Raw genomic sequence first — 57671 nt, forward strand, 5'->3', positions numbered from 1 at the left:
GCTTTAGCGCGGTGGTCCCACCTGACCCCATGCCGAACTCAGAAGTGAAACGCCGTAGCGCCGATGGTAGTGTGGGGCCTCCCCATGCGAGAGTAGGGAACTGCCAGGCATCAGATTGCGATAACCCCGACCTCACGGTCGGGGTTTTTTGCGTTTGTGCGCCGGGTGCGCCGGGAAGGCGGTTCCGTTCCGGTTTTTAGAGCCGCACGCTGCAAATAAACCGCTTTTAGTAATCGATTCAGGAGCTACAAGGCTTTTTTGCCCTCCAACTTTCTGCCTGATACCTCCTTTTTACTCTATCATTTGCGTCGTCCGGTATATTTATCAGCCTTTTGATCCTTGATGAAACATTTTCAATTACTTCATCTCGCCTCGACTTTTAGCGTCTGACCCGCTATCTTTGGCTGTCTGGATGTCTAAACGTATAAATGGTTAGCCGAGGAAGTAAACGATGCCGATTAGGGTACCCGATGAATTACCAGCCGTGAATTTTCTGCGTAATGAAAATGTTTTTGTGATGACCTCTACAAGGGCCAGCACTCAGGAAATCCGCCCGTTAAAAGTGCTGGTTCTGAATCTGATGCCTAAGAAAATCGAGACGGAGAACCAGTTTTTACGTCTGCTTTCCAACTCGCCGTTGCAAATCGACATTCAGCTTCTGCGCGTCGACAGTCGCGAATCGCGCAATACGCCTGTGGAACACCTGAACAACTTTTACTGTAATTTTGAGGATATTCAGGACAATAACTATGATGGGCTGATCGTTACCGGGGCACCGCTGGGCCTGGTCGATTTCAACGACGTAGCCTACTGGCCGCAGATCCAGCGCGTGCTGCACTGGGCCAAAGAGCATGTAACCTCAACGCTATTTGTCTGCTGGGCAGTACAGGCAGCGTTAAATATTCTTTATGGCATTCCCAAGCAGACGCGCGATAAAAAGCTGTCGGGCGTTTATGAGCATCGTATTCTGCATCCGCACGCCCTGTTAACGCGTGGCTTCGACGATACTTTTCTGGCGCCGCATTCACGCTATGCGGATTTCCCGACGCACCTGCTGCGCGACTATACGGATCTGGAGATCTTTGCGGAGTCGGAAGAAACAGGCGCCTATCTGTTTGCCAGTAAAGATAAGCGGCTGGCTTTCGTCACCGGCCACCCGGAATACGATGCGCTGACGCTGTCCGGTGAATACCATCGTGACTATGAGGCGGGATTAAACCCGGAGATACCCTGTAATTACTTCCCACAGGATAACCCGGAGCTGCCGCCTCGCGCCAGCTGGCGCAGCCATGGCAATCTGCTGTTTTCAAACTGGCTAAACTACTACGTTTACCAGATTACGCCATTCGATCTGCGCCATATGAACCCAACGCTGGAGTAAAGGTAAAGGCCAATAGAAATATTGGCCTATTAGTCAGAAGTAATTATGACGATAAATGAATAATTTTCCTGGTCAGCAGCAACTCTATCGCCGACACGGTTTTATAAAAAAAGCTGTATTTCTTATAACGCAGTTTGGGAATGAACAGAAGCATCACAGAATGCTATCAGCTGCATTGTCCCGAACCTGAAGAGCAGGAATTATTACCGCTACCACCGCCACCGCCACCGCCGTTTCCGGATGAACAGGCAATATAAGATTTTACACCTTCCACTGCTGCTCCCCGGATGGCTCCTCTGACATAGCCTAATGCCGCGCCCGCTATTATACCTTCAGGGCCGGCGGGTAACCCCATTAAGCCTCCGGTTATACCACCTGCTATGCCGCCAGCTATGCCGCCAGCTATGCCTCCACGTACCGCATTTTTTGCAGCTTTTGATACGCATCCTCCTTCATAGTTAGAGTTTGCGTTTCCGCCAGCGACCGCTTTAGTTTCTTCTGGAGATAAAATTTTCATTTTCTGTCCCTTGAAATAAAAACTATTAACTTAATTTTCTATACAGGTACTCCATAAAAATAATGGTTAAGGGCGTAATAAGGATTATTATTTCTAAAGAAAATTCTTTGGAAATATTAAAAAATGATAAAAAATATCCTAATAAAGCACACAATAATATGGCGATAACTTCAAGGAAAAAAAATATTTTCCTGTTTTTATATTTTAACACTATTGCTTTTGGCTTCTGGGGCAAAATTTTCATCAGGCACCTCCTGAGGTTGCTAACCTAATCCCATTTAAATCTCTTAGAGGTGATATTGCTCACGATATTTAAATAATACGCCTCTTCCCTGTATGACGCTGAACATCTCGCGGGGTCGCCCGCTTTACATGCTGAAAACTTATGCCAGTATGGATTGCCGGCATCTCGCCGCAGGTGAAAAAGAGGCAACAGTGGGCAACAGAACAGAAGCGCTGCATCAGCAGCTGGCGAAACGCATCATGGTGCTGGATGGCGGCATGGGCACCATGATCCAGAGCTATCGCCTGAGCGAAGAGGATTTTCGCGGCGAGCGTTTTGCCGACTGGCAGAGCGATCTGAAGGGCAATAACGACCTGCTGGTGCTGACGCGGCCTGATGTGATAAGCGACATTCATCACGCCTATCTACAGGCGGGCGCAGATATTCTGGAAACTAACACGTTCAACGCCACCCCTGTTGCGATGGCGGATTACCATATGGCCACGCTGTCGGCGGAAATTAACTTTGCCGCCGCAAAGCTGGCCCGCGAGTGCGCCGATGCCTGGACTGCCCGCACGCCCGAAAAGCCACGCTATGTTGCAGGCGTTTTGGGGCCAACTAACCGCACCTGCTCGATTTCGCCGGACGTTAACGATCCTGCCTTCCGTAATATCACTTTTAATCAGCTGGTCGAAGCCTACCGTGAATCAACAAAGGCGCTGATGGCGGGCGGCGTTGATATTATTATGATCGAAACCATTTTCGATACGTTAAATGCCAAAGCGGCCATCTTCGCGGTAAAAAGCGAATTTGACGAGCAGGGCATTACGCTGCCGCTGATGATTTCCGGCACCATTACCGACGCATCCGGCCGTACGCTTTCGGGACAGACTAGCGAAGCTTTTTATAATTCGCTGCGTCATGCGCAGCCGCTGTCGTTCGGACTGAACTGCGCGCTGGGGCCGGACGAGCTGCGTCAGTACGTGGCGGAGCTGTCGCGCATTGCGGAAAGCTACGTGACCGCCCATCCTAATGCGGGCCTGCCTGATGCCTTTGGTGAATACAATCTGGACGCGACCATCATGGCGGAGCAGATAGGTGAATGGGCGCGATCGGGCTTTTTAAATATCGTCGGCGGCTGCTGCGGCACTACGCCAGCACATATTGCCGCAATGGCCGCCACGGTAGAGGGCGTTACGCCTCGCCAGCTGCCGGACCTGCCCGTGGCCTGTCGTCTTTCCGGTCTCGAACCGCTGAACATTAGCGCCGAAACGCTGTTCGTCAACGTCGGCGAGCGCACTAACGTTACCGGCTCGGCAAAATTCAGGCGTCTGATCAAAGAAGAGAAGTACAGCGAGGCGCTGGAAGTGGCGTTGCAGCAGGTGGAAAACGGCGCGCAGATCGTTGATATCAATATGGACGAGGGGATGCTGGATGCGCAGGCGGCGATGGTACGCTTCCTGAATCTGATTGCCGGTGAGCCGGATATTGCACGCGTCCCGGTAATGATCGACTCTTCCAAATGGGAAGTGATTGAAAGCGGCCTGCAGTGCATTCAGGGCAAAGGCATCGTTAACTCCATTTCGATGAAGGAAGGGGTTGAAGCCTTTATACATCGCGCACGCCTTGTGCGGCGTTACGGCGCGGCAATGGTGGTGATGGCGTTTGACGAGGTTGGCCAGGCGGATACCCGCGAACGTAAAATCGCTATCTGCCGTCGCGCCTATCAGATTCTGACGGAAGAGGTTGGCTTCCCGCCGGAAGATATCATTTTCGACCCCAATATTTTTGCGGTCGCTACCGGCATTGAAGAGCACAACAACTACGCGATGGATTTTATCGGCGCCTGTGAAGATATCAGGCGAGAGCTGCCGCACGCGATGATTTCAGGCGGCGTCTCCAACGTCTCCTTTTCCTTTCGCGGCAACGATGCGGTACGTGAAGCTATCCACGCGGTTTTCCTTTATTACGCTATTCGCAACGGTATGGATATGGGGATCGTCAATGCCGGTCAGCTGGCCATCTATGACGACCTGGCGCCAGATCTGCGCGACGCGGTAGAAGACGTGGTGCTTAACCGGCGTGAAGACAGCACCGAGCGGCTGCTGGCGCTGGCGGAAAAATATCGTGGCAGCAAGGCGGACGACGGAAACAAGCCGCAGGCGGAATGGCGCAGCTGGGCAGTGGAAAAGCGGCTGAAGTATTCGCTGGTTAAAGGCATTACCGAATTTATTGAAGAAGATACCGAGGCCGCGCGCCAGAAGGCGAGTCGCCCGATTGAGGTGATTGAGGGGCCGCTGATGGCGGGCATGAACGTGGTCGGCGACCTGTTTGGCGAAGGCAAAATGTTCCTGCCACAGGTAGTGAAATCCGCGCGCGTAATGAAGCAGGCGGTGGCTTATCTGGAGCCTTATATTGAGGCGAGCAAAGAGAAGGGCAGTACCAACGGCAAAATCGTGCTGGCTACGGTAAAAGGCGATGTTCACGACATTGGTAAAAATATCGTCGGCGTGGTGCTGCAATGCAACAACTACGAAATCGTCGATCTGGGCGTGATGGTGCCCGGCGATAAAATTCTTAAAACCGCCAGAGAACAAAATGCCGATATCATCGGTCTGTCGGGGCTGATTACGCCGTCGCTGGACGAGATGGTCAACGTGGCGAAAGAGATGGAGCGACAGGGCTTTACGCTACCGCTGCTGATCGGCGGCGCAACCACGTCCAAAGCGCATACGGCCGTTAAAATCGAGCAACACTATAGCGGCCCAACGGTCTATGTGCAAAACGCCTCGCGCACGGTTGGCGTGGTTTCAGCGCTGCTTTCCGCCACGCAGCGAGATGATTTCGTGTCCCGCACGCGTAAAGAGTATGAAACGGTGCGCATCCAGCACGGTCGTAAAAAGCCGCGCACGCCGCCGGTCTCGCTGGTGACGGCAAGGGCTAATGCCCTGGCGCTGGACTGGGAAGGTTATACGCCGCCCGTACCGCCCCGGCTGGGCATAAGCGAAGTAAGCGCTAACATCGAAACGCTGCGGCACTATATAGACTGGACGCCGTTCTTTATGACCTGGTCGCTGGCAGGTAAATATCCCCGTATTCTGGAAGATGACGTGGTGGGTGTTGAGGCGCAACGGCTTTTTGCCGATGCGAACGCAATGCTGGATGAGCTGAGCGCGAAGCAGACGCTTATACCGCGCGGCGTAGTGGGTCTCTTTCCGGCTAACCGCGTCGGCGACGATATCCATATTTATCGCGACGAAGCACGCCGCGACATTCTGCAAGTAAGCCATCACTTACGTCAGCAGACGGAAAAAACGGGTTTCGCGAACTACTGCCTGGCCGATTTTGTGGCGCCGGCCAACAGCCGCAAAGCCGATTATCTGGGCGCGTTCGCCGTTACCGGCGGTCTGGAAGAAGATTCGCTGGCGGAAGCCTATGACGCCGCTCATGATGATTACAACAAAATCATGGTGAAAGCGCTGGCGGATCGTCTGGCGGAAGCATTCGCGGAATATCTGCATGAACGAGTTCGTAAGGTCATCTGGGGCTTTGCGCCCACGGAAAACCTGAGCAACGAGGAGCTGATCCGTGAGAACTATCAGGGCATTCGTCCCGCGCCCGGCTATCCCGCCTGTCCGGAACACACCGGGAAGGCGACCATCTGGCAGCTGCTGGATGTGGAAACCCATACCGGCATGAGGCTGACGGGATCCTGTGCCATGTGGCCGGGCGCGTCGGTTTCCGGCTGGTACTTCAGCCATCCGCAAAGCAAATATTTTGCGGTCGCTCAGCTGCAACGCGATCAGGTAGAAGATTACGCGCAGCGCAAAGGGATGTCGATCGGCGAAGTTGAACGCTGGCTGGCCTCAAACCTGGGTTATGACGCCGACTGATCGACGCCTGGGCGGAGCGCAGTATCCGCCCTGCTTTTCTCCCGCCTGCGCTTCGGCTAACGCCAGCCTCCCGGTCTTGTTTCGATAATATAACGCTGATAAAAAAGCTTTTTCGCCAGAGCGACTAAACTTAAGGCGACGGTCGCTCATCAGGACTAAAGCTTTTATTCGTGAAAATCCGTGAGGTTAATATCGGTGCTGACCCTGCTTAATTTACTTTCTGCCGTAGCGCTGCTGGTGTGGGGAACGCATATTGTTCGTACCGGCATTATGCGAGTTTACGGCGCAGATCTCCGCCGCGTGCTCAGCCGCAGCGTGGCGAAAAAGCCAATGGCCTTTGTGGCCGGCATCGGCGTCACCGCGCTGGTGCAGAGCAGCAATGCCACCACGCTGCTGGTGACTTCATTTGTGGCGCAGGAGCTGGTGGCGCTGACGCCCGCGCTGGTGATCATTCTGGGCGCGGACGTGGGGACGGCGCTCATGGCGCGCATCCTGACCTTTGATCTTTCCTGGCTGTCGCCGCTGTTTATATTCTTTGGCGTGGTTTTTTTCCTGGGCCGCAAACAGACGCGCGCCGGACAGCTTGGCCGGGCCAGCATCGGACTGGGGCTGATCCTGCTGGCGCTACAGCTGATCGTCGCGGCGGCGACGCCGATCACCCAGGCCGCAGGCGTTAAGGTAATCTTCTCTTCACTTACCGGCGACGTAATGCTGGACTCGCTGATTGGCGCGGTATTTGCCATTATCAGCTATTCGAGTCTGGCGGCGGTGCTGATCACCGCCACGCTCACCGCGACCGGCGTTATCTCTTTTAAGGTGGCGCTGTGTCTGGTGATCGGCGCGAATCTGGGCAGCGGTCTGCTGGCGATGCTGAACAACAGCGGCTCCAATGCCGCAGGAAAACAGGTGGCGCTGGGCAGCCTGCTGTTCAAATTTATCGGCTCGCTGATGGTGCTGCCTTTTATCGATCTGCTGGCGGACTGGCTGCAAAAGCTGCCGGTTAACGATGAAGAGCTGGTGATCTTTTTCCACGTCTTCTACAACCTGATCCGTTGTCTGGTGATGGTTTCTTTCGCCGATCTGATGGCCGATCTGTGCCAGCGAATTATTCGTGAAGAGCCGGAAACGGATCTGCGCCTGAAGCCGAAACATCTGGACAGCAGCGCGCTGGATACGCCTGCGCTGGCGTTGGCGAACGCTTCAAGAGAGACGCTGCGCATGGGCGACGTGCTGGAACAGATGCTGACCAGCTTCAGTAAAGTGATGCATGGCGAGCTGCGTGAGGAAAGGGAAATCCGGCGGCTGGACGACGACGTTGACATACTTTATACCGCGATCAAACTCTACCTGGCGCAGATGCCGAAAGAAGATCTGCCGGAAGAGGATTCGCGGCGCTGGGCGGAAACCATCGAAATGGCGCTGAACCTGGAAATGGCGGGCGATATTCTGGAGCGCATGAGCGGCGATGTGGTGGATAAGTCGCTGAATGCACGCCGCGCTTTTTCGGTGGAGGGGCTGGCGGAACTGGACGCGCTGCTTGAGCAGCTCAACGCCAACCTGCGTCTGAGCCTGTCGGTATTTTTATCACACGACGTCACCAGCGCTAAGCGGCTGCGGCGCGCCAAGCACCGTTTCCGCATTACAACTCGCCGCTATTCGCATAAGCATGTCGATCGTCTGCATCAGCAAAACGTGCAGAGTATAGAAACCAGTTCGCTGCATCTGGGTTTGCTGGGCGATATGAAAAGGTTGAACTCGCTATTTTGCGCAGTTGCCTACAGCGTGCTGGAGCAGCCTGACGATCCCAGGGATGAGGAATAATGCAAGCCCCCGCGACAATGCGGGGGAGAAACGCTATTTTTTGCTGATGGGTTTGCTGGACCAGTAGCCCGCCAGCAGCGAGCCGGAAAGGTTGTGCCAGACCGAGAACAGCGCGCCCGGCAGCGCGGCCAGCGGTGAGAAGTAAAGCTTGCCCAGCGTCGCCGCCAGGCCGGAGTTTTGCATCCCCACCTCCAGCGCCAGCGTACGGCAGGTGGATTCATCAAAGCCAAACAGCTTGCCGCCCCAGTAGCCGCCCAGCAGGCCGAGCGCGTTATGCAGGATCACTGCGGCTATCGTCACCAGCCCCACCGACCCGATAAAGCCCTGACTGCCCGCTACGACGGCGCTGATAATCAGCAGAATACAGACCATGGAAAAAGCGGGCAGATAAGGCTCCACGCGGCGTACCACGCCGTGCAGCGTGTGATGGACAATCAGACCAATGCTAATCGGCACCACCACGATTTTAACGATGCTCAGCAGCATCCCGGCGACGTCCACCTGAATATGCGTGTCCACATAGAGCCTGGTCAGCAGCGGCGTGGCGAATACGCCTACCAGCGCAGAGACGGACGAGATGGTCACCGACAGCGCCACGTCGCCCTTTGCCAGATAGATCATCACGTTGGAAGCGGTGCCGCTGGCGACGCTGCCGACCAGGATCATGCCCGCCGCCAGATCCGGCGGCATCTTAAACAGTTTTGCCAGCGCCCAGGCGGCGAGCGGCATCACCAGATAGTGCAGAAACGTGCCGGCGATCACCGGTGCCGGTCGGGTCAGCACGCGTTTGAAATCATTGATATTCAGCGTGACGCCCATGCCGAACATAATCAGCATCAGCAAATAAGTGACCCAGGGCCCCATACCCAGAAAGGGGGTGGGCGTGTACCAGGCAGCAAGGGAAAGCAGGACTGCCCATAACGGGAACAGTCGGGTAACGGTGGCGAGCATGGCCAGACTTCCTTTTGATGTTGTGATTATAGAGTGCCGTTTTCCCGGAACGAGGGAAAAGCGGTCGTCGAATCATAGCATTAGCTGATGGGAAAGGAAGAATGAGCGGACCGCGGAGCAAAGAGGCGGGCGAGGGCGGGCCAGCAGCGACCCGCCAGAAGGCGTTACGCTTTTTCCTCCAGCACAACGCGGTAAATCAGGCCGCCAACCAGCGCGCCGACGAGCGGCATCGCCCAGAACATCCATAGCTGGTCCAGCGCCCAGCCGCCCTGGAAGATAGCCACGGCAGTGCTGCGTGCCGGGTTAACTGAGGTATTGGTCACCGGAATGCTGATCAAATGGATCAGGGTCAGCGCAAGACCGATAGCAATGGGCGCAAAGCCCTTCGGCGCGCGTTTGTCGGTGGCGCCGTGGATAACGATCAGGAAAATAGCGGTCAGCACGGCTTCCACAATCATGCCGGACAGCAGAGGGAAACCGCCAGGCGAATGCTCGCCGTAGCCGTTGGCGGCAAAACCGCTGGCTGCTGCGTCAAAAGAGGCTTTGCCGCTGGCGATCGTATAAAGCATGCCTGCCGCCAGCGCGCCGCCCATAACCTGCGCCAGAACATAGGGAAGGATTTGCGAGGCGGGAAAACGGCCGCCGGCCCACAGGCCCAGCGTTACCGCCGGATTGAAATGACCGCCCGAAATATGCCCTACGGCATAAGCCATCGTCAGGACGGTCAGGCCAAACGCCAGCGATACGCCGACAAAACCCATTCCCGACTCGGGAAAAGCCGCAGCTAATACCGCGCTACCACAGCCGCCGAGAACCAGCACAAAGGTTCCCAGCGATTCAGCGACTAACCTACGCATGTTTTGCTCCATTATGTGATTTAACGCCACGATTATCCCCGGCTTGTCCAACCGGAAAATCAACGGAACGGAGAATATGCTGCCTGCAGGCGGATCTGCTGTTTTAATAGCAACTGGCTTGAGCCAGATCAAAAGATAAGCGCTCGCTGAGTAAAACGATGAAAGGGAAAAACAAGAAAAGTAAAAAAGCGGGCAAGGCTGGGCCTGAGGCGGATAATAAGCCTGCAGGATATCCGGCTACCATTGGGCTAATGAAGCGCGGCATTGATGCTGCGAAAAACGGCAGGGTGCCGTCAGGCTTGTCAGCAATCTGAAAGCCGGGCTTCCGCCCGGCTTTCACGCTTACTCAAACAGATTTTTATGCAGTGCCTGCACCACTTGTTCGGCATCGTTGCCCGGCACCAGGAAGCAGAGGTTAAAGCTGCTTGCACCATAGCAGATCAGGCGCAGGTTAAACGGCTCCAGCACGCCGAAGACCTCTTTACCGACGCCGCAGGCTTTGGAAAGCTGATTGCCGATCAACGCCACCAGCGCCAGGTTCTCTTCTACCTCTACGCGGCACAGCGAAGAAAGCTCGGTCAGCAGCGCCTGAGTCAGCAGGCCATCGCTGTTGGACGTAGAGCCGGTGGTATCCAGCGTCAGCGCAACGCTCACTTCTGAAGTGGTAATCAGATCGACCGAGATATTATGGCGCGCGAGAATGGTGAAAACCTCAACCAGAAAGCCGCGTGCGTGCAGCATATTCAGGCTATGCAGCGTCAGCAGCGTCTGCTTGCGGCGCAGGGCCAGCGCGCGGAACAGCGGCGGATCCTGCGTTTCGTTGCAGACGCGCGTGCCGCCAGCGGCCGGATCTTTACTGGAGCCGACGAACACCGGAATATCGCTGCGTACGGCAGGCAACAGCGTGGCCGGATGCAGCACCTTGGCGCCAAACGTCGCCATCTCCGCCGCTTCGCCAAAGGTGATTTCATCAATGCGTTTCGCCGTCGGCACCACGCGCGGATCGGTGGTATAGATGCCCGGTACATCGGTCCAGATATCAATACGGCTTGCGTGCAGCGCTTCGCCCAGCAGCGCGGCGGTATAGTCGCTGCCGCCGCGGCCCAGCGTGGTGGTGCGGCCTTTCGGCTCGCTGCCGATAAAGCCCTGGGTCACGATCAGCGCTTTGTCCAGGCGCGGCGCCAGCTGTGCCTGCGTCAGTTCCGCCAGCAGCGCGACATCCGGCTCTGCACGACCAAAGCGGTCGTTGGTGCGCATCACTTTACGCACGTCAAACCACTCGGAGGCCACTTCGCGCTGGCGCAGGATCTCTACAAACAGCAGGCTGGACATCAGTTCACCGTGGCTGACCAGCTCATCGGTCAGCGCGGTCGAGGTAGCCAGCGCGGCGGCTTCGGAAAGCATGGTGATGTTTTCCAGCACGCGATCGATTTCGTCGCGAATCACTTCAGAATGCGGCAGCTGGTCAACAATGGCGTACTGGATGCGGCGGATCTCATCCAGTTGATAAGCACGCTGCTCCTGCTCCAGGCCTTCCGCCAGGGAAACCAACAGGTTGGTGACACCCGCAGAGGCGGAAAGCACCACCACGCGCACATTCGGATCGGCCAGCACCACGTCGGCGCTGCGGTTCATGGCGGCGTAATCGGCAACGCTGGTGCCGCCGAACTTCGCCACGATCAATGATTGGGACATGTCTTGACATACCTCGTGTCAGGTTAAAATCTATCAGCCTTGGCACAAGGGAAGAGCAGAAACGGGGCAGACGTAGAAAAGGGATTACTACGAGTCACCCAGAAGCGCTCCACCTTGCAAACCGTCCGCCCGGCGGACGATCGTGGTGACAACCCAGAGGATTCAGCCCCTGTAGCCGATACGCCCCATACCGCATGGTTTGTACCTCGGCGTCGCTCCCCCTGATGTGTTTTCTACGGATTCGGTTCCTCCAACACACTGCCTGGGCGACGCGCCTCTTCTGGCCTGCGCATCAGATGCGCAGCTAGCCGCCCAGAAATACCGGGTTATTGCCTTGCTGTCAATCCCCGGCGCTGGCCGATGATTCATTTTGTACCAGGGCGATCACCGTGCAGGGCAGCACGGGCGGTTGGCCGTCGCCTGTTTTCAGCTTGCCCTGTTCGTCCTGCACAAAGAGTAACAGCGCGTTCTGATTCTTTTCCAGATACTCTTCCCAGCCGAAATTTTCATTCAGGCTCGTCGCTTTGATTACGCCGCCTTTCGCCAGCAGGCTACTGAGGCGAGCATAGGTATGCTCCTGGCTGAACAGCACTTCATGACGGCGAAAGCGCGGGCTTTCACTGTCGCGGCGGCCTTTCAGCGCGGCGCCCGAACGAATAGCCGCCACGTTGTTGTTACCAAAAATATGGCTGAAATGGTAAACGGCCAGCGCATTTTGATGGCGATTGGGCGACAGGGCAAGCACCTGGGCCGTTTCACTGAGGTCAAGGAAGTTTTCAGCATGATCCGACCAGGCGTTGCCGTAGTAAGCGGGAATGCCTTCCATCCGGGCCAACCGATAATATTCCCAGCTGCTGTCCGTCACCAGCACGGGCAGATCCAGCTTTTGCAGCGCGGCAGCCAGCGCGCGGGCGACGCTGTTCGCGCCGATAATCAGGATGCCGCGCGGCTCCCGTTGCTGCACGCGCAGCGCACGGGCCAGCAACGAGCTGGTCAGGCTTTGCAGCACTACGGTGCCGATAATCACCGCAAACACGACGGTCACCAGCCGGCTGGCACCTTCATAGCCGGTTTTTTCCAGCGTCAGCGCAAACAGCGAGCTGACCGCCGCCGCCACGATGCCGCGCGGCGAAATCCAGCTCAGCAGCAGCTTGTCGCGCCAGGAGAGCGAGGAGCCCCAGGTAGAGAGTGCGATACAGAGCGGACGAGCGATAAACTGCACCACCAGCAGCAGGCCAAGCAGCGGCCAGCCCATCGCCAGCAGCGCGCCGAGATCCAGCCTGGCGGCCAGAATAATAAACAGCGCGGAGATCAGCAGCGCCGACAGCTCCTCTTTAAAGGCGATAATCTCGCTCAAATCCACATCACGCATGTTGGCCAGCCAGATCCCCATCACGGTGACGGTCAGCAGGCCCGACTCGTCGGCAATAGCGTTCGACGCGCCGAAAGCGGTCAGCGTAATGGCCAGCACCGCGAAGTTTTGCAGATAGCCTGGCAGCCAGACGCGCTTCAGCGCGACGCCCATCAGCCAGCCGAACAGCGCGCCGCCGACGGTGCCGACCACCACGGTCAGGCCAAACGTCCAGAAGAGATGGGTTAGCGACTCCGCTTTTTGCTGTAGCACAATGAATTCAAACACCAGCAGCGTGAAAATAGCGCCTACCGGATCGATCACGATGCCTTCCCAGCGCAGGATCTGATTAATAGCCTTGTTTGGACGCACCACGCGCATCAGCGGAGCGATAACCGTCGGGCCGGTGACGACCGTGACGGCACCGACCAGCGCCGCCAGCTCTGGCGGGAAGTCGAGCAGCAGCCAGCAGGTGAGGCCGATAGCCAGAAAAGTGATAAACATGCCGATGGTGACCAGATTGCGCACCACCTTGCCTAACCCGCGGATCTCGTCGAAACGCAGCGTCAACGCGCCTTCAAACAGAATGATCGCCACCGAGAGAGAAACCAGCGGGAACAGCAGAGCGCCAAACAGCGCATCCGGCTGCAAAACATGGCCGACCGGCCCCAGGAGAATGCCGAAAACAAGCAGCGGTAAAATGGCCGGTAAACGCAGCAACCAGGCCAGCCACTGGGCCACTAGCGAGCTTAATCCAATGATAACCAACAGGAGTGGCGCAGAAAGCTCCATAAAATTTTTCCTTTAAAGGGCAAGAATAGTCATACTGAAACGCATCGGGTTTCACCCCGCCGCCTGAATTATAAATAGCCCCGGGCAAAAGAGAGGAAAACTTCTCCTCTGATAGCCGTCACCTGTTGCAGGGAAAGGCGAGCGAAAAACGCGTAACAGGTAACATGGTGCCCGGTCTGTTTTACGGTTCTTAAATAAAAAGAGTGTGTTGCTATGAAAAATATCAATCCGACACAAACCGCTGCCTGGCAAGCGCTGCAGCAGCATTTTGCAGAGATGAAAGACGTAGAGATTGCCGAACTGTTCGCCAAAGATGCCGACCGGTTCAGCAAATTTTCCGCCACCTTTGACGATCAAATGCTGGTGGACTTCTCTAAAAACCGCATCACCAGCGAAACGCTCGACAAGCTGCAGGCTCTGGCAAAAGAGACCGAGCTGCAGGATGCTATCAAATCCATGTTCTCCGGGGAAAAAATTAACCGTACTGAAGATCGCGCCGTGCTGCACGTTGCCCTGCGCAACCGCAGCAACAAGCCGATTATGGTCGATGGCAAGGACGTAATGCCGGAAGTCAATGCGGTGCTGGAGAAGATGAAGTCGTTCTCTGAACGCATCATCAGCGGCGCGTGGAAAGGCTACACCGGCAAAGCCATTACCGACGTGGTCAATATCGGTATCGGCGGTTCCGACCTGGGGCCGTTTATGGTTACCGAGGCGCTGCGTCCGTATAAAAACCATCTGAATATGCATTTCGTCTCTAACGTAGACGGCACGCATATCGCAGAAACGGTAAAAGATCTCAGCCCGGAAACCACGCTGTTTCTGGTCGCGTCAAAAACCTTCACCACCCAGGAAACCATGACCAACGCCCACAGCGCGCGCGACTGGTTCCTGAAGGCGGCGGGCGACGAGCAGCACGTAGCGAAACACTTCGCCGCGCTCTCTACCAACGCTAAAGCCGTGGGCGAGTTCGGCATCGACACCGCCAACATGTTTGAGTTTTGGGACTGGGTCGGCGGCCGCTATTCGCTCTGGTCGGCGATTGGCCTTTCTATCGTGCTGTCGATCGGCTTCGATAACTTCGAGCAGCTGCTGAGCGGCGCCCACGCGATGGACAACCACTTCGCCAACACGCCTGCGGAGCAAAACCTGCCGGTGATCCTGGCGCTGATCGGCATCTGGTATAACAACTTCTTCGGTGCCGAAACCGAAGCGATCCTGCCTTACGACCAGTACATGCATCGTTTTGCTGCCTACTTCCAGCAGGGCAATATGGAATCGAACGGCAAATATGTCGATCGCAACGGCAATCCTGTCAGCTATGAAACCGGCCCGATCATCTGGGGCGAGCCTGGCACCAACGGCCAACACGCGTTCTATCAGCTGATCCACCAGGGTACCAAGCTGGTGCCGTGCGACTTTATCGCGCCAGCCGTCAGCCACAACCGGCTGGGCGATCATCACGCTAAGCTGCTTTCTAACTTCTTCGCGCAGACCGAAGCGCTGGCGTTCGGCAAATCTCGCGAAACGGTAGAGAAAGAGTTCGCTGATGCGGGCAAAGATGCGCAGTCCGTCGGGCATATCGTGCCGTTCAAAGTGTTTGAAGGGAACCGTCCGACCAACTCCATCCTGCTGCGTGAAATTAACCCGTTCAGCCTGGGTGCACTGATTGCGCTGTACGAGCACAAAATCTTTACCCAGGGCGCTATCCTGAACATCTTCACCTTCGATCAGTGGGGCGTGGAGCTGGGTAAACAGCTGGCTAACCGTATCCTGCCTGAACTGTCCGGCAGCGAGCAGGTGGCAAGCCATGACAGCTCCACCAACGGCCTGATCAACCGTTACAAAAACTGGCGCGGCTGAAACAGCTGACACGCGTCCGGCTCTCTGCTGGCGCGGCGCAAAGCAAAGTCTGAAGGTCGGCCCTCGCGCCGACCTTTTTTAGCTCAATAATGCGCTTATCAGATCCATTTTTATCTACTGGTGGTCCTGTTTGACAGCGACGCGGTTTCCCGCTGGCCCTGACGAATACGGCCCTGTGGCAGAGTTTAAGGGCAATACCTCTTCCAATAATTGCTGAATGCCCCTCTGTTCAGGTAAGGAAATTCTTAAATTTCAGGCCGATAAGTCAATTTTGGGCAGGAATAGTCCGAAACGTATTAGCGCCCGGGCCGCGCAAAACGATGAAAAAATAGATTTAACTCACTGAAAAACTGCACTTTTAACAGAAAAGGCGCGCTGCCGCATTTTCTGTCCATCAAACGCCCGTTTTAATCACAATCGGTAGTGAATGGCGCTAACTTGTCGTCTTATGGCAGCGATAAATAGCGATCTGCCAGGTTTATTGACTAATTATTGCCTTATCCCTCCAAAAATGTTTCTGTTTCACGCAGCGAAGCGGCAGCGGCCGGCACGTTTAACCATCCTGAATTCTGGTAATTTATTGCCTTATAATGGGCCGGTCTGAAATCTTTCAGGCGAGTTATCCATTCATTCTATGAAGGATTTTGTATGAAAAAAGTCTTATGTGCTGCTGCAGCCGTAGCGTACTTAGCGACTGCTTCCGCCGCGTTTGCCGCGCCTGAAGAGGCCGGTGCCGCAGCGGGCGCCTCGGCGGGAACCCTTTCCGCCGGGACGACCACGGCAGTGGGTGTGGGCGCGCTTGGCGCGCTGGTTGGCGTGGCGCTGGCAGCAAGCAGCGGCGGTAACGGTTCCAACACCGGAACCACGACGACCACCACCACCAGCACCACGCGTTAAGTGCAGTAAATTAATCATAACCACACGCTTGTGTGGTTATTTTTTGATATTTTTAGACTTCATTCAGGAACTTACACCAGTGCGCTACCTACCACTGCTGCTTTTATGCCTGCTTGCCCAGGGCTGCACACAAACACAAAAAAGCCTGGGGGAGACGGTAAAACTCGCTCTGCTCGGGCCGGACGACGTCGAGGTGACGGCAGAGCAGGTCGAAGGCCTGCCCTATGCCAGCATGTATCTGCGCGTTAATAACGGGCAGCGTATTTTTGTGGTGCTGGGCTTTGACGAAAACGGCCAGCAAAAATGGATCACGCGCGATCGCACCATGATCGTCACGCAGCATGGCCGCGTGGTGAAAACGTTAGGCCTGGCGGACAACCTGCATGAGGTGAGCAACCTTGCTCAGGATCCGCTGGCCGATCCGCTGCATCTGAGCGACGGGGCAGGCTGGACACGCCAGCTGACCTGGTCAGCAGAGGGCCGCTTCCACGCTGCGACGGCGATATCGCGCTTTACGCGTTTGCAGGATCAGGTGCTTGACCTGACAGGGCACCGCGTCGCCTGCCGCGTCTGGCAGGAAGAGGTCACGGCCGAAGGTAAAACCTGGCACAATATTTTCTGGATCGACACCACTACCGGCCAGGTTCGCCAGTCGCGGCAGACGCTGGGCGGCGACGACGTTTCCGTTGAAACCACCATCCTGAAGCCTGCAAAATCATGAAAAATATTACTTATCTCCTCGCCGGTCTCGCCGCCTGCGTATCGCTGAACGTGTGCGCCGACAGCGAAGTCACCGTCTTCTCGCCGGATCGCAGCGAAACTGCGCTGGTCAGCCATGCGCAAAACCTGGTGCAGCTGACGGCAAGCCCCGCGCTGGCAGATACCTGGTGGCCAGGCACGGTTATCAGCGAAAAGCTGGCGACGGCAGCGGCGGTACAGCAACAGCAGCAGCTGCTGGCGCGTCTGAAAAGCTGGAGCGCAGCGCTGCGCGCTGACGATAACGGCGAAAAAGCCGCGGTCATCGATAACCTTTACCAGCAGATTGCCGCCATTAAAGTCACGGGGCGTCAGATTGTGAACCTCGATCCGGACTGGGTGCGCCTGCGGCCAGAAGAGAACCGTCGGCTGGAGGGCGAATACAGCGTCTATACGCTGCAAAAACCCGGCAGCCTGATGATTGCCGGTCTGGCGAACAACAGCGGCAAAACAACCTGGGTTGCGGGCCGCAGCGTGGTTGACTATCTGGTTGACCACGAGCGTCTGGACGGCGGCGAGCGCAATTTCGTCACGCTTATCGCGCCTTCCGGCAAAACGGAACAGGTGCCGGTCGCCTACTGGAATCGCCGCCATGTTGAACCCGACGCGGGCAGCATCATTTACGTTGGCTTTTCTGCCTGGTCGCTGCCTGACGGCCCGGACCTTAACCAGCAAATTATTTCTGTTTTGACGCACCGGATCCCTGACTGATGAAAAAAACTTACCTTCTCAGCCTGCTGGCGATGTCCGTGGCCTGCGCTTGCCAGGCTCAGGCTGCGGATCCTGTCGGGCCATCGCAGTCCGACTTTGGCGGCGTGGGCCTGCTGCAGGTGCCGACGGCGCGCATGGCGAAAGATGGCGAATTCAGCCTGAACTACCGCTATAACGATCAGTACCGCTTCTATTCTTCCTCGGTGCAGCTTTTCCCGTGGCTGGAAGCTACCATCCGCTATACCGACGTGAAAACTCGTCGCTACAGCGCCGTGGAAAGCTTCAGCGGCAGCCAGTCTTATAAAGACAAGGCGTTCGATCTTAAAGCACGACTGTGGCAGGAAGGCTACTGGCTGCCGGAAGTGTCTGTCGGCGCGCGTGACCTGGGCGGTACAGGGCTGTTCGACAGCGAATATATGGTTGCCAGCAAAGCCTGGGGACCGTTTGACTTCACTGTCGGGCTGGGCTTTGGCTATCTCGGCAACAGCGGCACGGTCAAAAACCCGTTCTGCGAGGCGGACAGCAGCTACTGCTACCGCTCCAACACCAACGGCACTGCCGGTTCGGTCAGCGACAAAGATCTGTTTAAAGGCCCGGCGGCTATTTTCGGCGGCATTGAGTACCAGACGCCGTGGCAGCCGCTGCGTCTGAAGGTGGAATACGAAGGCAACGACTATCAGGATGATTTCGCCGGTCGCCTGGAGCAGAAAAGCAAAGTCAACGTCGGCGCTATTTATCGCATCACCGACTGGGCCGACGTTAACGTCAGCTACGAGCGCGGCAACACGCTGATGGCGGGCTTTACGCTGCGCACCAACTTCAACGATCTGCATACCGCCTCGGTGGATGCGCCTAAGCCGGCTTACAATCCGCAGCCGCAGGGCGAATTCCTCGAGCCGACGGTGGTGGCTAACCAGCTGACCGACCTGAAATATAATGCGGGCCTGGTGGGGCCAAGAATTCAGGTGAAGGGCGACACGCTTTACGTTTCCGGTCAGCAGGTAAAATATCGCAATACTCAGGAAGGGATCGATCGCGCTAATGTGATCATGATGAATGCGCTGCCGCAAAACATCGAAAAACTGAACGTGACCGAAACGCGCAACAATATGCCGCAGGTCACCACGGAAACCAGCACCGACAGCCTGCGTCAGCAGCTGGAAGGCTATCCGCTCGGTAAAGAAAAAATGCTGGATCAGAAGCGGGTTAACCCGTCCGATCCTGGCCATACCGAGCAGGGCTATTACATCGATGCGGATCGCTTTAACGCCAGCCTGTCGCCGGTGCTGAACCAGTCCGTCGGCGGGCCGGAAAGCTTCTATCTGTACCAGGTCGGCGTCATGGCCAGCGCCAACTACTGGCTGACCGATCATTTGCTGGTGGACGGCAGCGTCTTCGGCAACCTGGCGAACAATTACGATAAATTCAACTATAACGGCGCACCGGCCGATTCCTCGCTGCCGCGCGTCCGTACCCATATCCGCGACTATGTTGACAACAACGTCTACGTAAATAACCTGCAAGCCAACTATATGCACTACCTGGGCAACGGTTTTTACGGGCAGGTTTACGGCGGCTATCTGGAAACGATGTATGGCGGCGTGGGCGGCGAACTCCTTTATCGTCCGCTTGATTCCGACTGGGCTTTCGGCGTTGACGCCAACTACGTTAAGCAACGCGACTGGGACAACATGATGCAGTTCACCGACTACAATGCGAAAGTCGGTAACCTGACCGCCTACTGGCGTCCTGCCTTCTTTAACCATCAGGTGCTGGTGAAGGCGAGCGTGGGTCAGTATCTGGCCGAGGACAAAGGCGCGACGCTGGACGTTTCCCGGCAGTTCGACAGCGGCGTGATCGTCGGCGCTTACGCCACCAAAACCAACGTTTCGGCGGAGGAATATGGCGAAGGCGACTTTACCAAAGGCTTCTACATTTCTATTCCGATGGATCTGTTTACCGCTTCGCCGACGCGTGGACGCGCGCAGGTCAACTGGACGCCGCTGACGCGCGACGGCGGCCAGATGCTGGGCCGCAAATATCAGCTTTACGATATGACCACCGACCGGGACAAAGACTTCCGCTAGGGTGCAGAGCAAGGGGCGAAATTTCGCCCCTTTTTTTATGCCTGCTGCGGGCGGCTGGCCTGCGGAAAACTTGTGAAGCAGCTCACACTAAAGCATATTGTGGCGGTCAGGATGATCTGACGGGAAATCGTATTTGTAGAGGATGATAATGATTAACGCCACGCGTATTGCCTGGTTTTTACAGATGGTGCTGAACGTAGGCCTGATTTCACTGGCCGGTATTCTTGCCGTTTTTTTAGGAAAAGAGACGTTTCATCTGGCCAACGTGCTGCTGAACACTGGCGAGCAGACCTCTTCGTATCTGCTGATCGAAGGGATTGTGATCTACTTTCTGTACTTTGAGTTTATTGCGCTGATCGTGAAGTACTTCCAGTCCGGCTACCACTTTCCGCTGCGCTACTTTGTGTATATCGGCATCACGGCCATTATCCGTCTGATCATTGTCGATCATAAGAATCCGCTCGACACGCTGGCTTATTCTGTCGCGATCCTGATCCTGGTGATCACGCTGTGGCTGGCGAACAGCAACCGCCTGAAACGCGAATAGGCAGGAAGAGACTTTGCGGGCTGACGAAGCGGCAGCTTTTCGCCTAAAAGCAGAAACAAAAAAACCGTCTTTAAAGGCGGTTTTTTTGCGCTGGCCAGGTAAGCGGCCTTGCCAGCAGTTGATTGCTGATTTAACGCAAGCACTCCCTGGTACTTGCATTCGCAGTTACCTCTTCGGTGGTGGCGTTACGAAACGGTCTTTAACAGGGCCGCACAATGAAGCAGTATCGTGCTCGTTGTTTCTGGTGTGCTGTGGTCATTCGCAGAAGGGAAGTGAGATCTGTCCCATAACGGCGATCGTTAACGCAGCAGGCAAGTAAGCCAGCAGGCCGTTCTTACCGGGCGGCTTTCCGCTTCGTTACCCGGTTAAAATTCTGTTTAACGCCTTTCGCCTTAGGCTACACTAGGGCACCTGATTGACTGCCCGGAGAAGCGCAATGACCAGCCCCGCGCTAACGCAGCTACACGCCATCGAGTGGCTTCCACTCTCTTCGCCCCAGCTGACGCCGTCGCTGCTTGACTGGCTGATGGAAGAAGATTCCATGACCCGCCGCTTTGAACGCCACTGCGAAAAAGTCACCGTTGAGATCCTGCGCGAGGGCTTTATCGGGGCGCAAGAAGCGGGCGCGGATGCGCTGCTGCTGCCTGAAGAACCGCGTTACTGGCTGCGGGAAATTTTGCTGTGCGGCGATGGCGAAGCCTGGCTGGCTGCCCGCACCATTCTGCCGGAATCCACGCTACAAGGGCCGGAGCAGAAGCTGCAACAGCTTGGCAGCCAGCCGCTGGGGCGCTATCTTTTCGCCTCGTCGACGCTCAGCCGCGATTTTATCGAGCCGGGACGCAGCCACGACCTGTGGGGCCGCCGCTCGCTGCTGCGCCTTTCCGGCAAGCCGCTGCTGCTGACCGAACTGTTTTTACCGCCTGCGCCGCTTTATCACGCCGTCCAGGCCGAAAGGAAGAAGTAGATGGAAAAATCTTTACCTGCCAGTAAGCTTCAGGCCTACAGCCGCCTGATGCGGATTGATAAGCCAATCGGCTCGCTGCTGCTGCTGTGGCCGACTTTCTGGGCGCTGTGGCTGGCCGGGCTGCGCGTGCCGCCGCTCGACGTGCTGGTGGTGTTTACGCTGGGCGTCTTCTTTATGCGCGCGGCGGGCTGCGTGGTTAACGACTTTGCCGATCGCAAGATAGACGGACACGTCAAACGCACGCGATCGCGACCGCTGCCGAGCGGCGCAGTCACCTCGACGGAGGCGAAATTTTTGTTTGGCGGTCTGGTGCTGGTGTCGTTTTGCCTGGTGCTTACCATGAATCTGATGACCATCCTGCTCTCTTTTGGCGGCCTGGCGCTGGCGTGGATCTATCCGTTTATGAAGCGCTATACCCATTTGCCGCAGGTGGTGCTGGGCGCGGCGTTTGGCTGGGCCATTCCGATGGGCTGGGCGGCGGTCAGCGAAACGGTGCCGCTGGCCTGCTGGCTGCTGTTTTTCGCCAACATTTGTTGGACGGTCGCTTACGACACGCAATATGCGATGGTGGACAGGGATGACGATTTGAAAATCGGCGTCAAATCCACCGCCATCCTGTTTGGCCGCTTCGATACGCTGATTATCGGCCTGTTGCAGCTGGCCACGCTGGTGCTGATGGTCGTAATCGGCTGGCTGACGCAGCTGGGGACGCCTTTTTACTGCTCGCTGCTGGCGGCGGCAGCGCTGTTTATTTACCAGCAGAAGCTGATTAGCGCTCGCGAACGTGACGCCTGCTTTCGTGGCTTTCTGAATAACAACTATGTGGGACTGCTCCTCTTTATCGGCATCGCTTTGAGCTGCGCGCCGTTTTCTGGCTGATCCCCAGCCAATAAAAAAGGCCGGTGTGATGCTCACGCCGGCCTTTTTTTATCGCTGACCTACTCGTACGTCAGCGCGCTTTCAATCGTCATCCGTACTTCCTGGCTAATCAGATCGGCCAGCAGCTGATAGACATTGTGCGTTCTTTCATAGTGCGCATCGCCGGTATCGCTGATGTAGCCTTCATCACGCAGCGTCAGCACCAGCGTCGAGAACACCGCCTTATCAAAGAATTCCGGCGCGTTGATGCCGTGCAGCACCGACAGGCGCTGCGCCATGGTGCGGCTCTCTTTCTCCAGCGTACCGCGGTTGATCGACGGATTGGCGCTGAGGATAGAGAAGGTGATGGCGTAGCGCTGTAGCGTCTCCCGCACGCCGGCCGCCAGCAGCTGTAGCGTATGGAAACGGGCAGGGCTGAGGCGTAACGTTTGCGTCTGCTCGTCGGCGGTCAACAAACCCTGACGCGCCATTTCGCTGACCAGCGGATCCAGCACGCCCGGCAGCTCGTCTTTTTCCCAGTGCAGGAACAGCTCGCTTTTCAGCATTGGATAGATCACGCTGACCTGGCGCAGCAGCTCGGCGCGCGTCAGCTCCTGATGCTGCATCAAAATTACCGCAATCACCGACGGCATCACCAGCATGTGGTGAACGTTGTTGCGATAATAGGTCATCAGCACCGCCTGCTCGCGCGGCAGCACGACGATCTCGCCGATATTATCCTGCTCAATCTCGAACTTGTTCATGCTGAGCGCATGATCCAGCAGCGCTTCCGGCGTCATGTCCGGCACGGTGGCGTCCGGCGAATAAGGCACGTTGCGCAGCAGCTGAATATAGCAGTCCAGCTGTTCCACCAGCTGCTCGCGGGTTAGCGAACGCTGACGGGAAGCCAGAAGCGCGGTAACGCACAGGTTCATGGCGTTGGCCGCGCCCGCGTTATTGATCCGCACCATGACGCGCTGGGCGATATCGTTGACCGCTGGCGTCAGCCAGGCCGGACGCTGGGACTCGATCGGGTCAATAGCGTCGCGCCATTCCGGCACGTGCTTGTTCAGATACGCGACCAGCGGCAGCGGTTCACCGAAGTTGACGTAGCCCTGGCCCAGGTTGCGCAGCTTGCGCAGCCCGCGCACCATCTGCATAAAGCCTTCTTTTTCTTTGGTCGCGCCGCGCAGCTCTTTGGCATAGGTGCCCACTTCCATGACGTGCTCGTAGCCGATATAGATCGGCACCAGCGTAATCGGGCGGTTGCCGCCGCGCAGCATCGCCTGAATGGTCATCGACAGCGTGCCGGTTTTCGGATCGAGCAGGCGTCCGGTACGGGAACGGCCGCCTTCCACAAAGTACTCCACGGAATAGCCACGGGTGAACAGCTCGCCCAGATATTCGCGGAAAACGGTGGAGTAGAGCTTGTTGCCCTTAAACGTGCGGCGAATAAAGAAAGCGCCCAGGCGACGGAAAATCGGGCCGGCCGGCCAGAAATTCAGGTTGATGCCCGCAGCGATATGCGGCGGCACCAGGCCCTGGTGATAAAGCACGTAGGAGAGCAGCAGGTAATCCATATGGCTGCGGTGGCACGGCACGTAAACGATTTCATGGCCGTCCTGTGCCAGCTGACGCACGCGCTCGCCGCCGTTAACGTTAATGCCCTGATAGAGCTTGCTCCACGTCCAGCCCATGATCCTGTCGGTCAGACGGATTGCCTCGTAGGAGAAATCCGCTGCAACTTCCTCCATCAGCTCAATGGCATTCTGCTGCGCCTTCTCATGGGAGATTTTCTTGCTGCGCGCCTCGTCCTCTACGGCCTTGGCAATAGCCTTGGACTGTAAGAGCTTGTTGAACAAATCCTGACGCACAGGCAGACGCGGGCCGACTGCGGCAAGGCGCTGACGGGCAAAATGCATTCTGGCCACGCGCGCCAGCTTCTGGGCGATGGTTTTATCGGTGCCGTGCTCGGTCGCCATACGGCGCAGCGACACCATCGGCGAGAAACGTACAAAGCTGTCACGACCCAGCCACAGGACGGCGATAAATTTCTGAATGCCGTTCAGCACGCGCAGATGCGGCTGGCTTTCGCCCTGAACTTCACGTCCCGGCGCCCGACCAAACATGATCGAGACGGGCACCATCTGCACGTCCAGCAGTGGGTTACTGCGATGGAGATCCAGATAGTCGTGAAACGTCTTTACGGATTCCGGATTGGCCGCGTAATAAGGAAACACGCGCGGGCCATCATGAATAAAGACGTAGCGGGGCAGCAGCGTGCCGTCGATCTCCTGCGGATCTAAAGGATCGGGCAGATCCTCTTTGCGACACTGCTCACGCAGCGCCAGCAAATCGGCCTTTGAATCGTATGGCAGCACATACATAATAGGGCGCGACGTATCCAGCCCCAGTTCAACGACCGGCTCGGCAGGGATCGCTTTACTTTTTACCAGCATTTTTACCGGTAAATTCAATAATTTGTAATATAAATTACGCCAACCTGACATAGACAACATAAAGCCTCTTGTTAGCAAAGCGCCGCAAGCATACCAGAATCCTTGCATGAGATCTGTGGTGTTGCAAAATGTGCGCTACCCTGACATTGACGCTAAACAGAACAAAGGGTTCCCTGATTATGGCAAATAACGCCTCGGGTTTAACGCGGATCATTAAAGCTGCGGGGTATTCCTGGAAAGGATTACGGGCGGCCTGGCAACACGAGGCGGCTTTCCGCCAGGAGGTGGTTGCGGCGGTAGTGGCGATTATTATCGCCTGCTGGCTGGACGTGGCGCCTTTGGCCAGAGTATTGCTGATTGGCTCCGTCATGCTGGTGGTGATTGTGGAGATCCTTAACAGCGCCATAGAAGCCGTGGTCGACAGGCTGGGCAATGAGTTCCACGAGCTTTCCGGGCGCGCCAAAGATATGGGCTCGGCTGCCGTGCTGTTAGCTATTCTGTTAGCGGTTTTTGTCTGGCTGACGATCCTGCTTTCTCATCAGCCGCCGGGCTAAATAGCTATAAGCATGGTTTTTTATCCGGGTTGAGGTTTTCATTGACGAAATACCTGTATATACTCACAGTCGACTGTATAAACAACCAGGGGGCGGGATGAAAGCACTAACGGCAAGGCAGCAGCAGGTTTACGACCTGATTCGCCAGCATATTAACCAGACCGGCATGCCGCCGACGCGGGCAGAGATTGCCGCCCAGCTCGGCTTCCGCTCCCCGAACGCGGCTGAAGAACACCTGAAGGCGCTGGCGCGTAAAGGCGTTATCGAGATCGTTTCCGGCGCATCACGCGGTATCCGCCTGATGATGGAAGAAGTCGACGGTCTCCCGCTGATAGGCCGCGTGGCGGCAGGCGAACCGCTGCTGGCGGAACAGCATATCGAAGGCCATTACCAGGTCGATCCCGATCTGTTTAAGCCGGGCGCGGATTTTCTGCTGCGCGTGAGCGGCATGTCGATGAAGGATATCGGCATTATGGATGGCGACCTGCTGGCGGTTCACAAAACGCAGGACGTGCGCAACGGCCAGGTCGTGGTAGCGCGTATTGATGATGAAGTTACCGTCAAGCGTCTGAAAAAGCAGGGCAACATTGTGCATCTGCTGCCGGAAAACAGCGAGTTCCAGCCGATTGTGGTGGATCTGCGTGAGCATACCTTCTCTATTGAAGGGCTTGCCGTCGGCGTGATCCGTAACGGCAGCTGGCTGTAATAGCCAGACGCTGTGCCGCCTCTGCGTCATGGTGATGGTGCAGAGGCCTGCTAAATAAACGTACCGGCGGGCGTGCCGCTTAAGTCTTTTATTTTGCATTTGTCATATTGCCCGATCGCTTCTGGGACCATTGTCTGCATCCTTATGCCTCCCGTCCTCTCCTGTCGAGCCTGCAACATCGCCCCCGGCGCTTCCGTTTTCCCGCTCCTTAAGTACCCGATCCTGCGCGGGTTTATGCTGCCCGGCTCGTGCCGCCTCGCTTTTTTTAGAAAAATACACCGCCTCGCCGTGCAAACCTGCCATCTTCTACTACAATTATCCGTACGTTAAGCATTTGGGCAGCGTTTTATGTTGCTGTCAGCGGTTTTGCTGTAACGATAAGCTGTTATCACCTAAGGTTAAGGAGAAACAAGATGAATAAAGACGAAGCCGGCGGTAACTGGAAACAGTTAAAAGGTAAATTTAAAGAAAAATGGGGCAAGCTGACCGATGACGACATGACTGTCGTAGAAGGTAAACGCGATCAGCTGGTCGGCAAAATTCAGGAACGCTACGGTTACACCAAAGACCAGGCTGAGAAAGAGCTGGGCGACTGGGAAACCAGCAATAACCATCGCTTCTGATAAGATAGCGTCCGGGAAGGCCGGCTGGCACTGCCAGAGCTGACTCACCGGATAGCCTTCTAAAGCAAGGGCAGCGCTTCTGGCGCTGCCCTTGTTGTTTTGACTGCCGCTATTTTGTTCAGTTTTGCCGCTTAAATTATTCTGATGGTTGACCGTTTCAACGGCCGCGCTTTTTTGTACCAAGCGTGTGATCGTGCTGGCACGCATCCTGATGCTGGCAGGCTTCCACCTCGACGCAGCTTTTGCACAGCCCGTGCGCTTCAATCACGCTGTTGGTCAGCGCAAAGCCCGCTGTCCGCGACAGGGACTTCAGAATATCCTGCACGCCTTCCGCATGTTGTTCCGCTACGCCGCCGCAGCGGTCGCAGATCAGCATCGCTGAGGTATGCGCAGGCTCTTCGAAATGATGGCAGACAACATAGCTGTTGGTTGACTCCACGCGATGTACGAATCCCTGTTCCAGCAGAAACTCCAGCGCCCGATAGATAGTGGGCGGTTTGGCCTGCGGTTCGCTGGCGCGCAGCAGGTCCAGCAGGTCGTACGCGCTGATCGCGCCGTGATGCTGGCTCATCAGCCGCAACACCTCCAGACGCTGAGGCGTCAGCCTGACGTTGCGCTGCTGACAGATAGCTTCCGCCTGCGACAGAATGTTTTCAGGACTGTTAATGTTCATAGATTTCCCCAGGCTGGCTTAGCACGTTATATTATCACAGCGCCGATAAAAACGCCGCGCTTCCGACTTCCCGCCCGAGCGTCTCCCTTCACGGCTATGCCCGCAAAAAATTTCAGTCAAATCCGAAGAGAAGAAACTCACCTTTGTTATCGGCTGCGTTGTACCATTCATTACTAAAGAAGACCGTCAATAACGGTTGCACTCTGAAATGTTTTAGCTACATTTACTTAAGTATTTGTAAACCTTTCCACAGCAGACGTTGAAAACACGGCTTATTTTCAGGCCAGCTAGCAGATTAAAAGCCGCGCAATGAGCAGAAAAGCCCCGGTAATTTGACTTAGTTCAGGCTAATGACTTAGCGCCGTTCGGCCCATTATACGGACAATCACACTTGTCGCGCTTCAGGCGCTGTCTCCTTTGTTGAAGGGTTAGAAGTAAATGGTCAAAAAATTTAAGCTGAACAGATTCACCCGACCGGTTGTATTTCCCGTGCTGTTTCTGGCTCCGCTAAGCGCTCTGGCCGCTGGCAACTACTACGACGCCCGCAACGATGCGATGGGTGGGACGGGCGTAGCCTCTTCAACCTACGGCACGGCGGTACTGGCTAACCCGGCGCTGATGACGAAAGCCCAGCCGGAAGACGACGTCAGCATTATTCTTCCGGCCGCTGGTGCGCAGCTGACGGATAAGCACAAGCTCATCGATAAAGTGGATGACCTGAGCGACAGCGTTGACCGCTATCAGGATATTGCCGAGCAGGATCCCATCAGTCTGATCACGAATTATCCACGCGTGCGGGCGGCTGCCGGCGATCTGGCGAGCCAGCTGCGCGGCATCAAGGGCAACAAAGCCTGGGCTACGGCAGGCGCGGCCGTGGCGGTGACCGTGCCGAACGAGGTGCTGCCTTTTGCCTTCGTGGCGAAAGCTTACGGTACGGCGCACGTGACGGCGAACGTCAGCCAGGGCGATATCGACTATTTGCAGCGCATTGCCGACGGCACCGATTTTCCACGGCCGGGCGCGCAGAACTTGCTGACCTCGTCAGCGCTGGGACGCGGCGCCATAGTTTATGACTACGGCGTTGCCGTGGCGCATGAGTTCAATATTGCCGGTCATCCGGTTTCGTTTGGCATCACGCCGAAGATCCAGAAGACTTATCTCTATAACTATAGCGCCTCCGTTTATAACTACGACAAGTCGGATTTCACCAAAGGGCGCTATAAAAATTCCAATACCGGTTTCAACATGGATGCCGGCGCGGCGACCGATCTGAACGATAACTGGACGCTGGGCGTCAGCGCGCAGAACCTGATTGCCCGCGATATTGATACCCGCGAAGTGAACGGCTACAAGGATACTTACCAGATCCGCCCGGTAGTGACGCCTGGCGTCTCTTATCATACCGAGCGGCTGACGGCGGCGCTGGATGTGGACGCCACGCCGACCAAGCGGTTTAAAACGGTGGAGGACAGCCAGTATGCAGGCGTGGGCGCGGAGTATCGCGTACTGGACTGGCTGCAGCTGCGTGCAGGTTATCGTGCGGATATGAAGTCTAACGATACCAACGTGGTCACCGCCGGTTTTGGCCTGTCGCCGTTTAACAAGGTGCATCTGGACCTGGCCGGGATGCGGGGTGACGACAATACCTGGGGCGCGGTAGCCCAGCTTAACTTCACGTTCTGATTTCTCTCAGGGGCGCATCGCCGTGCGCCCTCATAGCCCGTTTAGCGATTGCGGGCAGTCATGCTATCATTGCGCACATTATCGTCATTTGTTAATCAGAGTCTTTGCGCTTTATGACCCAAAATTTACCTGCCCACCGTTTTTCCGTTGCGCCAATGCTGGACTGGACCGACCGCCACTGCCGCTACTTTCACCGTCAGCTGAGCCGTCAGGCGCTGCTTTACACCGAGATGGTCACCACCGGCGCTATTATCCATGGCAAAGGCGACTATCTGGCCTGGAACCAGCAGGAGCAGCCGGTCGCCCTGCAGCTTGGCGGCAGCGATCCGCTTGCGCTGGCGCAATGTGCCGAACAGGCACAGGCTCGCGGCTATAACGAGATCAACCTGAACGTCGGTTGTCCTTCCGATCGCGTGCAGAACGGACGCTTCGGCGCCTGCCTGATGGGGGAAGCCGCGCTGGTAGCGGACGCGGTGAAGGCCATGCGCGATCGCGTGTCGATTCCGGTGACGGTAAAAACCCGTATCGGCATTGATGAGCAGGACAGCTATGAGTTTCTCTGCGATTTTATCCGTCAGGTATCGGAGCAGGGCGGCTGCGACATGTTTATTATTCATGCGCGTAAAGCCTGGCTTTCCGGCCTCAGCCCGAAAGAGAACCGCGAGATCCCGCCGCTGGACTACGAGCGCGTTTATCAGCTGAAGCGTGATTTTCCGCATTTGACGCTGTCGATTAACGGCGGGATCAGGTCGCTGGCGGAAGCCAAAGCGCATTTGCAGCATGTGGATGGCGTGATGGTAGGGCGCGAAGCCTATCAAAATCCGGGCATGCTGGCAGAGGTTGACCGGGATCTGTTTGGCTGCGATCGACCTGCGGTCGATCCGGTGGCGGTAGTGCGCTCAATGTACCCTTATATTGAACGCGAACTGGCGCAGGGAACTTATCTGGGCCATATCACTCGCCATATGCTGGGGCTGTTTCAGGGGATCCCTGGCGCACGCCAGTGGCGTCGTTATCTGAGCGAAAATGCCCACAAGCCGGGTGCGAACGTAGAGACGCTGGAAGCCGCGCTGGCGCTGGTGGCCGACAAGGTGCCGACAGCGGTGTAGGCCATCAGGCCAAAGACGCTATCAGCAGCCGACAAAAATCCTCGTAATAACAGCCTGCAAAGCACGGCCTGCTGCTGGCTCGCTATTACCTGGTCAATATCGCGCCAGGTAATAGCGATATTGACCAGGCCTCCCGTGCGGCTCTTTATTATTTATTTTTAAATTCAAAGTGTTACCGGAAGTGCGTTTCTGGCACGGATCTTGTAATAGTGCTACAGCATCTTTAACAGGAGGAACGCTGATGGAAATCTTTTTCGTGCTTGGCTTTTTTGTCATGCTGTTGCTGACGGGCGTTTCGCTGCTGGGGATTATCCTGGCGCTGTTTGTCGCCAGCGTAGTGATGATGTTTGCCGGTTTGCTGATGGTGGTGATTAAAATGCTGCCGTGGCTGGCGCTGGCGGTCGCTGCGGTATGGATTTATCGCGCATACCGTAAACCGTCATCAAAAACAGCACGCTGGATGTCTCGCTAACGGCAGGGCGCTGACGCCAGGTTTGCAAAAAGTAATGCGGAGTCGATCACAACCTGGCAGATCGCACAGAAAATTTTGCAATTAAACATATTTTTTACTTATGAATTCTGTCAGGATGATTTTACTGAATTGCCGAAATTCATCGCCGCTGACCCTACAAACAGCGCGAACTATAAAAAAGAAAAAGGGGCTTCCTACGGGAAGCCCCACTTATTTCTGGCTGGCCTGGCGCGTTTGTCCTTAGGGGATCAGCAGACAGGAGCCCTGCGTGGCACGGCTTTGCAGCGTCTGATGCGCCTGCTGCGCGTCCGTTAACGCAAACTTCTGCTGTTCCGGCACCTCTACCTTAATCGCACCGCTGGCGATCAGCGAAAACAGCTCGTTGCTGGCCTGCGTCAGCGCGTCCGCGTTGGTGATATAGCCGTTAAGAGAAGGGCGGGTCACGTACAGCGATCCTTTCTGGGTGAGCGTTGATAAATTCACCCCGGTTACCGGCCCGGAGGCGTTGCCGAAACTGACCATCAGGCCGCGCCGCTGTAGGCAGTCCAGCGAGGCTTCCCAGGTGTCCTTGCCTACCGAGTCGTACACCACGCGCACTTTCTTGCCGCTGGTCAGTTCCAGCACGCGCTTTGCCACGTCTTCTTCGCGATAGTTAATGGTTTCCCAGGCGCCGGCCTCTTTGGCTCTTGCCGCTTTTTCCGCCGAGCCGACGGTGCCAATCAGATGTGCGCCCAGCGCTTTAGCCCACTGGCAGGCAATCAGCCCTACGCCGCCCGCCGCCGCCTGAAACAGAAAGGTTTCGTCCGGCTGTACCACGTAGGTCTGCCGCAGCAGGTAATGCACGGTCAGCCCTTTCAGAAACGAGGCCGCCGCCTGCTCAAAAGAGATGGCGTCCGGCAGCAGCGCCAGCTTGTCAGCCTCAACGGCGTGGTATTCGCTGTAGGCACCCAGCGCCGACTGCGCATAAACCACACGATCGCCAACCTTAACCGTAGTCACGCCTTCGCCCACGCTCCTTACCACGCCAGCCGCTTCCGTTCCCAGGCCAGAAGGCAGCGAAGCCGGATAAAGCCCGCTGCGCACGTAGGTATCAATATAGTTAATGCCTATCGCTTTGTTCTCAACCACAACCTCGTCGGCGGCCGGTTCCGGGATGGCCGCATCGATAATCTGCATCACTTCCGGGCCGCCGTGCTGACTGATTTGTATGCGTTTTGGCATGGTCACTCCTGTTGATTGCGCGTGATTGATGGAGGACGAAAGGTCGTCAAACGGGTATACTGGCGCGTCCCCACACAAGGTATTACATCACTATGGCAGGAAATAAACCCACCAACAAATCCAATGAAAACCGTGAGCCGCGCGACCGGCAAATGGAAGGGCTGAAGCTGCCGCCTCATTCGCTGGAAGCGGAGCAGTCCGTGTTGGGCGGCCTGATGCTGGATAACGAGCGCTGGGATAACGTCTCTGAGCGCGTGGTGGCGCAGGACTTCTTTAGTCGTCCGCATCGCATGATCTTCAGCGAAATGCAGCGGCTGCTGGAAATGGGCAAGCCAATCGATCTGATCACGCTTTCCGAGTCGCTGGAAACCAAAGGCGAACTCAGCATGGTCGGCGGCTTCGCTTACCTGGCGGAATTATCGAAAAATACACCAAGTGCGGCGAACATAGGCGCGTATGCCGATATCGTACGTGAACGTGCGGTAGTCCGTGAGATGATCGCGGTGGCGAACGAGATCGCCGATGCCGGTTACGATCCGCAAGGCCGCACCAGCGAAGATCTGCTCGATCTGGCGGAATCCCGCGTTTTCCAGATTGCCGAAAATCGCGCCAATAAGGATGAAGGGCCAAAAAGCGTCGATCAGATCCTTGAGGCGACGATCTCCAGGATCGAGTCGCTTTACCAAACGCCGCATGACGGCGTCACCGGCGTTGATACCGGCTATCAGGATCTTAATAAGAAGACCGCCGGATTACAGCGCTCGGATCTGATTATCGTGGCGGCGCGTCCGTCGATGGGTAAAACCACGTTTGCCATGAACCTTTGCGAAAACGCAGCGATGTTGCAGGATAAACCGGTATTGATCTTCAGCCTGGAAATGCCCGGTGAACAGCTGATGATGCGTATGCTGGCCTCGCTTTCCCGCGTTGACCAGACCCGTATCCGTACCGGCCAGCTGGATGACGAAGACTGGGCGCGTATTTCCAGTACGATGGGCATCCTGCTGGAGAAGAAGAACATGTTCATTGATGATTCTTCCGGCCTGACGCCAACGGAAGTGCGCTCGCGCGCGCGACGTATTTTCCGTGAGCACGGCGGGTTAAGCCTGATTATGATCGACTACCTGCAGCTGATGCGCGTTCCGGCACTCTCCGATAACCGTACGCTGGAGATTGCCGAGATTTCCCGCTCGCTGAAGGCGCTGGCAAAAGAGCTTCAGGTGCCGGTCGTGGCGCTGTCGCAGCTTAACCGCTCTCTTGAACAGCGTGCCGATAAGCGTCCCGTTAACTCCGATCTGCGTGAATCCGGCTCCATCGAGCAGGATGCCGACCTGATCATGTTTATTTATCGTGACGAGGTTTACCACGAAAACAGCGATTTGAAAGGCATTGCGGAAATCATTCTGGGTAAGCAGCGTAACGGCCCTATCGGCACGGTACGCCTGACCTTTAACGGCCAGTGGTCGCGCTTTGATAACTACGCCGGCCCGCAGTACGACGACGAATAAGATCTGCTTTCTTTGCCTCTTCCGGTAGCGACCGCTACTGGAAGAGGGTTCTCCTTGCCTCCAGGCATATCAATACGCTAACTCATTATTCTCCTGCCTGCTGTTCTTAACTTAATTTTTTGAACATCAATAACTGGCGACGGTCAGGCCGTTCTGTAATTTTCATGACGCGCGGCCGCTTAAAAAAGATGCGAGACGACTTATTCCCCCATCAAAGGGCCGACGTGGAGCGCCGCTGTGCCTTATACGGGCGGCACTGTGGTAAGCCATAACGGCGGCAATTATCAGGCGAATGACAGGTGGTGTCGGGCACTGAACCCGGGCTGGTGCCCACCGCCGGGCCTGAAACCGGCAATGCTTTGCCGTGGAAACCGATCTGACGCGAAAGTTATTACCAACAAGCGTGTGTTTACCCGGCAGCGGTTTTCCCATGCGGAAAATAGTATTGGACAACGAGGCGGGAACTGCGCTTACCTGTCCGACAGGAAAAATAATTAGCCGCCGGATAAATGATGACCCAGATCGATGATTATGACTTCAAAATATTGACGCTGCTGGAAAGCAATGGCCGTCTGACTAACCAGGAGCTGAGCGATCTGGTTGGGCTTTCCGCTTCGCAGTGCTCCCGTCGCCGCATCAACCTTGAGCAGGCGGGGCTGATCCTCGGCTATCACGCCCGGCTTTCAGCCAATGCGATAGGGCTGGGCCTGATCGGCCTGATTGAAGTCCGCCTGATTAACCACACCGCTGAATACGTGGACAGCTTTACCCGCATGGTGGCTGAAGAAACGGCTATCGTCGATGCCTGGAAAACCACCGGCGATGCTGACTATCTGCTAAAGGTCGCCGTCGCCGATTTGCCCGCTTTGAGCGCGCTGATTAGCCAGCTGGTGGCGGGGCATCGCAGCGTGTCGCACGTCAAGACCTCTGTCGTGCTCACCCGCCTGAAAGAAAACGGCATGATGACGCCAGGCTGACCAATAGCTCCTTTTTGGTGCAGGCGCGGATCAATTTAGTGCATGAGCAGAGCATTCTATACGAGAAATAAGCGTACTCCCGCTCATTCATGCATATATTGATGCTTTTGCCACGCAGATGTGCATAAAGTTAATTCTGCTCAATCAATCATTTGCCTTGCCGTCACCCCCGATAGCAAAAGAGTGGTGCGATCCTTGCTGAGTCAGCGTTTATTTCTCAGAGAGTCGACCTTATGGATAACGTTGTTCAACCTGTTAAAGTTCCGCATACGTTTATCGAAGATGCGCTGGCGCTGCTGTTCGGGACGCTGATGGTCTCGTTTGGCGTAATGCTGTTAAAAAGCGCTGGCGCCCTGACCGGCAGCACCGCAGGCATCGCTTTTCTGCTTAGCTATCTGACGCACGCTTCTTTCGGTCTCGCTTTTTTCCTGATCAACCTGCCTTTTTACTGGCTGGCGGTAAAGCGCATGGGCTGGGCGTTTACTCTTAAAACCTTCAGCGCCGTCGGCCTGGTGTCGCTGTTTACCCATCTGCATACGCTTTTTATCCATTTTTCCGCGCTGGATCCCTTTTACGCCACGCTGTTCGGTAACGTCATTATGGGGATTGGGTTTATAGTACTGTTCCGCCATAAGGCCAGCCTGGGCGGCGTGAATATTCTGGCGTTATGGCTACAGGATCGTTACGGTATCCGTGCCGGAAAATTACAGATGGCGGTCGATACCTGCGTGGTACTGGCCTCGCTGTTTGTGGTGCCGCTGCCGATGCTGGCGGCCTCGGTTGCGGGCGCGGCGATCCTTAACCTGATTATCGCCATGAACCACCGCCCTGGCCGTTACGCTGTCTGAACCCGGCGCGGCGCCCTTCGTCGCGCAAGGCCGCGAGTGCCACCGCGCCCGACCAACTTATTAATGGAGATTTGCACCGTGTTTCAAAACGTTGATGCCTATGCTGGCGATCCGATCCTTTCCCTGATGGAAACCTACAGGCAGGATACGCGCCCCCACAAGGTTAACCTGAGCATCGGGCTGTATTACGATGGCCAGGGCGTTATTCCTCAGCTGAAGGCGGTGGCCGCAGCGGAAGCACGTCTGAACGCGCAGGCGCACGATGCTTCTCTCTATCTGCCGATGGAAGGACTGCCAACCTACCGCAGCGCGGTTGCGCCGCTGCTGTTTGGTCAGCAGCATCCAATGCTGCAGGCCGGGCGTATCGCCACCATCCAGACCGTTGGCGGCTCCGGCGCGCTGAAGGTCGGTGCGGATTTCCTCAAGGCGTATTTTCCCGGCTCTCAGGTCTGGGTCAGTAACCCAACCTGGGAAAACCATATCGCGATCTTTTCCGGCGCGGGTTTCCAGGTAAACACCTATCCGTGGTACGACGATGCGACCAACGGCGTGAGGTTTGAAGAGCTGATCGCCACGCTGAAGACGCTGCCGCCGCAGAGCATCGTGCTGCTGCATCCCTGCTGCCATAATCCCACCGGCGCCGATCTCACTAACCAGCAGTGGGACAGCGTAACGGCGGTGTTGAAAGAGCGCGATCTGATCCCCTTTCTGGATATTGCCTATCAGGGCTTTGGCGAGGGCATGGAAGAAGACGCCTATGCTATCCGCGCGATTGCCGCCGCAGGTTTACCCGCGCTGGTCAGCAACTCTTTCTCAAAAATCTTTTCGCTGTACGGCGAGCGCGTCGGCGGTCTTTCCGTGGTCTGCGAAGATGCGGAAGAAGCTTCCCGCGTGCTGGGCCAGCTGAAGGCCACCGTGCGCCGCAACTACTCCAGTCCGCCAAACTTTGGCGCTCAGGTGGTGGCCTGCGTGCTGAATGATGCGGCGCTGAAAGCGCAGTGGCTGGCGGAAGTCGAGGCGATGCGCGTGCGCATCTCCACCATGCGTCAGGCGCTGGTGGACGTACTGACCACGGCGGTGCCGGGCAAAAACTTCGATTACCTGCTGCAACAGCGCGGCATGTTCAGCTACACCGGTCTGAGCGCGGCACAGGTCGATCGCCTGCGTGACGAGTTTGGCATCTATCTGATCGCCAGCGGTCGTATGTGCGTGGCGGGCCTGAACAACGAGAACGTGCATCAGGTTGCCGAAGCCTTCGCTGCGGTCATGTAAGCCCCTGTGGCCGGACGCCCGTCCGGCCTTTTTCACTCTTTTTTGCTTCCGCAGGTTTACCTTTTCCCATCATGCTGCACACTTAACGGAACGTATTCAGCTAAGGAGCATAACGATGTGGTATCAGCAGACAATCACCCTGGATCCCAAATCCCGCGGCTTTCATCTGATAACGGACGACATAGTCCAGGAGCTGCGGCGGCTTGGTGATGTGCAGGTCGGCCTGCTGCATCTGCTGCTTCAGCATACTTCCGCCTCGCTGACGCTGAATGAAAACTGCGACCCTACGGTCAGAAGCGACATGGAAAACCACTTTCTGCGCCAGGTGCCGGAAAAGGCGAACTATGAGCATGATTACGAAGGCGCGGACGATATGCCTGCGCATATTAAATCTTCGTCGCTGGGCGTGTCGCTGACGCTGCCGGTGAGCCGTGGCAAGCTGCTGCTGGGCACCTGGCAAGGCATCTGGCTGGGCGAGCATCGCAATCACGGCGGCAGCCGCCGCATTATCGCCACGCTACAGGGAGAATGACATGAACGTATCGGATTTACTTTCTTACTGTATGGACAAGCCGGGCGCGGAGCAGGTCGTGCATAACGACTGGAAAGCGACCCAGATAAAAGTGGATGACGTGCTGTTTGCGATGGTGCATGAAGTGGACGACCGTCCTGCGGTAACCCTGAAGTCGACGCCCGCGCTGGCGGATTTACTGCGGGAAAAGCACAGCGATGTGGTGCCCGCCGCGCATCTGAATAAAACGCACTGGAGCACCGTGCTGCTGGACGGCTCGCTGAAGGATTCACAGATTTACTATCTGATCGACGCCTCGCTTCAGCAGGCGCTGGCTACGCGAACCGCGTAGTTAAAGAAGACGCGGCTCAGGCACCCTGATATTCCATCGGGCTTCAGGATGCCTGAAGGGCGTTTACCCGCGCAGCGTGGCGATATCAATCACAAAACGGTACTTCACGTCGCTTTTCAGCATACGTTCGTAGGCTTCGTTGATTTCGTCCATTTTGATCATCTCGATATCCGAGGTGATGTTGTGCTTGCCGCAGAAATCCAGCATTTCCTGCGTTTCTTTGATGCCGCCAATCAGCGAACCGGCGATGCTGCGGCGTTTGAAAATCAGGTTAAACACCTGCGGTGATGGATGATCGTGTTCCGGCGCGCCAACCAGCGTCATATTGCCGTCGCGACGCAGCAGCGTGATAAACGGGTTCAGATCGTGCGGGGCCGCCACGGTATTCAGGATAAAATCAAAGCTGTTGGCGTGCTGTGCCATCTGCTCAGGATCTTTAGAAATCACCACTTCATCCGCGCCCAGGCGTTTGCCGTCTTCTACCTTAGAAGGCGAGGTGGTGAACAGCACGACGTGCGCGCCCATCGCGTGCGCGATTTTCACGCCCATATGGCCCAGACCGCCCAGGCCCACGATACCGACTTTTTTGCCCGGGCCTGCGCCCCAGTGGCTCAGCGGCGAATAGGTGGTGATGCCGGCGCACAGCAGCGGCGCGGCGCCTGCGGGATCCAGATTCTCCGGCACGCGCAGCACGAAGTCTTCATTGACGACGATCTGCGTTGAGTAGCCGCCGTAGGTGATGTCGCCGGTTTCGCGATCTTCACCGTTATAGGTGCCGGTAAAGCCGTTTTCGCAATACTGCTCCAGGTCTTCTTTACAGCTGTCGCAGGTGCGGCAGGAATCAACCAGACAGCCGACGCCGACTAAATCGCCGATTTTATACTTGTGCGTATGGCCGCCGACAGCGGTCACGCGACCTACGATTTCATGTCCCGGTACGACGGGAAAAATGGTGTTTTTCCACTCGTTGCGGGCCTGGTGTAAATCGGAATGGCAGACGCCGCAGTAAAGAATTTCAATCTGTACGTCGTGCTCACGCAGTTCGCGCGGCTGGAATTCAAAAGGCGCAAGCTTCGCATCGGCGCTTTTAGCGGCATAAGCATGGGTAATATTCATGGACTCTCCTGATAATGGAATGGCGTGTGCCTCACGGCTCATTAAGGATAGTGGCCCGTTCCGCGCAGGGGTATGCCGGAACCTGTTTAAATCTTGCCTGATCCTGCAAGTTTTAGGGGGAAATGACAAAAAACAGGCGCTAATAAGAAAGTTTTATTGCAGAGGCAGAAGAAAACGGCGGAAGCGATAACGACAGTGCAGAGGGAAAAAGGCGCGAGCCGTTAACGACTCGCGCCTTCGTGGCAAACTATTTCTTTGCCAGTAGCGGTTTAAGGAAGCGTGCGGTATGCGACTCTTTGCACTCCGCCACCGTTTCCGGCGTGCCGGAGACCAGGATCTCACCGCCGCCGCTGCCGCCTTCCGGGCCGAGATCGACAATCCAGTCAGCGGTTTTGATCACGTCGAGGTTGTGCTCAATCACCACGATGGTATTGCCCTGATCGCGCAGCTGGTGCAGCACGGCCAGCAGCTGCTGGATATCGGCAAAGTGCAGGCCGGTGGTCGGCTCATCCAGGATGTAGAGCGTTTGACCGGTGCCGCGCTTCGACAGCTCGCGGGCCAGCTTAACGCGCTGCGCCTCACCGCCGGAAAGCGTGGTGGCCGACTGCCCCAGACGGATATAGGAAAGGCCCACGTCCATCAGCGTTTGCAGCTTACGCGCCAGCGCAGGCACCGCATCGAAAAACTCGCGCGCCTCTTCGATAGTCATCTCCAGCACCTGGTGAATGCTTTTGCCTTTGTATTTAATCTCCAGCGTCTCGCGGTTATAGCGCTTGCCCTTACACTGGTCGCACGGCACGTAGATATCTGGCAGGAAATGCATTTCCACCTTGATCACGCCGTCGCCCTGACAGGCTTCGCAGCGTCCGCCGCGCACGTTAAAGCTGAAGCGGCCTGGCGTATAGCCGCGCGTGCGCGACTCCGGCACGCCCGCAAACAGCTCGCGCACCGGCGTAAAGATGCCGGTATAGGTGGCCGGGTTGGAGCGCGGCGTACGCCCGATCGGGCTTTGGTCGATATCGATAACCTTATCGAAATGCTCCATGCCGGTAATTTCGCGATAGGGTGCCGCCTCGGCGATGGTAGCGCCGTTCAGCTGGCGCTGCGCGATAGGGAACAGCGTATCGTTGATCAGCGTCGACTTGCCGGAACCGGACACGCCGGTAATGCAGCTGAACAAGCCAACCGGCAGCGTCAGCGTTACGTCCTTCAGGTTATTGCCTTTTGCGCCGCTTAGCTTCAGCACTTTGCTGGCATCGGCTTTGACGCGCTCTTCCGGCACCTGAATACCGCGCTCGCCGCTCAGGTATTGTCCGGTCAGCGACTCCTTCACCGCCATGATGTCGTCAACGGTGCCTTCCGCCACGACCTGGCCGCCGTGTACGCCCGCGCCCGGCCCGATATCGATCACGTGATCGGCAGCGCGGATGGCATCTTCATCATGCTCTACCACGATCACGGTGTTGCCCAGATCGCGCAGGTGTACCAGCGTCTCCAGCAGGCGCTCGTTATCGCGCTGGTGCAGGCCGATAGAAGGCTCGTCCAGCACGTACATCACGCCCACCAGCCCGGCGCCAATCTGGCTCGCCAGACGGATACGCTGCGCTTCGCCGCCCGACAGCGTTTCAGCAGAGCGGGACATCGACAGGTAATTCAGGCCGACGTTAACCAGAAACTTCAGGCGATCGCCGATCTCTTTCAGTACCTTTTCGGCGATTTTGGCGCGCTGGCCGCTCAGCTTCATGTTCTGGAAGAACGCCATTGCATGGCCGATGCTCATATCCGAAATAGTCGGCAGCGTAGTGTTTTCAACGTAGACGTGGCGCGCTTCACGACGCAGACGCGTGCCTTCACAGGTCGCACAGGCGCGGTTGCTGATAAACTTCGCCAGATCCTCGCGCACCGCAGCGGACTCCGTCTCTTTGTAACGGCGCTCCATATTATGCAGCACGCCTTCAAACGGATGACGACGCACCGAGGTATCGCCGCGATCGTTGATGTATTTGAACTCAATGCTCTCTTTGCCGGAGCCGTACAGGATGATTTTGCGAGCCTTGTCGCTCAGCGAATCAAACGGCGCTTCGACGTCGAAATCCAGGTGCTCGGCCAGCGAGCGCAGCATCTGAAAATAATAAAAGTTACGGCGATCCCAGCCGCGGATAGCGCCACCGGCCAGCGACAGCTCCGGATTTTGCACCACGCGATCCGGATCGAAATATTGCTGCACGCCCAGGCCATCGCAGGTCGGACAGGCACCGGCCGGGTTGTTGAACGAGAACAGACGCGGCTCCAGCTCCGTCATGCTGTAGCCGCAGATCGGACAGGCGAAATTGGCGGAGAAGATCAGCTCTTCTGCCTGCGCATCGTCCATATCGGCGACCACGGCGGTGCCGCCGGAAAGCTCCAGCGCCGTCTCAAAGGATTCCGCCAGGCGCTGTTTCAGATCTTCCCGCACCTTGAAGCGATCCACTACCACTTCAATAGTGTGTTTCTTTTGCAGCTCCAGCTTCGGCGGGTCGGAGAGATCGCAGACCTCGCCGTCGATGCGCGCGCGGATATAGCCCTGCGAAGCCAGGTTTTCCAGCGTTTTGGTGTGCTCGCCCTTGCGTTCTTTAACGATAGGCGCGAGCAGCATCAGACGGCGCCCTTCCGGCTCCGACAGTACGTTATCCACCATCTGGCTGACCGTCTGCGCCGCCAGCGTGACGTCATGATCCGGGCAGCGCGGTTCGCCCACGCGAGCAAACAGCAGGCGCAGGTAGTCGTGGATTTCCGTGATGGTGCCGACGGTAGAGCGTGGGTTATGCGAGGTTGATTTCTGTTCGATCGAGATAGCTGGCGACAGCCCTTCTATATGATCGACATCCGGCTTTTCCATCAGCGAGAGGAACTGACGCGCATAGGCGGAAAGGGATTCCACGTAGCGGCGCTGCCCCTCGGCATACAGCGTATCAAACGCCAGCGAGGACTTACCCGAACCCGACAGGCCGGTGACAACGATCAGTTTGTCGCGCGGGATGATCAGGTTGATATTCTTCAGATTATGGGTGCGGGCACCCCGTACTTCGATCTTATCCATTCACAATTCCCGGATTAACACGGACGTCACCATGCCTGTCCGGCACGGCCAGAATTAAGCCTGTTAGTATGGCACAAAAAAAGCTGAATGGATATACAGTACTTTGCTGTATAATACGCCACGGGATCCTGGTATTGCCAGGCGATGCCAGAGCGTTTTGCGATCCTGCCCGGCCCGCCCGCCGAAAGGCTGTGCCTGAAAGAGACCCTTTGCGATCCGCCTCTGAAACCCGGATCCGAAGGTATAATCTGTGGGTAGGGCGTGTTAGAATTTCATCCTTAAGCTAAGAACATTTATCGGAGAGACGAACATGGCCAGCAGAGGCGTAAATAAAGTAATCCTGGTGGGAAATCTGGGTCAGGATCCGGAAGTCCGCTATATGCCGAATGGCGGCGCCGTTGCCAACATTACGCTGGCCACGTCCGAAAGCTGGCGTGACAAGCAGACCGGCGAAACCAAAGAGAAAACGGAATGGCACCGCGTGGTGCTGTTCGGCAAGCTGGCGGAAGTAGCGGGCGAATACCTGCGCAAAGGCTCTCAGGTCTATATCGAAGGCTCGCTGCAAACCCGTAAATGGACCGACCAGGCGGGCGTGGAGAAGTACACCACCGAGGTTGTGGTTAACGTTGGCGGCACCATGCAGATGCTGGGCGGCCGTCAGGGCGGCGGCGCACCGGCTGGCGGTGGCCAGGGTCAGAACAACAACAACGGCTGGGGCCAGCCGCAGCAGCCTGCGGGCGGCAACCAGTTCAGCGGCGGCCAGCAGCAGCAGTCTCGTCCACAGCCGCAGCAGAACAGCGCGCCGGCGGGCAACGAGCCGCCAATGGATTTCGACGACGATATCCCGTTCTAAGATATATAGACCTAACGTGTAAGGTTTCCCCTAAAGGCCCCCGGAATAAAGATCCTGGGGCTTTTTCTTTGCCCCGGTAAATGTAAAGTTTTGAGCCGTGAGTGTTGGCCGGAGGATAGTCAAAGATGAGTGTAAAGTTGACAGAAGTATTTGTTCTGTTTCGTGTTGCGACCGTCAGGCTAATCGTGTTTGAGGACGGGAGGATTTGATAAGTACGGGGCCTGAGTGCTGGTCGCTCATAGGCCTCAACAGAGTAACTTATTCTCAGTATTCCCCTGCAGGTGATTTTCACGTCACAGGCATGCTCACCAATGCAGGCGTGAAGACCCAAAGCTTAGCCCAAATTAGCTTGTTAGCTGCGTAGCTAATGCTACTATAAAGCCTAAATATTAGCTGATATGCCTTTCTTTGCTGTTCAGCTAATAATGCATTGGAGGCTAAAGTTATGGACCGCTACTCACATCGTTCAGGGCCTGAATTCGAAAGGCAGATGCTGGATGCGCTGGTGCAGGCGCTTGCTGAGGCATTCGGCTCCGAAGTCTCGGTGCACGATGCTTCACAAGAGTTTCGTGGGGTTGAGCTTGATGGCATGGTCGAGATCAAGGCTCCAGGTAAAACCCTGCTGGTATTCGTAGAAGTTAAAAGGGTGGTCTACCCAAGAGACTTAAGGAATGCTGTGTACCAGCTGTGCAGAAGCATGGACGAAACTCATCATCGTCACGAAGCTATTGGACTGCTTGCGGCAGGCGTACTGAGCCCAGGGGCTAAGCAGGAGCTCAGGGAAAAAAATATTGCCTCATTCGAGCTGGGAGGTAGTCTTTACCTAAAGCACGATGGCTGGTTCGTCAATATTGAAAAGCCTCCTCACCGTTCCAAAAAGAATACCCGGAGTATTGATCTGTTCACAGAGGCTCGTGAAAGCGTAATCCACGCGCTTTTGATGAATAGTCATGGGTGGCTAACAGGTACAGAGCTGGCCGAACAAGCTGAAACCTCCGCGTACACCTGCTCTCTCGTGTTGAAGGAGCTGACGTTATGTGAGTGGGTGGAGTCTGTAGGTGGAGGGCCGAGCAAGCGTAGAATGCTCACTCGCCCTGATAAGCTTTTAGACGCCTGGTCTGAGCAGTGGCAGGAGCGCAAAGAAAAGAAGTCGAAGTGGTATACCTTTGTCGAAAATCCCAGGCATCTGCTGGCTCACCTGTCGGAACGGATAGACCGTCAGAAGGTGGATTTTCCTTGGGCGTTCACAGGTGTTGCTGCAGCTAATGTTTACGCCCCGTTGCTGACCAGTACTGAGGGGGCGGAAATCATAGTGCCCAAGGGCTACACAGAGAGAATGGCTGACGTGCTGGGCCTGAAGCCCGTTAATAAAGGGGCCAACGTCACGCTCATCGAGCGCGAATCCGCGAGCTTGCTTTACCGGGATGTGCACCCGGATCATCCTGTCTTTTTCGCAAGTCCTTACATTCTTTACCTGGATTTGCTGGATGGCCGAGGCCGCAACAAAGAATTAGCTGAACATATCAGGAAGCGTTTGCAGTCGTTATGGCAAAAGGACTGAAGCCTCGTACAGCGGCTGGATACGATCAAGATGTTACTTCGGCGTGCGAGAGGACGTTACTCACACTGCTGAGCGCCTTTGGAAATCTGAAGGAAACCCTCAGACTTATCGGTGGTCTGGTTCCTCGTTATCTTACGCCAGCGACTCCGCCTGATGTTCCGATGCATGCGGGGACTTCTGACGTGGACATTGTATTAAATCTGGAGGTACTGGCAGCTGGCAACGAATACGTCAGTCTTGCGAAGCAGCTAAAAGCCCGTGGCTTTACCCGGTGGGTCGAAGAGGGACAATCTGCATCCTGGCGATGGCGCCGCAAGGTCAATGACCACATCGAGGTAGTCGTTGAGCTTCTCCGGGATGCCGGTGATGAGGAACCTGGTAAAACCATCAGCGTCGACGGGGAAAAAGTATCGGCACTCGCAATCAAGCATGCACGAATCGTCCACGATTGGTATCAGGAGAAGGAAATTTCTGCCCAACTCCTGGATGGTGATGGTCTATCCGTAGATATTGTACGATTTGCAGACGTGCCAGCATTTGTCATTTTGAAAGCGCTGGCTCTGGATCAACGACAGGAGAGGAAGGATGCCGCCGACCTGGTCCATGTGATCAGATACTCAGGCTCGGTAAAGGAAGTCGCAGCCCTGTTTGTTGAGCGCATTCGTTCAGAGCAGCACCCAGAGGCGCTGCAGGACGGGCTATCGGCGCTCGCAAGACGCTTTGGGGACGACAGGCATGGTGAAGGCTATGAGAAGGTGGGGGCTGTCGCCTACGCACGCTTCTACGGCGAGGACGACGAAGATGAGCTTGTTGGGCGGCAGCGTTTTGCAGCAGGGTTAATCCAGAGCTTGCTGGCCGAGATTGAGACGCAACGGGCAAGAGCCTTGTAAGCTGTTCCGAATGGCAAAGGGGGCATAAGGGGTAATGCAATGTAGCGAGCTTCAGCTATGCCGTGTAGTCGGTATTCGACAAGCGTGTGAAGTTTTGGCCTGCGTGTTGCTGGCTGCTTTTCATTATCCGTGATTATGACATGCTGTTTTTATATCAACTAATTGATTGATAATGGAAAATACGCAAGCTGCCTCGGCTACCCTTTCCCGTTCTGATTATTCTCGCCGGGCCAAGGCCTGGGCAGACTGAACAGCAAAAACCCCGTTTGTACGGGGTTTTTTTATGGCCGCAGTTTTATGGCCGCAGCGGATTAACCCAGCGTGCTGGTAGCGACGCCCTCGCTTTTCACGTTCTCTGCCGCGCGCTTACCGGCCAGGAAAGCATGATCCGAATTGTAGTACTCCCACTCGCTATAGCGACCCGACAAATGAATATCCTGGGTCAGCAGCCACTGGCGGATTAACGCGACGTTCGCCTGACGGTAATGGTCGTAAACCACGTAGGCGTAAGGCATATCGACCTCGCTGGCGGTAATCACGGGATCGTCGGCGCGGATAATACCGACCCGAATACAATCCTCCACGCAGCGGGCTATCAGCGCGTCGCCTTCCAGCGGCAAAGGGTGCTCCGCGCAATAGCTGATTTCGCAGGTCAGGCCAAAGCCATCTTGCGGGTTATTAAACGGACTGGCGTTGCCTTGCAGGAAAATGCGGTGGAAGATCGTCTCGCCCGGATAGTAAATCCAGTGTTTCTCGCTAAGGTTAGCGCGGCCGATGCCCAGGTTGACGCAGCGCACCGACACATGACGCAAGTGCCTGGCGGCCGCCTGCACGTTTTGCGGCGCTTCGTCGCCCATCAGAACGATCAGTTCCGGCAGCGGCATAGTATTGATCAGCTGCTCGTAGCGAAAGGCCCGCCCGTCGGCCAGCAGCGCGATGCGCGCCTGCGGCAGGATCTTGACGATAGCGGCATTGGTTTCCAGCCTGCATTTCAGATGGGGTAAAAAACCGGACATCAGCGCCTGAAAACCGCCGCGCAGCGGATAGCCGAAGCGGGCGTTTGGGCCGACCGGCTTCGCCAGCGGCTTCAGCGCGCCGTCGATAATCTGATCCAAATCCGGTAAGGGCACGCGGCCGCCGAGCCATGAGGTTTCCATTTCGCTCAGCGGCAGCTTCCACAGCTTGTTGTTGTAGGGCAGCGCAAAATAACGCGCGATGCCTTTTCCCCAGGTATGCAGGATAAACTGCTCAAAATTTTCCGGCTTGCCGGCGGTCAGCGCGCACGTTTCATCGGGCACCGATCCATCCGCGCAGCAGTCACGGTGGCTAAGGCGGTTCTCCGTGCGGCGTAAATCCCTGGCGGCCGCGGCGTTAAGCGGCACCGCCTGCGCTTCGGCCTCGCCATAGCGCGCTTCGATCGCGCCAAGGATGCACTCTTTGATCACTTCCGGCGGCAGGCCATGCAGCGCGGACTGGAAAGGATAGCGGGTGTGTACGCCCTCGCTGTAAACCCATGCCTCCCGATCCTGCCAGTGCAGGTTATCGCCCAGCAGCATCTCGTAAAGCTGGAGCACGTAGGGATCCTGGGAAAACATAATATGGCCAGCGTAATCGAAGGTGAAACCGTCGTGTTCGACCGAACGGCACCAGCCGCCCGGCGCGGCGTTTTTTTCCAGCAGCACGGCGCCTTCACCATAGTGATAGCCCGCGCTCAGGCCGGTCGGCCCGGCACCGATAATCAGACAGGGGATCTTCTCTGCCTCTTCAGACTGCACGTTAAGCCAGGCGATATCCTGTGCCTTAACGGCGGCGTCGGCGGCTGACGGCGCGGCGTGGGCGACAACAGTCTGACTCATCAGCTCGTGCATTCGATCCGCAGTGCGATCCCAGGAAGTTTCCGCCACTTTGGCGCGCATCCTGGCGGCGAGCGTCTGGCGAGCGTCCGACGCCAGTTTCAGCATCTTTTCACAGGCGTGGATAAAGGCCGCGTGACTATCGGCAATTTCCACCAGTCCCGCGTAATGTCGCTGCACGTCAGCGATAGCCGTGCTGACGATCGGCAGACGAGCCGCCATATATTCCAGCACTTTGGTTGGGCTGATATAGCGCGTGGAGGCGTTCAGGGCGAAGGGCATCAGGCAGACATCCCAGCCCGCGAGAAACTGCGGCAGCGCCTGATAAGGCTGCTGCCCGAACCAGTAAATATTGCCGCGCTGCGGCAGCGTCGCCGGATCGATTTTCACCACCGGCCCGACCATAACGATCTGCCACTCCGGATGGCTGTCGGCCAGCGCCGCAATAAGCGGCAGATCCAGACGCTCGTCGATCACGCCATAGTAGCCCATGCGCAGCGGCGGCAGATCCTCCTGCAAAGGATGGCCGTTGCTGCGATCCAGCGCCTGTTCAAAATGCACCGCGTCTACGCTGCTGGGAAAGCAGTGCACGTGAGGGTGTTTGCTTTTTTTCGCCTCGTACAGGCTGGTGCCGCCGGTAAATACCAGATCGGCCCGGCTCATCAGTGCGGATTCACGCTGTTGAAGCTGGCGCGGCGCCTGATCGAACGCCGACAGCTCATCCATGCAGTCGTAGATAATGGCGCGCGGCTTCAGCCCCGTCAGCAACGGTAGCGCCATAGGCGTATAGAACCAAATCAGCGGCTGCTCATCCTCATCGATCAGCGTGGCGAGCAGAAGCTGAAGCGGCGCGATCTGGCTATCGTGAAAACCCGGCGCGTTGACGTCGGTATGCGGCTGCACCACCGTCACGTTGGGCGCCGGGCTGCTGGTATGGAGTTCTTCCGCTCCCGCCTGATAAATCGGCTCTTCGACAAACAGGATGCGGTAGTGCTGCGCGAGGCGGGTCAGCAGATGCTGAGGGCGCTGAAAAACAAATCCCCAACGCAGATGACTAAAGACAATCAGGACTGGCATTTTCATATTATTCTCCCGGGCTTCCCTGGCCGACGTGATAAAGGAATGAAAACGGCGCATCGTTCGCTGCGCCAGGAGCAGAGCATGGTCATAGGGGTGTTGAAGCTGGCGGGCACAGGGATCGGCCCCCTGGCGGTCGAGATCCCACAAGCCGCTGCGGGTCCAGAAAGCGGTATCTTCCCAAAGCGGGCGATCGATAATCGGATAGAGGCAAGCGCCGCTTATTGCAACGCCAGCCAGCTGCGCCTGCGCAAGCTGCGAGCCGATCTCGGCGATCCAGGCGCCGCGTCCGCTGCCGACATGGCTGGTTTCGGCCAGCAGCAGCGGTCGCTGGTAGCGGTTATGTAGCCCATGCAGCAGCGCATGCAGCGGCTTACGGCGCGCGTCGCCAAGATGCCAGTAGAGCCGACGGCCGGAAAACGCTTCCCACTGATTGTCGTGATAATAATTAACACCAATCAGATCCAGATAGTGCGGCGCACCGCCCAGCTCGGGTTCGCAGCGGCCCGCGATCATATCCCAGGCCTGATATTGCGATTCGGTCATGCTGCGGGCTGCCTGCCGACAGGCTTCGTTTTCTTCATCGGCGATAACGTGGATCAGGGGATCGCAGTGCAGAAAGCGCGCACGCGGATCGGCCAGCCGAATGGCGTCACAGGCGGCCAGCGTGGCGCGCACCAGCTGACGTTTGGCGGCCAGCGCACGGTCATTTTCCGGGCCGCCCGCACAGGCGAACAGGCCAACCGAGATGCCCCAGCTCAGAAAGGAAATCTCATTCATCGGCGCGTAAACTGGCGCTTCCGCTCCTGCGTAAAACGGCGCCAGAAATTCCGCTAATGCGCGGCAAAATGCAGCGAAACTGCTGATAAATTCGGAAGAAAACAGGTTCAGGTATTCAGGCCAGCCGTAGTGGCACAGCGTCCAGGAGATCTGTATATCGTGTTCGCGTGCGGCCTGCATTCGCAACGCGACGGAAGAAAAATCGTAGCCCTTTGCCGTTTCAGCGAGCCGCCAGCCGACGCTTTCGCGCACGGTAGCAATATTAAAACGTTTAAGCCGGGCATAATCCTGTCGGGCCTGCGTCAGGTGGTCGGTAATCGCATTCATCGACAGGCGCAGACCCTGCGGATTAATGTGATCGGCTCCCTCGTAACCTGCCTGCCAAAAACTGCGAAATAGCGCCATGCAAAATTCCCTTACCGTTTAAAAGAGAATATTTTCCCGCCAGCGTCAGGGTGCCGACGGCTGGGTAGCAGCTGTGCAGGCCGATTAACATCGGTCCGAAAACCGTTTCCACGCCGTAAAAAAGGCACTATTCGCCGTAAGCTGGCGAACAGGAGGAAGCGGTAAAATCAGTGAGGAGCAGAAGAAAAGGCGGCTGGAGACTGAACCGCACAAGTCGCTGCGCCGCGGGCAATACTCAGCCTGACGGCGAAACTTTGTACTGATTATAGACAGCATCCGGAAATGCAATGTGATTTTCGTCTCTTTAAGGAAAGTTCTGGCGCTGTAAAAGCACGCTAAACTTTTTCGACGAGAAGACGGCCCGAAAACAGAAACGCCGTCTTATACCCAGGGGATGACATTAACGGGAGCGTGAAATGGCAACAGATCAACAGGTTGAAACCGCAAGAGGCGCATCTCCGTTTATTGCGGATTGCGCGCTTAAGGACGTAAAGCTGCCAAACGGGATGACGCTGCGCGTTGCCGTTATGGGGCAGGGTAAGCCGCTGGTGCTGCTGCACGGGCATCCGCAGAACCATCTGGTCTGGCGGAAGATTGCGCCGGCGCTGAGCCAGCATTACAGGGTGGTGATGCCGGATCTGCGCGGCTATGGCGATAGCGATAAACCGTCAGGCGATGCCGATCACCGCTGCTATTCCAAAAAAGTGATGGCGCAGGACGTTGCCCAGCTGATGGACGTGCTGGGCTATGACCGTTTCGCTTTTGTCGGCCACGATCGCGGCGGCCGCGTCGGACACCGGCTGGCGCTGGATTATCCTGAAAGAGTGGAGCGCTGCGTTTTTCTCGATATTGCGCCCACGGCAACCATGTATGCGCAGACCGACAAAGCGTTTGCAACCCGCTATTTCTGGTGGTTTTTCCTGATCCAGCCTGAGCCGCTGCCGGAAAAAATGATCGGCAACGATCCGGCTTTTTTCCTGCAAAAGCATATTGAAGCACAGCTGAAGACGCCAGGCGCCACGGAGCCGGAAATTTTTGCCGATTATCTGCGCTGTTACCGCGATCCAGCGATGATCCACGCGGCCTGCGAAGATTATCGCGCCTCGGCGACAATCGATCTGGCAGACGACGCGGCGGACAGCGATCAACGTATCCGTTGCCCTTTGCTGCTGCTGTGGGGCGAGAAGGGCACGGTAGGCCAGCTTTACGACGTGGTCGCCACATGGCGGGAAAAAGCCCTGTACGTCAGTGGCGAGGCGCTGCCGTGCGGGCATTCGCCTCAGGAAGAAGTGCCGGAAAAAGTGCTGGCGACGCTGCTGCCTTTTCTGGCTGAGGATAAGGGATAGCCGCAACCAGATCCGCGCCGATCCCGCTTGCGCCGCCGGTGATGACGATGGTCTTAATTTGCAGGCTGCTATAGCGAGTGTAAGTTTCCTTTATCATTAAACGCGCTTCCGCAGGCGGATTTGAGTTAAGTGCATGAAAAGAGAAGAAAGCGCCAGCGCCTTTTTTGCCGCAGCGGGCCAGCGCAATAGCGAAAAATCATAGTGTATTGGCGCCGGCTGGTTTCTAAACCGCCGGCCAAAAAAACCAGCGCGGATAAAATATAAAAAATAAACGTTGCTTAACTGAGTCAGGCATGACTTAATAGCGTCATCGGTTTGGAATACAGACCTTATGAAAGCAGTTTTAGTAAAGCAGTCCTCAGCGCAAGCGTTATCCAACGATATCCTTCCTCCTGATCTTCTTCTAAGTGCCCAATAAGTTATGCTCTGGAAACAGGCCTTCACGCCAATTTAAGTGGCTCAAAATTAAGGAAGTATCGATGTCTGGTAAAATGACTGGTTTAGTAAAATGGTTTAACGCGGATAAAGGTTTCGGCTTCATTTCTCCGCAGGACGGCAGCAAAGACGTATTTGTACATTTCTCTGCAATCCAGGGTAATGACTACAAAACGCTGGACGAAGGCCAGAAGGTAGAATTCACCATCGAAAATGGTGCTAAAGGCCCTTCAGCTGCAAACGTCGTCGCACTGTAAATATTATTACCACACTTACGATAGCGATGAAGGCAGCAGCCTGAGCAGTTAAGTGGAAAATAATAACAGTGACAAAAAACCCGCCTCGTGCGGGTTTTTTTACGTCTGTGGAAAAGGACGTTACCGCCCGGAGGAGAGTTCAGTTCCCGAATAATCGAACATCCCCGTACGGCAGTCCAGAATGACGTAAGCTTCATCACTGCCTTTGCTGCCGCTGACCTGGAGCTTGCCGAACCACGTCTTGCCCCCGAAAGTCGGGGCGGTATTAAAACTCAGGCTGTCCAGGCCGATAGCCGCTTTCCGCTCATCTTTTCCAGCCGAGCGCAGCCACGACCGAATATATTCCTCACGGACCTCTTCCGGCGTAAAGCGCGGACAGGCCTGCTGAAAAGCCTCATCGGCAGGCGCAACGCGTGAGTAAATCATCAGCGCCGCCAGGCAGGCCAGCGTCAGCAGGCCGCCCAATAAAAGCGTAATAAAGTAAGAAAGGGGCTTCCAGAACCTGCGCATCGTACCTCCCTGTGAAGTCGCCTCGCGACACGCTACCGGAAAAACATAACGTGCAAAAAGGCGGGCGTTTAGCCAGTCCAGCCTAAGCTTGCTACAATGGCCCGACGGTAAGCGGTGTCGATCTGCGCCGGCACCCGGCAGATATAATCTTTAGCATGTTCCCGCGTCTCGCCCGTCAGGCTGCCCAGATAGGCCAGCGCCGTCTCTAAAGAAGGCGTACGGCTTTCAATCTTATCGCAGCACGGCGGCAGAGCCGTCCAGATAACCGCATCGATATGCCGGTTGTGTGCCCATTTAGCCAGCGCGCCTGCCGGCCTGTCGGTCACTATCAGCGAGCCGATACCGTCGCTACGCTGTGCCGGGATGGCCTCGCGGACTTTCAATAGCTCACACGCCGTCGCAAGGTCGTCAACCGTCAGCCATGCCCACAGCGCAGGAACGGGATCGGCGTTGATACAGATAGCCGTCGCCAGCTCGCCGCCGTCGCTGATGCGGGAAAATTCTATCGGCACGAGCGGCCCATCCTGACGCCATTCGCCCTCAACCGGCAGCACGCCGGATTTCCAGATAAGCGATCCCCAACCCAAACAGGCTATTCTCATTCTATTTTTCCTTAAAGACTGCACCCGATAACTATGGCCTGATTACCCCTGGCACGCCAGAGCGACACGGCGAAAGATGGAAACCGTGGCTGAATGAGCCTGCTACGGTTATAAAAGGGGCAAAACTGACCGGCACGCGGCGTTTGCAAGGCCGCAACGTGATGCGTTTTGGCCAGCTGATGAAAAAAATGCCGCTCAAACGCATCAGAAAGCTGAAGATGAACAAAACAGGACAGGGCTATTGCGCCTGAAACATCAGGGTATCGGTGCTAAAGGATCCGTCCGGCTGGAGGGCATAATGCCGCTTCACGCTGGCGGACGCTTTTTCCTGCAGCAAAAGGATCGCCTGCGTCAGCGTCTGCGGCGTTTGCATTCTTTCGATCCACGAAGCGAACGCCAGATCCAGGCGATCCATCACCAGCCGGTTAACGATCATTCCGCTTTCGTTCACCCTCTTCAGCCAGTCGCCCTGCGAGTAATTGCGTACGTGAGAAGGATCGCGCAGCATCTCGACCGTTTGCAGCCAGACATCCTGTACCGGCTGGCCAGGCGAGGCAATATCCATCAGGATAAATTTACCGCCCGGCTTCAAAACGCGTTTGACCTCGCGCAGCGCCTGACCGACGTCGTGCCAGTGATGCGCGGAATAGCGGCTGATAACCACATCAAAACTCGCTGCGGCAAAGGGCAGCGCTTCCGCTGGCCCCTGCGCAGTGGTCAGATTGGTCAACCCGCGCACCTTAGCCGCTTCACGCACCACATCCAGCATCTTTTCTGACAGATCGTAAGCGGTTACCTGCGCAACCCTGTCCGCTGCGGTAAAGCTGGCATGGCCTGCGCCGCAGCCAATATCCAGCAGCGTGGCGTGCGCGTCGTGGCTTAACCATTCGCCCAGCCTTTGCAGATCGGCGCCCTGTGCGTGAATGCTGCTGTGCAGATAAGCCTGCGCGCGGTGGCCGAACTGGGTCTCAACCAGTGTTTCATGACTGTTTTTCATTGTAAAACGCCTTTCCTGGGGAGGGTCAGAGCACTATACGACCGGCGTTAAACGGGTACAATATGGGCAATTATACTGGTATCAGGAGTAACCTGTATGAGCGAGACATGGCTTGTCGGCCCAAAGGCGCTGGGCGCTTTTCTGCGCAGCCAGCGGGAAAAGACCTCGCCAGAGAAGCTGGGCCTGCCTGTCGTAGCCAGAAGAAGAACCAAAGGCCTGCGGCGCGAGGAAGTGGCGCTGCTGAGCGGTATCAGCACGACCTGGTACACATGGATAGAGCAGGGTAGAGAGATTGTGGTTTCGGCGCAGACGCTGGCGAATATCGCCAATACGCTGCAAATGAAGCCGGCCGAGCGCGATTATTTGTTCCGGCTGGCGCAACAGAGCGATCCCCAGGAAGCGCCGGTGCCGGCGATTGAAAATACGGTGTTGGCGGCGGTACATCAGGTCAGCGACCCCTGCTATCTGCTTGATTTAACCTGGCATATTCTGGCGTGGAACGCGCCGACGGCGGCGCTGTTTCAGGGCTGGCTGGATAAGGATGAGCAGCCGAATATGATGGACTTTATGTTCATGCATCCGCTGGCGCAGCACCTGGTGGTGGACTGGGAAGGGCGGGCCAAAAGGATCGTGGCGGAGCTGCGCGCCGATACCATGCACTATCCGCACGACCAGGCGCTGAACGCGTTTGTCAGCCGGATGCAGGAGAACGCCAGGTTTCAGGCCTTCTGGTCGCTACAGCAGGTTATCGGGCGGGAAGGCGGTAAACGTATTTTTCGGCATCCGCAGCTTGGCGAGCAGCGCTATCGCCATCTCAGCTGGCAGCTGAGCAGTAACCGTTCGCTGAAAATGATTATGCTGATCCCGGATGCGGGCTGCTGAAGCGCCAGCCAGAGCGCGTCGGTTACGCGTTTTGCCAGGTTTCGTGCAGGGAAACCCACTGTGGATGGCCGCCGACCAGCCGGAACACCGCCGTTGACCAGCGCGCGGTGGCGGCTGCGGCTGGCCGCGTCTGCCGTTCAAGATAGCGTACTACCGCGCCGCCGGGCCAGCTTTCCACCAGCGTCAGTTCCTCAAGCTCGATAGCCAGCCCCGGCCTGCCGCCGCGCTGTGCCAGAAAAAAATCGCTTACGCTGGCCATATCCATGCAGAGGCCGGTTGGAGGGATCATCACAAAGTCCGCGCTGAAGCGATTTAAAAGCGCCTGCACGTCGCCGCTACCCTGACCAAGCCAGTTTTTAATCGCCACGTGGGCAGCGATAACTTCCGTAAAATAAGGGTTCATAACTTCTCCGGTTGGGTTAACGTCGTTGTCACTCAGGCGTGTTTGATAGTCGGCTCGCAAAGTACCGGAAAGTTCAGCGAGTTGGCAATAAAACACTGTTCATGCGCTTTTTCGTGCAGCGCTGTCGCCAGGGCAATATCGTCACCCGCGCGTAGCGTGATTTGCGGCTTCAGGACAATACGGGTAAAACGGCCCCGTCTGGCTTCCAGCATGGTGCCCTCCGCCCTGTCACGGTAGCTTTGCACGCTGATACCCGCCTCAGCGCACAGGTGCAGATACCACAATTTATGGCAGGCGGAAGCGGAAGCCAGCAGCATCTCTTCGGGATTCCAGCGGCTGGCGTCGCCCAGAAAAGAGGGATCGGAGGAGCCGGCTATCTCTGCTTTAGCGCCCGCTACCACCTTAAACTGGCGGTCGTAGGCCTTGTAATTTTCGGTGCCCTGGCCTTTGTTGCCGGTCCACTCCACGGCCACCTGATAGTCATGCTCGCGATCTGCCATAGCGCTTCTTCTGTCCTGTTATTAACAAAATCAGAAGATTAGCGCTTTCTTCCCGTATTACCAGACGCTTTTACAGGCTTTAGCGCTTTTCGGACAGATGCCACAGCTGTTCCGCCGTGAGGGTGGCGCCGCCGCAGACAATCACCAGCGGTTTCCGGAACGCCGCCAGCAGCGGATGGCTGTCGTAAAGGACAGCCAGACTCGCGCCGCAGGCTGTCTCGGTCAGCACGCGATGATCGTTGAGGAAGCGGCTGCACGCGGCAATAGCCTGCCTGTCGGTGACCAGCGCGCTGTAAATCGGATGCGTGGCGGCGCAGCGCAGTGATTGTTCGCTGACGCGCTTTGCGCCCAGCGAACCCGCAACGCTGTTGATAGCGGTCAGCTCAACGGTATGACCGGCCTGGAGGGCCGCATGAAAAGAGGCTGCGCCTTCGGTTTCTACCGCCATCACCGGGACATCGTGCCAGCCGTTGCGCTGCAACCCTTCCACCACGCCGTTCAGCAGGCCACCGCCGCCAACCGACAGGATCACCACGTCAGGTTTACAGCCGTCAGCGGCCACTTCATCGATCATTGTGGCATGGCCCTGCCACAGCAGCGGATCGTCAAACGGGTGCAGAAAAGCATCCTTGCTGCCCAATAGCGACTGAGCGTAATGGTTGGCTTCCTGCCAGGAGGCGCCGTGTACGATAACCTCTGCATTCTCCTGGCGCAGCAGCTCGACGGCACGGGCGGAAGTAGTTTCAGGCACGACGACGATGACGGGTACGCCCAGCCGGCGACCGGCCCAGGCGACCGCCATGCCCGCATTGCCGCCGGAGGAAGAGACGAAGCGTTCGGCGCCCTGACGTAAATAGTGCTGGCAGGCCAGCCCGATGCCGCGGATTTTAAAAGAGCCGGGCGGCTGAAACGCTTCCATCTTCAGCCAGACTTCACGTCCGGTCAGCAGGCTGAGAGGACGTGACGGGATAAGCGGCGTAGCGTGGTGTAGGTGCATATTTATTCCTGAAGGCTAACGAAAATGGGCATCGGCAGAGACGGCCTGGACTTCTATTTCTACATCCAGATCGAAGGCCAGTTTGCTGCTTACGACAGAGCGGGCCGGGAAGGCGGCGTTAAACCAGCGGGCATATTCCCGGTTAAATTCAGCAAAATGCTGCATATCGGACAGCCAGACGTTGACCTTAAAAATAGCGTCAAGGCCCACGTCCAGCGAGGCCAGCGTCGCCTCAATCGCGCTCAGGATATGGCGCGTTTGGCTGGTTATATCACCATAAAGCGGCTCGGCTTTTTCCGTCACGGCAACCTGACCAGACAGATAGAGAATGCCTCCGACCTCCGTGGCGCGGGAGAAAGGAAAGGGCAGCGTGCCCGGATGAAAAACAATGGCCTGATGCATAGCTTGTCCAGGGTTAAGGCTATAGGGCAGTGCAATCTGCGGGGGTTACGATAAGTTATCAACAAAAAATTGATTAATCAACGTTGTGTTGATATTGGCTAAGGTTTGCGTTGATCCTGCAACAAACTGTGTATATGGTGCGGGCTCACATTTGCCGGAGGAAAGCTATGACCAGTAAAGAAGATAAAGCGCGGCTGATCGGGGAAATGAGCGCGGTAATGGATGCGCTCGCGTCGGTTACCGGCCAGCACCTGGAGATCGTACTGCACGATCTCACGCAGCCCGCTTCTTCGGTGGTGAAAATTATCAACGGCCATATTTCGGGCCGCAAGCCGGGCAGCCCGCTACAGAGCGCGCCTGAAAACGATCTGGGTTTTCTGGGCCTGCTGGAGCAGGAGCCAGCCGGAGAAAATCCGCAGGTTTTTAAAGATTATCGCACCACCAGCGCGCGCGGCGCGGCGTTGCAAAGCTCTACCGTTATGTTCAGGGACGAAAATCATCAGCCGCTGATTTCACTGTGCTTTAACGCGGATCACGCGGCGGTGGAAACCGCGCGGGCCCTGCTTGGGCAGCTGCTGCCTGCCAGCGCGCCGGCCGGGGACGTCTCCAGCCTGGAAACGCGTATGAACGAGATTATTCGTTCCGCTATGCCGCCTTCAGGCATATCGGGCGCGTCGAAGAAAGAGAAGACGGAGATAGTACGCGTTATGCAGGATAAAGGGCTGTTTATCGTGCGCGGCGGCGTGGAAAAAGCGGCGAAAGCGCTGGGCGTTACGCGTTACACCATTTACAACTATCTGGATGAAATCAAAAAATCGTAGCGCTTATCCGGCCTTTTACCGTGCGCAAAAGGCCGGATAAGCGCGGGTTGTGCAGGGTAACCTCGCTGCGCGCAGCGATTCAGATCGGGCCTTCCGCACGGCGTAGCGCGCTTCGCCCTGCGCAGCCAGCAGGCCGCTTTCGGGATTTCAATCCGCCAAATATTGTGAGATCGCCGCGCCTTTAGTTATCACCCTACCGTTGTCCAGCGCCCACGCGGACACATAACTTTTGCTGTTGATGGCCGGAAAGTATTTGCCGCCGCGGGGAGTTTTGGTCTTTAAATCCACAGACTCCAGCTCGTGCGCCAGGCGAGTTGCGTGATGGACGATATGCCGGGCTAGCGAGCAGGCACCGGGAGAGTAACAAAGTTTCGTATTCCTCCTTAAATGGGAATGAATGGCCTGATGAAGTCCTTCCGTCCGAACGTGATAACAAGCTTTTCGGCTATAACAAAGCGCTATGTATTACATGCCTTTTTATTAATTACCCTGTTATCAATGAGTTATTTATTTTTTTGAACGGCATTCACTTATTTAAACCTATATTATGATTGATAATTCTTTTCGGTTTCAGACGCTCTTCGCAAAGCCCGCGCGCACCCTTCTTTACTTTCCTACCGTTACTAATACGTAAGTTAATCGTAATGATCCATCTATTTATCTTAAAAGTGTAACTAAAAATAAACATTCCGCTTCTATATTGGCCTTCCAAAAAGAGGGAGAGCCTGATGCGTAGCTGGAATGAACCTGTTAAAAACAAAGCCCATATTGAA

General features: G+C 56.5%; 51 protein-coding genes, 1 rRNA gene and 1 riboswitch (1 of these 53 running past the window's edge). Of the genes, 34 read left to right on the forward strand and 18 right to left on the reverse strand.

What is annotated here, in order from left to right; translation table 11 throughout:
* Both rrf and metA read left to right on the forward strand, forming a co-directional pair.
* Positions 1-109 (forward strand): 5S ribosomal RNA (gene rrf, locus EGK14_RS16270); the annotation flags it as partial.
* A 342-nt stretch (positions 110-451) separates the two neighbouring features.
* A complete protein-coding gene (metA, locus tag EGK14_RS16275; RefSeq protein WP_125290150.1) occupies positions 452-1381 on the forward strand; it encodes a homoserine O-succinyltransferase in 930 nt (309 codons plus the stop codon).
* A gap of 166 nt (positions 1382-1547) precedes the next feature.
* On the opposite strand, the gene EGK14_RS16280 is transcribed toward metA, so the two are convergent.
* Positions 1548-1898, reverse strand: a complete 351-nt coding sequence (locus EGK14_RS16280; protein WP_125290151.1) for a hypothetical protein — start codon at positions 1896-1898, stop codon at positions 1548-1550.
* Between the two features lie 435 nt (positions 1899-2333).
* On the opposite strand from EGK14_RS16280, the gene metH reads away from it, so the two are divergent.
* Positions 2334-6014, forward strand: a complete 3681-nt coding sequence (metH, locus tag EGK14_RS16285) for a methionine synthase (RefSeq protein ID WP_125290152.1) — start codon at positions 2334-2336, stop codon at positions 6012-6014.
* Between the two features lie 195 nt (positions 6015-6209).
* On the forward strand, positions 6210-7835 hold the full coding sequence (locus tag EGK14_RS16290) for a Na/Pi cotransporter family protein (RefSeq protein ID WP_125290288.1): 1626 nt from the start codon (positions 6210-6212) through the stop codon (positions 7833-7835).
* Between the two features lie 33 nt (positions 7836-7868).
* Here EGK14_RS16290 and panS read toward each other — a convergent pair whose 3' ends face one another.
* Both panS and aqpZ read right to left on the reverse strand, forming a co-directional pair.
* Positions 7869-8786, reverse strand: coding sequence for a ketopantoate/pantoate/pantothenate transporter PanS (gene panS, locus EGK14_RS16295; protein ID WP_125290153.1), 918 nt, complete (start codon positions 8784-8786; stop codon positions 7869-7871).
* A gap of 164 nt (positions 8787-8950) precedes the next feature.
* Positions 8951-9643 carry an aquaporin Z gene (gene aqpZ / locus EGK14_RS16300; RefSeq protein WP_125290154.1) on the reverse strand — a complete coding sequence of 231 codons (693 nt, stop codon included), beginning with the start codon at positions 9641-9643 and terminating at the stop codon, positions 8951-8953.
* Positions 9644-9801: 158 nt separating this feature from the next.
* Between aqpZ and EGK14_RS21310 the strand changes: the two genes are divergently transcribed.
* On the forward strand, positions 9802-9957 hold the full coding sequence (locus EGK14_RS21310) for a hypothetical protein (protein WP_158616059.1): 156 nt from the start codon (positions 9802-9804) through the stop codon (positions 9955-9957).
* A 28-nt stretch (positions 9958-9985) separates the two neighbouring features.
* On the opposite strand, the gene lysC is transcribed toward EGK14_RS21310, so the two are convergent.
* Both lysC and EGK14_RS16310 read right to left on the reverse strand, forming a co-directional pair.
* Complete coding sequence (gene lysC, locus EGK14_RS16305) at positions 9986-11338, reverse strand: lysine-sensitive aspartokinase 3 (protein WP_125290155.1); 1353 nt, start codon at positions 11336-11338, stop codon at positions 9986-9988.
* A gap of 94 nt (positions 11339-11432) precedes the next feature.
* Positions 11433-11626, reverse strand: a riboswitch (Lysine riboswitch).
* A 52-nt stretch (positions 11627-11678) separates the two neighbouring features.
* On the reverse strand, positions 11679-13481 hold the full coding sequence (locus tag EGK14_RS16310) for a sodium:proton antiporter (protein ID WP_125290156.1): 1803 nt from the start codon (positions 13479-13481) through the stop codon (positions 11679-11681).
* A 213-nt stretch (positions 13482-13694) separates the two neighbouring features.
* Here EGK14_RS16310 and pgi point away from each other — a divergent pair, with 213 nt between their 5' ends.
* From pgi to ubiA, 8 genes are all read left to right on the forward strand, one after another.
* Positions 13695-15344 (forward strand): glucose-6-phosphate isomerase, encoded by a 1650-nt coding sequence (pgi, locus tag EGK14_RS16315; protein WP_125290157.1) that lies wholly within the window; start codon positions 13695-13697, stop codon positions 15342-15344.
* Between the two features lie 648 nt (positions 15345-15992).
* A complete protein-coding gene (yjbE, locus tag EGK14_RS16320) occupies positions 15993-16241 on the forward strand; it encodes an exopolysaccharide production protein YjbE (RefSeq protein ID WP_125290158.1) in 249 nt (82 codons plus the stop codon).
* Between the two features lie 79 nt (positions 16242-16320).
* Complete coding sequence (locus tag EGK14_RS16325; protein ID WP_125290159.1) at positions 16321-16962, forward strand: YjbF family lipoprotein; 642 nt, start codon at positions 16321-16323, stop codon at positions 16960-16962.
* The gene (locus EGK14_RS16330) at positions 16959-17708 is read left to right on the forward strand and encodes a capsule biosynthesis GfcC D2 domain-containing protein (protein ID WP_125290160.1); all 750 of its coding nucleotides are present in this window, start codon (positions 16959-16961) and stop codon (positions 17706-17708) included. Before EGK14_RS16325 ends, EGK14_RS16330 begins: the two co-directional genes overlap by 4 nt.
* Positions 17708-19795: a YjbH domain-containing protein gene (locus EGK14_RS16335; protein ID WP_125290161.1), complete on the forward strand. Its 2088-nt coding sequence runs from the start codon at positions 17708-17710 to the stop codon at positions 19793-19795. Before EGK14_RS16330 ends, EGK14_RS16335 begins: the two co-directional genes overlap by 1 nt.
* A 148-nt stretch (positions 19796-19943) precedes the next feature.
* A complete protein-coding gene (gene psiE / locus EGK14_RS16340; protein ID WP_125290162.1) occupies positions 19944-20342 on the forward strand; it encodes a phosphate-starvation-inducible protein PsiE in 399 nt (132 codons plus the stop codon).
* 436 nt (positions 20343-20778) lie between these two features.
* Entirely contained in the window at positions 20779-21306 is a 528-nt protein-coding gene (ubiC, locus tag EGK14_RS16345; protein WP_125290163.1) for a chorismate lyase, read from the forward strand.
* Positions 21307-22185 (forward strand): 4-hydroxybenzoate octaprenyltransferase, encoded by an 879-nt coding sequence (ubiA, locus tag EGK14_RS16350; RefSeq protein WP_125290164.1) that lies wholly within the window; start codon positions 21307-21309, stop codon positions 22183-22185. It abuts the gene before it with no gap.
* 59 nt (positions 22186-22244) lie between these two features.
* On the opposite strand, the gene plsB is transcribed toward ubiA, so the two are convergent.
* Positions 22245-24674 (reverse strand): glycerol-3-phosphate 1-O-acyltransferase PlsB, encoded by a 2430-nt coding sequence (gene plsB, locus EGK14_RS16355; protein WP_125290289.1) that lies wholly within the window; start codon positions 24672-24674, stop codon positions 22245-22247.
* A gap of 128 nt (positions 24675-24802) precedes the next feature.
* Here plsB and EGK14_RS16360 point away from each other — a divergent pair, with 128 nt between their 5' ends.
* The 3 genes from EGK14_RS16360 to EGK14_RS16370 all read left to right on the forward strand — a co-directional run bounded on the left by EGK14_RS16360 (position 24803) and on the right by EGK14_RS16370 (position 26506).
* Positions 24803-25177: a diacylglycerol kinase gene (locus EGK14_RS16360; protein WP_125290165.1), complete on the forward strand. Its 375-nt coding sequence runs from the start codon at positions 24803-24805 to the stop codon at positions 25175-25177.
* 97 nt (positions 25178-25274) lie between these two features.
* Positions 25275-25883, forward strand: coding sequence for a transcriptional repressor LexA (gene lexA, locus EGK14_RS16365; protein WP_125290166.1), 609 nt, complete (start codon positions 25275-25277; stop codon positions 25881-25883).
* A gap of 413 nt (positions 25884-26296) precedes the next feature.
* Positions 26297-26506 carry a CsbD family protein gene (locus tag EGK14_RS16370; protein ID WP_125290167.1) on the forward strand — a complete coding sequence of 70 codons (210 nt, stop codon included), beginning with the start codon at positions 26297-26299 and terminating at the stop codon, positions 26504-26506.
* 157 nt (positions 26507-26663) lie between these two features.
* Here the strand turns inward: EGK14_RS16370 and zur are convergent, their stop codons facing one another.
* On the reverse strand, positions 26664-27179 hold the full coding sequence (zur, locus tag EGK14_RS16375; protein ID WP_125290168.1) for a zinc uptake transcriptional repressor Zur: 516 nt from the start codon (positions 27177-27179) through the stop codon (positions 26664-26666).
* Positions 27180-27617: 438 nt separating this feature from the next.
* Between zur and EGK14_RS16380 the strand changes: the two genes are divergently transcribed.
* From EGK14_RS16380 to pspG, 3 genes are all read left to right on the forward strand, one after another.
* Complete coding sequence (locus EGK14_RS16380) at positions 27618-28862, forward strand: conjugal transfer protein TraF (RefSeq protein WP_125290169.1); 1245 nt, start codon at positions 27618-27620, stop codon at positions 28860-28862.
* Positions 28863-28975: 113 nt separating this feature from the next.
* The gene (gene dusA / locus EGK14_RS16385) at positions 28976-29971 is read left to right on the forward strand and encodes a tRNA dihydrouridine(20/20a) synthase DusA (RefSeq protein ID WP_125290170.1); all 996 of its coding nucleotides are present in this window, start codon (positions 28976-28978) and stop codon (positions 29969-29971) included.
* A gap of 241 nt (positions 29972-30212) precedes the next feature.
* Entirely contained in the window at positions 30213-30443 is a 231-nt protein-coding gene (gene pspG, locus EGK14_RS16390) for an envelope stress response protein PspG (protein ID WP_199746454.1), read from the forward strand.
* 240 nt (positions 30444-30683) lie between these two features.
* Here the strand turns inward: pspG and EGK14_RS16395 are convergent, their stop codons facing one another.
* On the reverse strand, positions 30684-31664 hold the full coding sequence (locus EGK14_RS16395) for a quinone oxidoreductase (protein WP_125290171.1): 981 nt from the start codon (positions 31662-31664) through the stop codon (positions 30684-30686).
* A 92-nt stretch (positions 31665-31756) separates the two neighbouring features.
* On the opposite strand from EGK14_RS16395, the gene dnaB reads away from it, so the two are divergent.
* The 7 genes from dnaB (at position 31757) to EGK14_RS16430 (ending at position 37132) form a co-directional block, all read left to right on the forward strand.
* Positions 31757-33172, forward strand: a complete 1416-nt coding sequence (gene dnaB, locus EGK14_RS16400; RefSeq protein ID WP_125290172.1) for a replicative DNA helicase — start codon at positions 31757-31759, stop codon at positions 33170-33172.
* A gap of 210 nt (positions 33173-33382) precedes the next feature.
* Positions 33383-33670 carry a carbohydrate-binding protein gene (locus EGK14_RS21895; RefSeq protein ID WP_125290291.1) on the forward strand — a complete coding sequence of 96 codons (288 nt, stop codon included), beginning with the start codon at positions 33383-33385 and terminating at the stop codon, positions 33668-33670.
* Between the two features lie 14 nt (positions 33671-33684).
* Positions 33685-34149, forward strand: coding sequence for an Lrp/AsnC family transcriptional regulator (locus EGK14_RS16410; RefSeq protein WP_125290173.1), 465 nt, complete (start codon positions 33685-33687; stop codon positions 34147-34149).
* 233 nt (positions 34150-34382) lie between these two features.
* Entirely contained in the window at positions 34383-34997 is a 615-nt protein-coding gene (locus EGK14_RS16415; RefSeq protein ID WP_125290174.1) for a YitT family protein, read from the forward strand.
* Between the two features lie 78 nt (positions 34998-35075).
* Positions 35076-36269 carry an amino acid aminotransferase gene (locus EGK14_RS16420; protein WP_199746456.1) on the forward strand — a complete coding sequence of 398 codons (1194 nt, stop codon included), beginning with the start codon at positions 35076-35078 and terminating at the stop codon, positions 36267-36269.
* Positions 36270-36384: 115 nt separating this feature from the next.
* Positions 36385-36801, forward strand: a complete 417-nt coding sequence (locus EGK14_RS16425) for a secondary thiamine-phosphate synthase enzyme YjbQ (RefSeq protein ID WP_125290175.1) — start codon at positions 36385-36387, stop codon at positions 36799-36801.
* Position 36802: 1 nt separating this feature from the next.
* A complete protein-coding gene (locus EGK14_RS16430) occupies positions 36803-37132 on the forward strand; it encodes an MmcQ/YjbR family DNA-binding protein (RefSeq protein WP_125290176.1) in 330 nt (109 codons plus the stop codon).
* Between the two features lie 63 nt (positions 37133-37195).
* On the opposite strand, the gene EGK14_RS16435 is transcribed toward EGK14_RS16430, so the two are convergent.
* The gene (locus EGK14_RS16435) at positions 37196-38248 is read right to left on the reverse strand and encodes an NAD(P)-dependent alcohol dehydrogenase (protein ID WP_125290177.1); all 1053 of its coding nucleotides are present in this window, start codon (positions 38246-38248) and stop codon (positions 37196-37198) included.
* Positions 38249-38495: 247 nt separating this feature from the next.
* Positions 38496-41327 (reverse strand): excinuclease ABC subunit UvrA, encoded by a 2832-nt coding sequence (gene uvrA, locus EGK14_RS16440; protein ID WP_125290178.1) that lies wholly within the window; start codon positions 41325-41327, stop codon positions 38496-38498.
* Positions 41328-41637: 310 nt separating this feature from the next.
* Between uvrA and EGK14_RS16445 the strand changes: the two genes are divergently transcribed.
* The 3 genes from EGK14_RS16445 (at position 41638) to EGK14_RS21625 (ending at position 44631) form a co-directional block, all read left to right on the forward strand.
* Positions 41638-42180, forward strand: coding sequence for a single-stranded DNA-binding protein (locus EGK14_RS16445; protein ID WP_125290179.1), 543 nt, complete (start codon positions 41638-41640; stop codon positions 42178-42180).
* 445 nt (positions 42181-42625) lie between these two features.
* A complete protein-coding gene (locus EGK14_RS16450) occupies positions 42626-43741 on the forward strand; it encodes a type IV toxin-antitoxin system AbiEi family antitoxin (protein WP_125290180.1) in 1116 nt (371 codons plus the stop codon).
* Positions 43726-44631: a hypothetical protein gene (locus EGK14_RS21625; RefSeq protein ID WP_125290181.1), complete on the forward strand. Its 906-nt coding sequence runs from the start codon at positions 43726-43728 to the stop codon at positions 44629-44631. Before EGK14_RS16450 ends, EGK14_RS21625 begins: the two co-directional genes overlap by 16 nt.
* A gap of 311 nt (positions 44632-44942) precedes the next feature.
* Here the strand turns inward: EGK14_RS21625 and EGK14_RS16460 are convergent, their stop codons facing one another.
* Positions 44943-48746, reverse strand: coding sequence for an NAD(P)-binding protein (locus tag EGK14_RS16460; protein WP_125290182.1), 3804 nt, complete (start codon positions 48744-48746; stop codon positions 44943-44945).
* Between the two features lie 416 nt (positions 48747-49162).
* Between EGK14_RS16460 and EGK14_RS16465 the strand changes: the two genes are divergently transcribed.
* Positions 49163-50092, forward strand: coding sequence for an alpha/beta fold hydrolase (locus EGK14_RS16465; protein WP_125290183.1), 930 nt, complete (start codon positions 49163-49165; stop codon positions 50090-50092).
* 479 nt (positions 50093-50571) lie between these two features.
* Entirely contained in the window at positions 50572-50784 is a 213-nt protein-coding gene (gene cspA / locus EGK14_RS16470; RefSeq protein WP_125290184.1) for an RNA chaperone/antiterminator CspA, read from the forward strand.
* A gap of 120 nt (positions 50785-50904) precedes the next feature.
* On the opposite strand, the gene EGK14_RS16475 is transcribed toward cspA, so the two are convergent.
* From EGK14_RS16475 to EGK14_RS16485, 3 genes are all read right to left on the reverse strand, one after another.
* Positions 50905-51294, reverse strand: coding sequence for a hypothetical protein (locus EGK14_RS16475; protein WP_125290185.1), 390 nt, complete (start codon positions 51292-51294; stop codon positions 50905-50907).
* Positions 51295-51362: 68 nt separating this feature from the next.
* Positions 51363-51896, reverse strand: a complete 534-nt coding sequence (locus EGK14_RS16480; protein ID WP_125290186.1) for a hypothetical protein — start codon at positions 51894-51896, stop codon at positions 51363-51365.
* Between the two features lie 238 nt (positions 51897-52134).
* On the reverse strand, positions 52135-52893 hold the full coding sequence (locus tag EGK14_RS16485) for a class I SAM-dependent methyltransferase (protein WP_125290187.1): 759 nt from the start codon (positions 52891-52893) through the stop codon (positions 52135-52137).
* Positions 52894-52989: 96 nt separating this feature from the next.
* Between EGK14_RS16485 and EGK14_RS16490 the strand changes: the two genes are divergently transcribed.
* The gene (locus tag EGK14_RS16490; RefSeq protein WP_125290188.1) at positions 52990-53775 is read left to right on the forward strand and encodes a helix-turn-helix transcriptional regulator; all 786 of its coding nucleotides are present in this window, start codon (positions 52990-52992) and stop codon (positions 53773-53775) included.
* A 22-nt stretch (positions 53776-53797) separates the two neighbouring features.
* Here the strand turns inward: EGK14_RS16490 and EGK14_RS16495 are convergent, their stop codons facing one another.
* From EGK14_RS16495 to EGK14_RS16510, 4 genes are all read right to left on the reverse strand, one after another.
* Positions 53798-54178, reverse strand: coding sequence for a DUF4440 domain-containing protein (locus tag EGK14_RS16495; protein WP_125290189.1), 381 nt, complete (start codon positions 54176-54178; stop codon positions 53798-53800).
* Between the two features lie 32 nt (positions 54179-54210).
* Positions 54211-54678 (reverse strand): OsmC family protein, encoded by a 468-nt coding sequence (locus EGK14_RS16500; RefSeq protein ID WP_125290190.1) that lies wholly within the window; start codon positions 54676-54678, stop codon positions 54211-54213.
* Positions 54679-54757: 79 nt separating this feature from the next.
* The gene (locus EGK14_RS16505; RefSeq protein ID WP_125290191.1) at positions 54758-55675 is read right to left on the reverse strand and encodes a pyridoxal-phosphate dependent enzyme; all 918 of its coding nucleotides are present in this window, start codon (positions 55673-55675) and stop codon (positions 54758-54760) included.
* Between the two features lie 15 nt (positions 55676-55690).
* Positions 55691-56077 carry a RidA family protein gene (locus tag EGK14_RS16510; protein WP_125290192.1) on the reverse strand — a complete coding sequence of 129 codons (387 nt, stop codon included), beginning with the start codon at positions 56075-56077 and terminating at the stop codon, positions 55691-55693.
* Positions 56078-56244: 167 nt separating this feature from the next.
* On the opposite strand from EGK14_RS16510, the gene EGK14_RS16515 reads away from it, so the two are divergent.
* Together EGK14_RS16515 and EGK14_RS16520 are read left to right on the forward strand one after the other, a co-directional pair.
* Positions 56245-56898 (forward strand): transcriptional regulator, encoded by a 654-nt coding sequence (locus EGK14_RS16515; protein ID WP_158616060.1) that lies wholly within the window; start codon positions 56245-56247, stop codon positions 56896-56898.
* 728 nt (positions 56899-57626) lie between these two features.
* Positions 57627-57671: the 5' end (the start) of a biopolymer transporter ExbD gene (locus tag EGK14_RS16520; RefSeq protein ID WP_125290194.1), read on the forward strand. The gene runs 363 nt beyond the window's last position; 45 of the gene's 408 nt are visible here — the first part of the coding sequence; the start codon lies at positions 57627-57629; its stop codon lies beyond the right edge, outside the window.

Source organism: Erwinia sp. 198 (assembly GCF_003937915.1).
GTDB classification, from domain to species: Bacteria; Pseudomonadota; Gammaproteobacteria; order Enterobacterales; family Enterobacteriaceae; genus Erwinia; species Erwinia aeris.

Excerpts from the sequence above, each read along its gene's own strand:
- metA (WP_125290150.1), top strand. The coding sequence starts at position 452 with ATGCCGATTAGGGTACCCGATGAATTACCAGCCGTGAATTTTCTGCGT.
- EGK14_RS16280 (WP_125290151.1), bottom strand. The coding sequence starts at position 1,898 with ATGAAAATTTTATCTCCAGAAGAAACTAAAGCGGTCGCTGGCGGAAAC.
- panS (WP_125290153.1), bottom strand. The coding sequence starts at position 8,786 with ATGCTCGCCACCGTTACCCGACTGTTCCCGTTATGGGCAGTCCTGCTT.
- aqpZ (WP_125290154.1), bottom strand. The coding sequence starts at position 9,643 with ATGCGTAGGTTAGTCGCTGAATCGCTGGGAACCTTTGTGCTGGTTCTC.
- EGK14_RS21310 (WP_158616059.1), top strand. The coding sequence starts at position 9,802 with ATGAAAGGGAAAAACAAGAAAAGTAAAAAAGCGGGCAAGGCTGGGCCT.
- lysC (WP_125290155.1), bottom strand. The coding sequence starts at position 11,338 with ATGTCCCAATCATTGATCGTGGCGAAGTTCGGCGGCACCAGCGTTGCC.
- EGK14_RS16310 (WP_125290156.1), bottom strand. The coding sequence starts at position 13,481 with ATGGAGCTTTCTGCGCCACTCCTGTTGGTTATCATTGGATTAAGCTCG.
- pgi (WP_125290157.1), top strand. The coding sequence starts at position 13,695 with ATGAAAAATATCAATCCGACACAAACCGCTGCCTGGCAAGCGCTGCAG.
- yjbE (WP_125290158.1), top strand. The coding sequence starts at position 15,993 with ATGAAAAAAGTCTTATGTGCTGCTGCAGCCGTAGCGTACTTAGCGACT.
- EGK14_RS16330 (WP_125290160.1), top strand. The coding sequence starts at position 16,959 with ATGAAAAATATTACTTATCTCCTCGCCGGTCTCGCCGCCTGCGTATCG.
- EGK14_RS16335 (WP_125290161.1), top strand. The coding sequence starts at position 17,708 with ATGAAAAAAACTTACCTTCTCAGCCTGCTGGCGATGTCCGTGGCCTGC.
- psiE (WP_125290162.1), top strand. The coding sequence starts at position 19,944 with ATGATTAACGCCACGCGTATTGCCTGGTTTTTACAGATGGTGCTGAAC.
- ubiC (WP_125290163.1), top strand. The coding sequence starts at position 20,779 with ATGACCAGCCCCGCGCTAACGCAGCTACACGCCATCGAGTGGCTTCCA.
- ubiA (WP_125290164.1), top strand. The coding sequence starts at position 21,307 with ATGGAAAAATCTTTACCTGCCAGTAAGCTTCAGGCCTACAGCCGCCTG.
- plsB (WP_125290289.1), bottom strand. The coding sequence starts at position 24,674 with ATGTCAGGTTGGCGTAATTTATATTACAAATTATTGAATTTACCGGTA.
- EGK14_RS16360 (WP_125290165.1), top strand. The coding sequence starts at position 24,803 with ATGGCAAATAACGCCTCGGGTTTAACGCGGATCATTAAAGCTGCGGGG.
- lexA (WP_125290166.1), top strand. The coding sequence starts at position 25,275 with ATGAAAGCACTAACGGCAAGGCAGCAGCAGGTTTACGACCTGATTCGC.
- EGK14_RS16370 (WP_125290167.1), top strand. The coding sequence starts at position 26,297 with ATGAATAAAGACGAAGCCGGCGGTAACTGGAAACAGTTAAAAGGTAAA.
- zur (WP_125290168.1), bottom strand. The coding sequence starts at position 27,179 with ATGAACATTAACAGTCCTGAAAACATTCTGTCGCAGGCGGAAGCTATC.
- EGK14_RS16380 (WP_125290169.1), top strand. The coding sequence starts at position 27,618 with ATGGTCAAAAAATTTAAGCTGAACAGATTCACCCGACCGGTTGTATTT.
- dusA (WP_125290170.1), top strand. The coding sequence starts at position 28,976 with ATGACCCAAAATTTACCTGCCCACCGTTTTTCCGTTGCGCCAATGCTG.
- pspG (WP_199746454.1), top strand. The coding sequence starts at position 30,213 with ATGGAAATCTTTTTCGTGCTTGGCTTTTTTGTCATGCTGTTGCTGACG.
- EGK14_RS16395 (WP_125290171.1), bottom strand. The coding sequence starts at position 31,664 with ATGCCAAAACGCATACAAATCAGTCAGCACGGCGGCCCGGAAGTGATG.
- dnaB (WP_125290172.1), top strand. The coding sequence starts at position 31,757 with ATGGCAGGAAATAAACCCACCAACAAATCCAATGAAAACCGTGAGCCG.
- EGK14_RS16410 (WP_125290173.1), top strand. The coding sequence starts at position 33,685 with ATGACCCAGATCGATGATTATGACTTCAAAATATTGACGCTGCTGGAA.
- EGK14_RS16415 (WP_125290174.1), top strand. The coding sequence starts at position 34,383 with ATGGATAACGTTGTTCAACCTGTTAAAGTTCCGCATACGTTTATCGAA.
- EGK14_RS16425 (WP_125290175.1), top strand. The coding sequence starts at position 36,385 with ATGTGGTATCAGCAGACAATCACCCTGGATCCCAAATCCCGCGGCTTT.
- EGK14_RS16430 (WP_125290176.1), top strand. The coding sequence starts at position 36,803 with ATGAACGTATCGGATTTACTTTCTTACTGTATGGACAAGCCGGGCGCG.
- EGK14_RS16435 (WP_125290177.1), bottom strand. The coding sequence starts at position 38,248 with ATGAATATTACCCATGCTTATGCCGCTAAAAGCGCCGATGCGAAGCTT.
- uvrA (WP_125290178.1), bottom strand. The coding sequence starts at position 41,327 with ATGGATAAGATCGAAGTACGGGGTGCCCGCACCCATAATCTGAAGAAT.
- EGK14_RS16445 (WP_125290179.1), top strand. The coding sequence starts at position 41,638 with ATGGCCAGCAGAGGCGTAAATAAAGTAATCCTGGTGGGAAATCTGGGT.
- EGK14_RS16450 (WP_125290180.1), top strand. The coding sequence starts at position 42,626 with ATGGACCGCTACTCACATCGTTCAGGGCCTGAATTCGAAAGGCAGATG.
- EGK14_RS21625 (WP_125290181.1), top strand. The coding sequence starts at position 43,726 with ATGGCAAAAGGACTGAAGCCTCGTACAGCGGCTGGATACGATCAAGAT.
- EGK14_RS16460 (WP_125290182.1), bottom strand. The coding sequence starts at position 48,746 with ATGGCGCTATTTCGCAGTTTTTGGCAGGCAGGTTACGAGGGAGCCGAT.
- EGK14_RS16465 (WP_125290183.1), top strand. The coding sequence starts at position 49,163 with ATGGCAACAGATCAACAGGTTGAAACCGCAAGAGGCGCATCTCCGTTT.
- cspA (WP_125290184.1), top strand. The coding sequence starts at position 50,572 with ATGTCTGGTAAAATGACTGGTTTAGTAAAATGGTTTAACGCGGATAAA.
- EGK14_RS16475 (WP_125290185.1), bottom strand. The coding sequence starts at position 51,294 with ATGCGCAGGTTCTGGAAGCCCCTTTCTTACTTTATTACGCTTTTATTG.
- EGK14_RS16480 (WP_125290186.1), bottom strand. The coding sequence starts at position 51,896 with ATGAGAATAGCCTGTTTGGGTTGGGGATCGCTTATCTGGAAATCCGGC.
- EGK14_RS16485 (WP_125290187.1), bottom strand. The coding sequence starts at position 52,893 with ATGAAAAACAGTCATGAAACACTGGTTGAGACCCAGTTCGGCCACCGC.
- EGK14_RS16490 (WP_125290188.1), top strand. The coding sequence starts at position 52,990 with ATGAGCGAGACATGGCTTGTCGGCCCAAAGGCGCTGGGCGCTTTTCTG.
- EGK14_RS16495 (WP_125290189.1), bottom strand. The coding sequence starts at position 54,178 with ATGAACCCTTATTTTACGGAAGTTATCGCTGCCCACGTGGCGATTAAA.
- EGK14_RS16500 (WP_125290190.1), bottom strand. The coding sequence starts at position 54,678 with ATGGCAGATCGCGAGCATGACTATCAGGTGGCCGTGGAGTGGACCGGC.
- EGK14_RS16505 (WP_125290191.1), bottom strand. The coding sequence starts at position 55,675 with ATGCACCTACACCACGCTACGCCGCTTATCCCGTCACGTCCTCTCAGC.
- EGK14_RS16510 (WP_125290192.1), bottom strand. The coding sequence starts at position 56,077 with ATGCATCAGGCCATTGTTTTTCATCCGGGCACGCTGCCCTTTCCTTTC.
- EGK14_RS16515 (WP_158616060.1), top strand. The coding sequence starts at position 56,245 with ATGACCAGTAAAGAAGATAAAGCGCGGCTGATCGGGGAAATGAGCGCG.